At 68.6% G+C, this 47,728-nt stretch carries 30 protein-coding genes and 3 pseudogenes; 15 read left to right on the plus strand and 18 right to left on the minus strand.

Going from position 1 to position 47,728, the window contains the following annotated elements:
• The 9 genes from ACP4J0_RS33355 to eccD form a co-directional block, all read right to left on the minus strand.
• Positions 1 to 8,979: lonely Cys domain-containing protein (locus tag ACP4J0_RS33355; protein WP_426602445.1), on the minus strand; the 8,979-nt coding region annotated here is incomplete at its 3' end.
• Positions 8,980 to 8,989: 10 nt separating this feature from the next.
• Positions 8,990 to 9,331 carry a hypothetical protein gene (locus tag ACP4J0_RS33360; protein ID WP_426602446.1) on the minus strand — a complete coding sequence of 114 codons (342 nt, stop codon included), beginning with the start codon at positions 9,329 to 9,331 and terminating at the stop codon, positions 8,990 to 8,992.
• Positions 9,331 to 9,831 carry a YbaB/EbfC family nucleoid-associated protein gene (locus ACP4J0_RS33365; protein WP_426602447.1) on the minus strand — a complete coding sequence of 167 codons (501 nt, stop codon included), beginning with the start codon at positions 9,829 to 9,831 and terminating at the stop codon, positions 9,331 to 9,333. The genes ACP4J0_RS33360 and ACP4J0_RS33365 overlap by 1 nt, the downstream gene beginning before the upstream one ends.
• A gap of 28 nt (positions 9,832 to 9,859) precedes the next feature.
• Complete coding sequence (locus tag ACP4J0_RS33370; RefSeq protein ID WP_426602448.1) at positions 9,860 to 13,603, minus strand: AAWKG family protein; 3,744 nt, start codon at positions 13,601 to 13,603, stop codon at positions 9,860 to 9,862.
• Between the two features lie 64 nt (positions 13,604 to 13,667).
• A complete protein-coding gene (locus ACP4J0_RS33375) occupies positions 13,668 to 14,171 on the minus strand; it encodes a type VII secretion system-associated protein (RefSeq protein ID WP_426602449.1) in 504 nt (167 codons plus the stop codon).
• Between the two features lie 206 nt (positions 14,172 to 14,377).
• The gene (locus tag ACP4J0_RS33380; protein WP_426602450.1) at positions 14,378 to 14,698 is read right to left on the minus strand and encodes a WXG100 family type VII secretion target; all 321 of its coding nucleotides are present in this window, start codon (positions 14,696 to 14,698) and stop codon (positions 14,378 to 14,380) included.
• 206 nt (positions 14,699 to 14,904) lie between these two features.
• A complete protein-coding gene (locus ACP4J0_RS33385) occupies positions 14,905 to 15,240 on the minus strand; it encodes a WXG100 family type VII secretion target (protein WP_426602451.1) in 336 nt (111 codons plus the stop codon).
• 292 nt (positions 15,241 to 15,532) lie between these two features.
• Positions 15,533 to 17,023 carry a type VII secretion protein EccB gene (gene eccB, locus ACP4J0_RS33390; RefSeq protein ID WP_426602452.1) on the minus strand — a complete coding sequence of 497 codons (1,491 nt, stop codon included), beginning with the start codon at positions 17,021 to 17,023 and terminating at the stop codon, positions 15,533 to 15,535.
• 44 nt (positions 17,024 to 17,067) lie between these two features.
• The gene (eccD, locus tag ACP4J0_RS33395) at positions 17,068 to 18,444 is read right to left on the minus strand and encodes a type VII secretion integral membrane protein EccD (RefSeq protein WP_426602453.1); all 1,377 of its coding nucleotides are present in this window, start codon (positions 18,442 to 18,444) and stop codon (positions 17,068 to 17,070) included.
• Positions 18,445 to 18,868: 424 nt separating this feature from the next.
• On the opposite strand from eccD, the gene eccCa reads away from it, so the two are divergent.
• Entirely contained in the window at positions 18,869 to 22,846 is a 3,978-nt protein-coding gene (eccCa, locus tag ACP4J0_RS33400) for a type VII secretion protein EccCa (RefSeq protein WP_426602454.1), read from the plus strand.
• A gap of 104 nt (positions 22,847 to 22,950) precedes the next feature.
• On the opposite strand, the gene ACP4J0_RS33405 is transcribed toward eccCa, so the two are convergent.
• Positions 22,951 to 24,192, minus strand: a complete 1,242-nt coding sequence (locus ACP4J0_RS33405; RefSeq protein ID WP_426602455.1) for a S8 family serine peptidase — start codon at positions 24,190 to 24,192, stop codon at positions 22,951 to 22,953.
• Between the two features lie 230 nt (positions 24,193 to 24,422).
• Here ACP4J0_RS33405 and ACP4J0_RS33410 point away from each other — a divergent pair, with 230 nt between their 5' ends.
• The 4 genes from ACP4J0_RS33410 to ACP4J0_RS33425 all read left to right on the plus strand — a co-directional run bounded on the left by ACP4J0_RS33410 (position 24,423) and on the right by ACP4J0_RS33425 (position 30,308).
• On the plus strand, positions 24,423 to 27,743 hold the full coding sequence (locus tag ACP4J0_RS33410) for a right-handed parallel beta-helix repeat-containing protein (RefSeq protein WP_426602456.1): 3,321 nt from the start codon (positions 24,423 to 24,425) through the stop codon (positions 27,741 to 27,743).
• Positions 27,744 to 28,182: 439 nt separating this feature from the next.
• Positions 28,183 to 28,770, plus strand: coding sequence for a sigma-70 family RNA polymerase sigma factor (locus tag ACP4J0_RS33415; protein WP_426602457.1), 588 nt, complete (start codon positions 28,183 to 28,185; stop codon positions 28,768 to 28,770).
• A 46-nt stretch (positions 28,771 to 28,816) separates the two neighbouring features.
• Positions 28,817 to 29,071: a hypothetical protein gene (locus ACP4J0_RS33420; RefSeq protein WP_426602458.1), complete on the plus strand. Its 255-nt coding sequence runs from the start codon at positions 28,817 to 28,819 to the stop codon at positions 29,069 to 29,071.
• A gap of 244 nt (positions 29,072 to 29,315) precedes the next feature.
• Positions 29,316 to 30,308, plus strand: coding sequence for a sugar-binding transcriptional regulator (locus ACP4J0_RS33425; RefSeq protein ID WP_426602459.1), 993 nt, complete (start codon positions 29,316 to 29,318; stop codon positions 30,306 to 30,308).
• A gap of 51 nt (positions 30,309 to 30,359) precedes the next feature.
• Here the strand turns inward: ACP4J0_RS33425 and ACP4J0_RS33430 are convergent.
• Positions 30,360 to 30,941: pseudogene (locus tag ACP4J0_RS33430) on the minus strand (RNA-guided endonuclease TnpB family protein); the annotation flags it as partial.
• A gap of 509 nt (positions 30,942 to 31,450) precedes the next feature.
• Here ACP4J0_RS33430 and ACP4J0_RS33435 point away from each other — a divergent pair.
• Positions 31,451 to 32,086 carry a transposase gene (locus ACP4J0_RS33435; protein WP_426602470.1) on the plus strand — a complete coding sequence of 212 codons (636 nt, stop codon included), beginning with the start codon at positions 31,451 to 31,453 and terminating at the stop codon, positions 32,084 to 32,086.
• A gap of 100 nt (positions 32,087 to 32,186) precedes the next feature.
• Here ACP4J0_RS33435 and ACP4J0_RS33440 read toward each other — a convergent pair whose 3' ends face one another.
• Entirely contained in the window at positions 32,187 to 33,485 is a 1,299-nt protein-coding gene (locus tag ACP4J0_RS33440) for a ricin-type beta-trefoil lectin domain protein (RefSeq protein ID WP_426602460.1), read from the minus strand.
• Positions 33,486 to 33,795: 310 nt separating this feature from the next.
• On the opposite strand from ACP4J0_RS33440, the pseudogene ACP4J0_RS33445 reads away from it, so the two are divergent.
• Positions 33,796 to 33,991: pseudogene (locus ACP4J0_RS33445) on the plus strand (transposase); the annotation flags it as partial.
• Positions 33,992 to 34,286: 295 nt separating this feature from the next.
• Positions 34,287 to 34,970: a response regulator gene (locus ACP4J0_RS33450; RefSeq protein WP_426602461.1), complete on the plus strand. Its 684-nt coding sequence runs from the start codon at positions 34,287 to 34,289 to the stop codon at positions 34,968 to 34,970.
• A 130-nt stretch (positions 34,971 to 35,100) separates the two neighbouring features.
• On the opposite strand, the pseudogene ACP4J0_RS33455 reads toward ACP4J0_RS33450, so the two are convergent.
• Positions 35,101 to 35,366: pseudogene (locus ACP4J0_RS33455) on the minus strand (transposase); the annotation flags it as partial.
• Positions 35,367 to 35,649: 283 nt separating this feature from the next.
• On the opposite strand from ACP4J0_RS33455, the gene ACP4J0_RS33460 reads away from it, so the two are divergent.
• The 5 genes from ACP4J0_RS33460 (at position 35,650) to ACP4J0_RS33480 (ending at position 41,335) form a co-directional block, all read left to right on the plus strand.
• Positions 35,650 to 35,997, plus strand: coding sequence for a beta/gamma crystallin domain-containing protein (locus ACP4J0_RS33460; protein WP_426602462.1), 348 nt, complete (start codon positions 35,650 to 35,652; stop codon positions 35,995 to 35,997).
• A gap of 663 nt (positions 35,998 to 36,660) precedes the next feature.
• A complete protein-coding gene (locus ACP4J0_RS33465; RefSeq protein WP_426602473.1) occupies positions 36,661 to 36,804 on the plus strand; it encodes a hypothetical protein in 144 nt (47 codons plus the stop codon).
• A 326-nt stretch (positions 36,805 to 37,130) separates the two neighbouring features.
• Positions 37,131 to 37,907 carry an MBL fold metallo-hydrolase gene (locus ACP4J0_RS33470; RefSeq protein WP_426602463.1) on the plus strand — a complete coding sequence of 259 codons (777 nt, stop codon included), beginning with the start codon at positions 37,131 to 37,133 and terminating at the stop codon, positions 37,905 to 37,907.
• A 1,081-nt stretch (positions 37,908 to 38,988) separates the two neighbouring features.
• Positions 38,989 to 40,140, plus strand: a complete 1,152-nt coding sequence (locus ACP4J0_RS33475) for a ParB/RepB/Spo0J family partition protein (RefSeq protein WP_426602464.1) — start codon at positions 38,989 to 38,991, stop codon at positions 40,138 to 40,140.
• A gap of 298 nt (positions 40,141 to 40,438) precedes the next feature.
• Positions 40,439 to 41,335 carry a ParA family protein gene (locus ACP4J0_RS33480; RefSeq protein WP_426602465.1) on the plus strand — a complete coding sequence of 299 codons (897 nt, stop codon included), beginning with the start codon at positions 40,439 to 40,441 and terminating at the stop codon, positions 41,333 to 41,335.
• A 116-nt stretch (positions 41,336 to 41,451) separates the two neighbouring features.
• On the opposite strand, the gene ACP4J0_RS33485 is transcribed toward ACP4J0_RS33480, so the two are convergent.
• The 4 genes from ACP4J0_RS33485 to ACP4J0_RS33500 form a co-directional block, all read right to left on the minus strand.
• Entirely contained in the window at positions 41,452 to 41,649 is a 198-nt protein-coding gene (locus ACP4J0_RS33485; RefSeq protein WP_426602471.1) for a helix-turn-helix domain-containing protein, read from the minus strand.
• A gap of 141 nt (positions 41,650 to 41,790) precedes the next feature.
• The gene (locus ACP4J0_RS33490) at positions 41,791 to 42,171 is read right to left on the minus strand and encodes a DUF6009 family protein (protein WP_426602466.1); all 381 of its coding nucleotides are present in this window, start codon (positions 42,169 to 42,171) and stop codon (positions 41,791 to 41,793) included.
• 178 nt (positions 42,172 to 42,349) lie between these two features.
• A complete protein-coding gene (locus ACP4J0_RS33495) occupies positions 42,350 to 43,888 on the minus strand; it encodes a DNA primase family protein (protein ID WP_426602467.1) in 1,539 nt (512 codons plus the stop codon).
• Positions 43,885 to 44,964, minus strand: a complete 1,080-nt coding sequence (locus tag ACP4J0_RS33500; protein WP_426602468.1) for a bifunctional DNA primase/polymerase — start codon at positions 44,962 to 44,964, stop codon at positions 43,885 to 43,887. Before ACP4J0_RS33500 ends, ACP4J0_RS33495 begins: the two co-directional genes overlap by 4 nt.
• A gap of 1,094 nt (positions 44,965 to 46,058) precedes the next feature.
• Between ACP4J0_RS33500 and ACP4J0_RS33505 the strand changes: the two genes are divergently transcribed.
• Positions 46,059 to 46,406 carry a beta/gamma crystallin domain-containing protein gene (locus tag ACP4J0_RS33505; protein ID WP_426602462.1) on the plus strand — a complete coding sequence of 116 codons (348 nt, stop codon included), beginning with the start codon at positions 46,059 to 46,061 and terminating at the stop codon, positions 46,404 to 46,406.
• Positions 46,407 to 46,713: 307 nt separating this feature from the next.
• On the opposite strand, the gene ACP4J0_RS33510 is transcribed toward ACP4J0_RS33505, so the two are convergent.
• Positions 46,714 to 47,115 (minus strand): transposase, encoded by a 402-nt coding sequence (locus ACP4J0_RS33510; RefSeq protein WP_426602472.1) that lies wholly within the window; start codon positions 47,113 to 47,115, stop codon positions 46,714 to 46,716.
• A 67-nt stretch (positions 47,116 to 47,182) separates the two neighbouring features.
• On the opposite strand from ACP4J0_RS33510, the gene ACP4J0_RS33515 reads away from it, so the two are divergent.
• Positions 47,183 to 47,491: a Smr/MutS family protein gene (locus ACP4J0_RS33515; RefSeq protein ID WP_426602469.1), complete on the plus strand. Its 309-nt coding sequence runs from the start codon at positions 47,183 to 47,185 to the stop codon at positions 47,489 to 47,491.
• Positions 47,492 to 47,728: the final 237 nt, after the last annotated feature.

Raw genomic sequence — 47,728 nt, forward strand, 5'->3', positions numbered from 1 at the left:
AGCCGCCCACTCACGACGAGACCACCACCCCTCCCTGCCCACCGGGTTCTCCGAGGGCGACACGAACTCCGGAACCCGTGTGCCCCGAAGCACCGAAGAATCCATGGAAGGAGAAGACGAGACCGGAAGGTAGGGGACGGGGGCGGCACGCAGGACGACGGGGGTCTGGAGCTCGCCCAGCCAGTGGCTGGGCTCCTGGTCCTCCGGGGAGTCGAAGTCCAGCAGTCTCATGGCGGCGGCGGGCAGTTCCACCTCGCGCTCTCCGTCGGCCTCCAGCCGCCGATCGGACTGCCACGGACTGGTCCCCCCGGACGTCTCCAGGACTTCAGCGATCCAGCCGCGCACATCTCCGATCAGGGCAGTAGCCCGGCCCAGCAGGGCCTGCCGGACCTCGTCCATCCACTCCTTGCTGCTACCGCTCCTCGCGAACGCTTCAAGCCCTTCATCAACCAGGCGGCTGAATTCCACGTCCCGCATCAACACCATGGGGAAATCGAACGAGTCACCGGCCAACCCCCCGTCGACAGCCTGCTTGATCGCCTCCAACAAGCCCGGGCCACCCCCCGCAGGGACGGCGGAAGTCCTCTCCGCCTCGAAAGCCCGCAGCAGCGGCACATCCGCCCCACCAAATCCCGGCGGCACCGACACAGCAGGAACAGCCGGCCCCTCCTCGTCAGCACGCCAGTTGCGCCCCGGCACAGGCTCGCCAATAGTCCCCACCTCGCCCGGCCCCGAGAACACTCCCAGGTGCCTGTCGAGGTGGAACGCGGCCAGCGCCGCCACACTCCCCGCCCGGTCGGCAGCCTTGGCCTCCCCCACCACCCGGAAGAACTTCCGGTAACTCCCAGGGCTGACCTCCTGCCCGTCAGGCAGATGAAGCACCCCGCGAGCCATCTTCTCCAGCACACCGGCATCCAGCGGCCCCGGGGAAAGCTCGGCATCCGCGCGCCGCACCGCCTCCAAGACCTTCAACCCGTCAAGGTAACCGGGGAAACCTTTATCGTCCGTCTGTACGCCCAGCGCACCCTGCAGCAACTCCACCCACTCGGGGGAGGGCTCCGCCGACAGCACCTCACCCCCGGTGATGCCGTCACCACCACTACCAGGACTGTTCCACCCCCCTTCCGGATACGCCGGCACCTCATCGTCCTTGCTCTCCGGCTCACCGGGCAGGCCAGGCTGCTCGGCACCTTCCTCCGGCGAAGACTGGTCGGGCCCAGGTTCGACTTTCTCCCAGGTTTCGGGGGGCCCGTCGTCCCAGGCGGCGGGGCCCAGGGCGGCGGGCAGATCGGTGGGCCCGGCAAAGGACTTGGAGTCCTTGGACTCCGTGAGGAACTCGGTGAGAGTCATCCCCGGAGCACCGGCCTTCGCAGCCAGTGCCTTGCCCAGCATCTCCCGCATCACCGAAAGCAGCGGCCAGCCCTCCGGGGCGCCGGACTGCCACTGCTCGTACTGCTGCGCGTACCGCCTGGCGATGTCCTCCAGCAGCGCCCAGGTCAGCGGCCCACCCAGCCCCTGCCTGGCATAGGCCGGGTCCGCCAGACGCATCCGCTCCAGCCGGCCGAACGCCTCCAGCAACCGCTCTTCAGGACCGATACCGAAAATTTCACTGATGGCACGCACCACCCGCACCATCCGCTCCCGCCGGTTCTCCGGCGGCAGGTAGTTCAAGCGCAGGTGCTGATCGGCCAGTTCCTGCAGCCCGGCCCCTGACGGCTCGGGATAGAACAACCGCGGAACCATTTCAGGAACTTGACCGGGGAAATCAGCGGTGCTCGACAAGATCAGCGCCGCCGGGGAGCCATCGTACGGAACATCGGTGCTGATCTTCGTGGACGTGGCGCGCACCATGACCTCGGCGGCGTTGGCCGTCTTCTGAGCACCACGGGGCACCACCAGCGGATCACTGTCCGGAGCCCGCGACCCCGCAAAGCAGACTTGCAGGTGTACGGCTTCCTCCTCGCCCAGCCCTCTGAGACCTGGATCACGCTTCAGGAACTTGCCGAACTCCTCGTAATTCACCCATGCCGTGACGCCATCATCCAGCTGTATCGCCATGCTCTCCGAGTTACCGTGCGCAATTACCACGTACCCAGTTTCCGGACCATCCAGAGCATGGGCAGGGCCCAGGGCGAACAGGTCATCGCGGAACTGGCGATAAAGACCCACGGCAGAAAGGGAAAGCGATTCCGCCGTCGCGGCGGCTTCCTCAGGGGTCAGACTGGCCCAGCCGTGGACTTTCATGCCGTCCTTGGTGAGCACTGTGTATCGCATCACACGGCTGTCGGGGAGCATCTCCCCATATTTCGTGGTGAAGAACCCCGGCTGGGGGACATACCCGGGCTTGCTGGGAATCCACCTGCCTGCAAGGGCATCAGGACTACGGAGCATCAGCACGTGGACGTTCTCCGTCTCCGGGTCGCGCCAGAAGCCGAGGTCTCCGTCGGTGGCCCACACCGTGTAGTCCCCGCCGCCCGGCCGCTTGGCCAGCCGGTCGGCCACCACCCGGGGCAATTCCAGACCACCCGCCCCAGCCCTGTTCACCAGGAATGCCACCGGACCACCCGCCGGCATGACCGGATCATGACTGAGCAGCTCCGCCAGCTCCTCAGCCCCCACCCGGTGCTCCTTGCCGGTCTTGTCCAACACGACGACACCCTTGTCGTGACCATCCGCAAGCAGCACATACGAGTTCTTACCAGCCCACTTGGCCTCCTCCAGCTCCAGCTCCGACTCCGGCTCGGTACTAGTGATGACAGCGACCTGGTCCAGATCAAGGGGATCGACCGCCAGCCCTGTCCAGTTGCGTCCCGGGAGAAGGCCCTCGCCGAGGGACTTCACCTCGCTCGATCCCGAGAACACCCCCAGGTGCTTGTCGAGGTGGAACGCGGCCAGTGCCGCCACACTCCCCGCCCGGTCGGCAGCCTTGGCCTCCCCCACCACCCGGAGCAACTCCCGGTAACTCCCAGGGCTGACCTCCTGCCCGTCAGGCAGATGAAGCACCCTGCGGACCAGCTTCCCCAGCACACCCACGCCCAGCGGCCCCTGGGAGAGCTCAGCATCCGCGGCCCGCACCGCTTCCAGAACCCGCAGCCCGTCACGGTAATCGGTGAAGTGCACATCACCCGGCCGCACACCCAGCGCACCCTCCAGCAGCCCCACCCACTCACCAGCGGTGTCGTCCCTCTGGCTCTCCGACTCGTCGGACGCACCAGGCTGTTCGGCGTCGTTCCCCGGTATATTCACCCAGGTTTCGGGGGGTCCGTCGTCCCAGGCGGCGGGGTCCAGAGCGGCGGGCAGATCGGTGGGCCCAGTAAAGGACTTGGAGTCCTTGGAGTCCTTGAGGAACTCGGTGAGAGTCATCCCCGGGGTGCCGGCCTTCTCGGCCAGTGCCTTGCCCAGCATCTCCCGCATCACCGAAAGCAGCGGCCAGCCGTCCACCACCTCACCGGGCTCCGGCACCCCGTCCCGCTGCGCGTATCGCCTGGCGATGTCTTCCAGCAGTGCCCAGGTCAGCGGCCCACCCCGCCCCTGCCCGGCATAGTCCTCGTCCGCCAGACGCATCCGCTCCAGCCGCCCGAACGCCTCCAGCAACCGCGGATCAGACGTGGAATCGACACCGAAGATCTCATTGACGGCACGCACCATCCGCACCATCCGCTCCTGCGGCTGATCCGGCGACAGACCGTTCACAAGCAAGTGCTGCTCAGCCAGTTCTTGCAGCCCGGCCCCTGACGGCTCGGGATAGAACAATCGCGGAAACACCTCAGGACCATCAGCGGGATTCCACAACGCCAGCGCCGCCGGATACTCACCGTTTGGATACTCGGCGCTAAGCGACTCGGGTATGGCCCGCACCACCACACCGGCTGTGTTGGCCACCTTCTGGCTCTTGCGGGGCACCACCAGCGGATCGCCCTCCGGGATCCGCATCCCCGCCTCGCAGGCGACTAGCTGTACAGCCTCTCCCTCGCCCAGCCCTCTGAGACCAGGATCACGCTTCAGGAACTCGCCAAACTCCTCGTAATCCACGTCCACACAAGTGCCGTCATCCAACTGCAGCGCGATGCCCTCTTCGCTGCCGTGGGCGGACACCGAGTACCCGATCTTCGGACCTTCCAGATCATGGGCACGGCCCACGGAACCCAGATGCGGACGGTACCGGTACCACTTCTCCACAGAGGACAGATAACGGTCTCCATCCTCCCGTTCAGCGGTCTCTTTAGAGTTAAAGCTGGCCCACCCATGGACCTTCTTGCCATCCTTGGTGAGCAGCGGGTACTGCACCACACGGCTGTCGGAATATTCCCGGCCGTCCATCGTGCGGAAGGTTCCCGGCTTCGTGCCCGGCGGGAGGGCATATCCGGGCTTGCTGGGAATCCAGTCACCCATCGGAACTTCCCCGGGGCTGTGGCGGTGCAGCAGCGCGTGGAAGTTCCCCGTCTCCGGGTCCTGCCAGTAGTAGAGGTATCCGCTGGCGGCCCACACCGTGTAGTCCCCGCCGCCCGGCCGCTTGGCCAACCGGTCGGCCACCAGCCGGGGCAACTCCAGGTCCCATCCGGCCCCGCTCGCCACGAACACCACCGGGCCATCTTTCGGCATGGCAGGATCATGGCTGAGCAACTCCGCCAGCTCCTCAGCCCCTACCCAGTGACTCTTGCCGTTCCTGTCCACCACATAAAAACCCCTGTAACCACCGCCTGCCAGGAGCACATACGGGTTCTCACCGGCCCACGGAGCCTCCTTCCGCTCCAGCTTCGGCTTCGGCTCCAGCTCCGGCTTAACACTGAAGAGAAAACCGACCTGGTCCAGATCAAGGAGATCGACCGCCGACCCTGTCCAGTTGCGTCCCGGCAGAGACCCGCGGCGGGTCCTCACCTCACCCGGCCCCGAGAACACCCCCAGATGCCTGTCGAGATGGAACGCCGCCAGCGCCGCCACACTCCCCGCCCGGTCGGCAGCCTTGGCCTCCCCCACCACCTGGAAAAACTCCCGGTAAGTCTCACCGGTGACCTCCTGCCCATCCGGCAGATGAAGCACCCAGCGAGCCATCGCCTCCAGCACACCGGCATCCAGCGGCTCCTGCGAGAACACCGCATCCGCAGCCCGCGCCACCTCCAAAACCCGCAGCCCATCACGGTAAGCGGCGAAGTTCTCCTCACCCGGCCGCACACCCAGCGCGTCCTTGAGCAACTCCACCCACTCGGGGGAGGGCTCCGCCGACAGCACCTCACCCCCGGCGATGCCCTCGCCACCACTACCAGGGCTGTTCCACGCACTCGGAGGAGGGAAGGCAATATCCGGGGCCGTGTCCACTCCCGCAAGCGGGGGATGGGCGGGCGCGCTGGTGGGCGAAGCGGAGGCCGGGCCGGGCCGGGGAGTGGAGGAAGGCTGGAAGGGACGGAAGGTGCGGAACTCCGGCTTCGTGCCGTCCTTGGTATGGGAAAGGTGGATGACAGGACGCTCACCCAGCGTACCGTTCACATTCCGGAAGGCGAACTCGCCGGTCGGGGCGTGGACCGTCTTGCCGGTGATGTCGGCGATGATCTGCGCGGCGTTGATCCTGTCCCCGTACTCGCCGACGGGGATGTCACGGCCGGACTCGCAGGCGATCAGGGTGATGTCGGTGAAATCCGCGAGGGCAGGGTTTCCCTGGAGCAGTTCGCCGAGTTCCTCGGCACTGAACGCATGGGTCTTGCCGTCGGCCCCTTCGACGCGGAAACCCTCCTTGTCGTAGTGCATGCCGAGGAAGAACGAGCCCTCGATCTCAGGCGGCAGGTCCTGCCAACTGCTCACCTTCTTGCCCTGCTCGTCCATCCACCACTGCAGGAACCGCTTCTGCCCGGAGAGCTTGCCGTAGCGGGGCATGCGCTCGGCCAGATCGGTGGCATTGAAGGAGACCGCGCCGATGAGCTCACCGGTGCTGGAGTCCCTGATCGGATTGACGACGGCCGGGGGGTGCTCCCAGTCCTTCCTGGTCCGCCCGCCACGCGGTGGTGTCCGCCACGACCGTCCCGGGCCGGTGGCCCCGGGGGCGGTGAAGGCAGCCCTCTGGCGGGGAGTGGGACCGTCTCCCTGCCGGGATGCCGGGATGGCGGCCCCGGGAGCGGTGGCGGTCTGGGCGGACGTGGAAGCCTGAGGAGACGTGAGGACCTGGGCAGAGAGGTTGTTCTGTGTGGATGTGGTGGTCTTCACGGTGCCGGGGACGTCGGCGGTGGTGGGCACCTTGTCCACGGGCTGGGCATGGACGCTGTACGGGCCGCTGGTGAAAACGGAGGAGGCGGCCGTGCCGACGGCCGGCCACGCTCCGCTGGAGACGGAGACCGGGGTGTGGAAGGTGCCGGGGGCGGGCTGGACGGACTGCCGCGGACCGACAGCGGGTTCGGATGCCGCGGTAACGGGAGGTGTGGCCCCGGTGGCGGGCATGCTCGCAACGGGTGCGGCGGTGGGGCCCGCGCTGATGGTGGGGACCGGCGCCGGCACCACCGCACCATCCGACTCCACCGGCTGGCCGGGCTCGACGGAAGTGAGCGTCTGCACCGCCGGGCCCTGCGCCGGATCACCAGGGAGCGAAGGCGTGATACCCGAGGTGGGGGGTGCGGCAGAAACCGTCTGGCCAGTGGCGCCGGTGGTCTGCTGCTGGGTGTCCGGCCGTCCCGGGATCGCACCGGCGGCCTGCTCGGGCGTGCTTTGACCAAGCATGCTCTGGCCGATGACATCGGCCGGCGCCTGCCCCGGAGCCTGGGACTGGTTCTGACCCTGGGTCTGGTTCTGACCCTGGGTCTGGTTCTGACCCTGGGTCTGAAGCTGGGCAGGCGTCTGTACCGGGCCCTGGGCCTGCGCCTGCGCCTGGCCCGGAGCCTGGGCCAAGGTCTGTGGCTGGACCGGAACCGTGGTGGAGGGGAAGGCGGAGGGTGCGACCGGTGCGTTGGAGACGAGTGGCAGCCCACCATCCACGGTCTCGGCCGAGGGAGCCTTCACACCACTGCCGGCACCGACGGTATCGGCACCGATGGTGTCGGGCTCGGTGATCGCCGTGTCGTCACTGGCCGTCGACCCTGCGTCGCTGTCGCTGTCGCTGACGCTGGACTCGCCGGATTCCAGAGCGGTGTCGTCGAAGCCGTCCCCAGCAAAACCGGGACCGGAACCGGAGAAACCGGAGAAGGAAGACAGGGCGGAGGACGCGGACGGAGTGAGCCCCGCACCGTTCACTCCGACCGTACCGTCCAAGCTCCCGTCACGGTCGACCTCACCGACGTCACCGAGATCACCGACGTCGCTGGGGTCACCGACATCACTGAGGGCGCTGACCTCACTGAGATCAGAGGGTATGTAAGCGTCACCGCTGAAGTCACTGACGTCGCTGACCGAGAAGCTGTCACTGTCCACGTTGCCGGGGAAAGACGAGGAAGGCTCCGTGGCGGGAGGAACACCGGCGCCCCCCACGAAGGAAGCAGAGGGGTCGAAGGAAGCAGAGGGGACCGAGGAGGCAGGGGGAACGGAGGAGGCGGGGGGAACGGAGGAGGCGGGGGGAACGGAGGAGGCAGGGGGAACGGAGGAGACAGGCGGGACGACGGAGGAGGCATCGGCTTCGCTGTGCGCTATCCCGGTGGGGACACCACCACCCGTGCCGGTGCCGGTGCCCTGCACGGCGGACGGCACAGTGGAAGCCGTCAGTGGCCTCTGCGCGGCGGGCAGCGCCCCGGGCAGCACCCCGGCCGCCTGCCCACCGGAGACACCAGCCTCCTCCACCACCGGACTTGAGACAGCAGCAGCGTCGGAGACAGCACCGGTGTCCGAGACGGCAGCGGAGACGGCAGCGGAGACGGCGGTCTCCGAACCGGTGGTGGAGGAAGCCGAGTCGGGGACGGTGGACGACGTGCTGACCGCCGGGCCACCACCGATCACACCCACCCCCGCCACAAACGCACCGGAACTGGTCGAGACCGCGGAAGGCTTCTCCCCGCCCACAGCACCGCCGGCGGAGAACTTCTTCAGGAAATCGGCGGCATCATTGCTGTGCTGCGCCCCGACCGCGCCCTGGTTGAACTTGTGCGTCAGGAAATCCGTGACCTTGACCGTCGCATCGGCAGCAGCCTCGAACAGCACCCCACTGATACCGGCCTGCACGAACGTACCCGGCTTGAACTCATCCCACTTGCCATACACGACACCCTTGACGAACCACTCCGCGACCGCCTCCGCAGCACCCTCGTTGACGAAGGCCTCCGGAACCTGCAACGCCTCCTTGAACCACTGCGGCTTGTCCTTGAGGACATCCTTCAACGCCCCCTGAACCGCCTGCCCCAACGCCCCGCCCACCGCACCGGCCACCGCACCGAAGAACGCCGAGACCCCGATCTCCTTGCCGTCCAGGCTCTTGCGCTTCCGCTCCGGATCATCCGGCGCGATCATCGACGTCAACTGCGCACCCAGCGACGTCAGCGCCTCCTCGACCGCCTCCGTCACCGTCGTCGACACCAACGGAACCCTGCGCGACAGACGCTGCAGAACCAGCATCATCCGCAACGCCGTACGCGCCTCCACCAACGGAATCTGCGCAGCCGCCGCACCCCCGGAAAACACCACCTCCACCGCGATCGCCGCCAGCTCGATCTTCATCAGCACGAACTCCCAGATGAGCTCGTACTTCGCCTCCGCAAGCCGACGCGAATACTCCACCTGCTGCTCGGCGGCCTTCTCCGCCTCCTGCGCCAGCTCCGTCAGCCGATCCAACCCGCCATCGGATACGAACTGCCCCAACGCCAGCGCGAACTGATCCCCGATCGCAGGCGGCAGCGAATCCTTCGCCCACGACAACACCCGCTGAGTCTGCGCACGGTACTCCCGCACATCCCCAGCCAGATCCTGATACGGCAAACGACTGTCAAAACCCAGATCCTCATTGCCACGAGCGACATTCGCCCCCAGCCAGATCTCCATGAACTCCGCCATAGCCGGCGGAAAGTCGATCGCCATCAGAAACCGCTCAACGCCTTACGTCGCCCTGCTGCTGAATATCATTCAGCGCGGTATCCTGCGGCTTCTGGATCGCCGCCGCCTCCGCTCCAAGAGAATTGACCAGCCCTTTAATCACCCCGTCCACGGCCTCGACCGCCATCGCGAGGGCCTCCATCACCTTCTTCACCTCGGGAATCACAGCGTCGGCGAAATCGTCCCCCTGCCCCTCCTGACCCCAGCAGCCGAAGTAGTACTCGTAACCTGCCTTGAGATTCGCAGCCATCTTCTTGCCAAGAAGCTCAAGAGCTGCCAGCTCCTTGCTGCTCTTCACGATTTCGGAGGGTTCAGCGGCGAACGTGGGCTCGGCCATCACATACCGCCCTTCGGCCTCGGCCGGTCGCCGGCGGACTGTCCGGGCGCGGTAGCCGGCATCTCGTCGTCCTCATGGATCTCGTCGTGGAAACGGCTGGGCCGCTTCGGCTGCTGCGGGGAGTCGTCGGCGAGCAGCGAACCGAACACCTGACTCCAGTCGACGCCCCGCACCTGCCTCGGGCTGCCGGCCGGGGCACGCCTGGTGACCGGGTCGAGCAGCTCCACCGCCGCGTGTGCCATGGCGGCCCGGGCGGTGGTGATGGCCTCCAGCACCGCGGCGGAGAGCTGCGCGGCGGCCATGGTCCTGTACCTGCCGTCGAGGAACTCCACGGCGGCCACCTCGCCCCTGCCGTTGACGGTGACCTGCACCGACCGATCGGACGAATGGGCGGTATGCCTGGCACTCTCCAACTGTGCCTGGGCGGCGACCACGTCCTTCTCCAGTTTCTCCACCTCGGCTGTGGTCCTGGCGATGCGGTCCTCCAGCGAATCACTCAACGCCCTCTCCCTTCTTCCCGGTCGGTTCTCATCGGCCCAGCGCCTGTGGCGCGCCGCCCGCGTCGGTACCCCACACGTCCTCGTCCTCGGCCAGCCAGGTGGTGCGCTCGCGGTCGCTGCTCTGGGTCTGCTGGTCCCCGCCCCCGCCGCCCGTCGGGCCCATGGGGGGCATGAAGGGCATGCCGCTGCTTGTGCTCTGCGTTCCGCGCGGCGCCACCCGGTGTTCCTCGTCCGCCGCCGAGCCGGCGACGGCACGGGTGGGGCGGGTGATGGTGGTGTCCATCACCTGGCGGCCCCGCTCTGCCACGGCGCCGCCCCCGCCCCCGCCACCCGCGCCATTGCCCATCATCGGCGGGTACATCGGGGAGCCGGGCGGTCCGGCCTGCGAGGAGTTGGCACCGACCGCGGCGTCCTGGCGGCCCAGAGCACCGCCGGGTGCGTCGGAGCCGTAAAGGTTGTCGCTGAAGGCGGAAGCGTAGGGAGTGGAGGCGTAGGGAGTGGAGGCGTAGGAGGAGTTCGTGCCGACTCCGGCGGGGATGCCGGGCTCGGGAGGGGGAGGCATGTCCGCCAGGCGCTGCTGGATCAGGTCCCCGATGCCCTTGTTGCCGCTGTTCAGGCGGTCCTGCTCGGCCTGCACTTCGGCCATCCGCTCGTCGTAGCGGGCTCGGGCGTCCCGGCGGGCCTCCTCGGCCTCGGAGCGGGCCTCCTGACGGGCTTCACGGGCGGCTTCCTTCTCCTGCTCGTACTCGGCCCTGGCCTGCTCCTGGCTCTCGTCGACGGCGGCGACGGCCTCGGCCTCGGCCCTGTCGATCTCATCGAGCCGCTCCTGGTACTGAGCGCGGGCCTCTTCCTGGCTGACGCGGCCTTCGGCCATCTGGCGTTCGTACTCCGCCTTCGCCTCGGCGCGTTCGGCCTCGGCGTCGGCCCTGGCCTGCTCGCGCTGCTCCCCGGCGGTCTCCTTCGCCTGCTCGTACTCCCGGCGGGCCTCGGCCTCGCGCTCGTTGGCCTCCTTCTCGGCGGCCTCCCGTTCGGTGCGGACCTCGGCCTGCTCGCGCTGGAACTGCTCCTGGGCGTCGTTCTTGGCCTGCTCGGCCTCGATCCTGGCCTGGGCCTGCTCCTTGAGGGCCTGCTGCTGGACTTCCTCCTGCTGGGCCTTGACCTCGGCACGGTCGTGCTCCTGCTGAGCCATCGCCGCTTCGCGGTCCTGCTCCGCCTGTTGCCGAGCCTCCTGCTGAGCGGCCATGGCCTGGCTCCGGTCCTGCTCCGCCTGCCGCTGGGCCTCGTCCTGGGCGGCCATCGCCTCGGCACGGTCCTGCTCCTGTTGGGCCATGGCCTGGGCCCGGTCCTGCTCCGCCTGCTGCTGAGCCTGCTCCTGCTCGGCCTTCGCCGCAGCCTGCTCCTGCTCCTGCTCGGCCTTGACCTCGGCGCGGTCCTGTTCCGCCTGCCGCTGAGCCTCGTCCTGAGCGGCCATCGCCTCGGCACGGTCCTGCTCCTGTTGGGCCATGGCCTGGGCCCGGTCCTGCTCCGCCTGCCGCTGAGCCTGCTCCTGCTCGGCCTTCGCCGCAGCCTTCTCGGACTCGGCCTCCGCCTTCGCCGCCGCCTGCTCAGCCTTGGCCGCAGCCTTCTCCTGCTCCTGCTCGGCCTTGATCTCGGCGCGGTCCTGCTCCGCCTGCCGCTGGGCCTCGTCCTGAGCGGCCTTGGCCTCGGCCTTCTCCTGCTCCTGCTCCGCCTTGACCGCGGCCCGGTCCTCTTCGGCCTGCTTGCGCTGCCGTTCCTGCTCGGCCTTGGCCTCCGCGCGCTGCTGAGCGGCCTGCTGAACCGCCAGGGCCTGCTGGTTCTGTACTTCCTGCCGGTCCTGTTCCTGCAGGGCCTTGGCCTCGGCGCGGTCCTGCTCCGCCTGCCGCTGAGCCTCCTCCTGAGCGGCCTTGGCCTCGGCCTTCTCCTGCTCCTGCTCGGCCTTCGCGGCCGCCTTCTCGCTCTCAGCTTCCGCCTTGGCCTGCTCCTGCTCAGCCTTCGCGGCAGCCTTCTCCTGCTCCTGCTCCTCCTTCGCCGCCGCCTTCTCGCTCTCGGCCTCCGCCTTCGCCGCTGCCTGCTCAGCCTTCGCCGCAGCCTTCTCCTGCTCCTGCTCCTCCTTCGCAGCCGCCTTCTCCGCGTCAGCCTCCGCCTTCGCCGCCGCCTGGTCAGCCTTCGCCGCAGCCTTCTCCTGCTCCTGCTCCTGCTTCGCAGCCGCCTTCTCCGACTCGGCCTCCGCCTTCGCAGCCGCCTGCTCAGCCTTGGCCGCAGCCTTCTCCTGCTCCTGCTCGGCCTTCGCCGCCGCCTTCTCCGCGTCGGCCTCCGCCTTGGCCTGCTCCTTTTCGGCCTTGGCGTCTTCCCGGTCGTTCTTGTAGTCCTCCTTCTGCTGCTTGAGGAAGTCCTCGCTCTCCTTCTGCTGCTTGTCCGCCTCCTCCTTCTGCTTCTTCGCCTCCTCCTTGGCCGCGATGTCGGACATCGCGCGCTTGTCCTTGTCGGTCAGCTCGGGAGCGAAGCTGTCCTTCGCGTTGGCGAACGCCATGGTGACGTTCGTGACCGCGGCGGCGGCAATTTCGTTCAGATGGGCCTCCGCGGCTGCTACCCAGCCCGCGACGGCCTTCTCGCCGATCTTCTTCCAGGTCGCCGTGTCGTCGGGCGGGCCGAAGTTCTCGCCGTCGATGATGATGGCGTTCTTGAATCCCTCGTCGGCCACCACCACCGTGCGGGAGGACGTGTGCATACCACTGCCGGTGTTGCGGGTCGCGAAGTCAATCTTGTCGTACTGGTGGTCGAAAAGTTGGAGGGTCGCCTTCTCCAGCAGGTCGTACAGCCAGCGCTGCGGGGACCGTACGGCGCTCCAGGCGGTCCAGGCGGTGATGAGGTTGTTCACCTCGTCGAGGATCGTCTGCTGGATACGGGCCAGGGCACGGCCGGGCGCGGTGCTGACGGGGTAGCCGTCGATGGTGACATCGGTCCCCTGGCCGCCATCGACTCCCTCACTGAGCTGGTCGACGTAGCCGTTGTAATTCTTGGCCAGCTTCTCGACGAGCTCCTTGAACAGGTTCGCTCCGGTGCCGGCCCAGGACTCGCTGCTCTCGCCGATGTCCTTCTTGTCCCACTCCTCGATCTTCGCGGCGCTGTCCTGGAAGAACTTCACCGCCCGCTCGAAGGCTTTGGCGGTATCGGTGAAGGAGATCAGATCGACGTAGTTCTTGTCGTCCACCGCCAGATTACGGTCGGTGAAGCCCACGGTGGAGTAGTTGTCCCTGAGGTGTCTCAGCGCCAGGACCGACCCGTGTATGTACTGGGTCATGGGGATGGTGCTCCACTTGATGTGCTCGCCCTCTTTGTTCCACCCGCCCTTGTCCTTGAGGACCGAGCTGGTGTGGTCGGCGCCGGCCGCGATGTCCTGGCCGCTGGGGATCTGCTCATCGATGGTGCCCAGGATGGTGATGTACGCGTAGTAGTGGTTGAGCGAGGTCCCCTTCGAGATGTCCTCCGGCTGGGTCTCGGCCGGCTTCATGTAGGGGATGATCAGGTCGGTGCTCTGCTTCCGCCATCCGATCGCCGCGTAGAAACCGGACTGGTGACCGGAGTCGTCGTTCCCCATCTTGTGCAGGCGCACATGCATCAAGGGGATGTCGTCATTGCCCTTGAGGGTCTCGAACAGCGTGCTGCGCGCCGGCAGGACATAGCCGGTGAGCATGTCGACTGCCTGTTTCCAGTAGTCGTCATTGTTGTTGAAACTGTCGTCACTGGGCACTGAGGACTCCGCGGTGCGTTACGGGAGAGGGACGGCGGTACGGGGGTACGGGGACCGGCTCGGATCAGGCGTCGGTGTCATCACCGCCGTCGTCATCGCCGTCGTCATCGTCGTCGTCGCCGACATCGCTGCCCGCGTAGGTGCCGCCGCCTTCCATGGCGGCGTCGACGTCCTCGAAGATGTCCATGAACGTCTCGGCCGTGATCTTGTCCAGACTCCCCTTCTGGCTGTCCGTCAGTTCCTTGACGGTCTCCTCAAGGGCTTCCTCGATGTCGTCGAACAGCACACGGTGGTCCTTGATGACGCTGTGGATCGCGTCCGCGGCCGCCTGTATCTGCTCGTTCAGAGCCTTGCCGCCGGCGCCGCCCTCGCCCGCCATCTGTCCGATCACCAACGGCCGGGTGGACTTGAGCGTGGTGATGTCCGGGTCGCCGATGGAAGAAGGGGCCGGCCCGTCCGTGGAGTCCTTGAGCATCTTGTCCAGGGCACCCTTGAACTCGACGATCTCCTCACTGATGAAGGCCTTCAGGAACCCGCTGTCGAGCGCTGTGGTCTTGTTGTCGGCCATGTCCTCACCTTCTCTCTGATGGCATCGGCACCGCGGCACCGCAGACGCCCGCGCCGCGAGGGGAGCGGCGCGGGCGCGTCGTGGACCGCATGGGATCACGGGACCGGCTTCTCACCCGGCACGGCGGGAAACCGGCACTTCCCCAGGCGGTGTGCGCCGTGACCTTCCCGTGGGTCACGGCGAGGTCGTCCGGCACGGAACGAAGGTCAGCGGGTACCGATCGTGACGTTCGACCAACGGTCGGAGAGGGCCTTCTCGGTGTAGCGGTAGTTGTCCGAGATGTCGGTCAGCAGGACCGAGTTGTCGGCCAGCAGCCGCTTGATGTTGTCCACGGCTTGGTTCCAGTTGGCCTGCACCTGCTTGTAGACGTCGCTGTCCTCACCGATCCAGCTGCTCTTCAGCTCGGTCAGCTCCATCTCGAGGTTCTCGATGATGCTCATGATGGCCTGCGACTGGGAGACCATGTCGTCGCTCGCGTTCTCCGCGTGCTGGTAGTCGATGTAGATGTAGCCATCGCTCAGATCCATGGGGTCCTCGATTCACCGCGAATGCGGGCAGTGGTGCGGCTACCGCCTGTGGGCGGGGCGGGGGCCGGCGAAGGTGGCAGGTCGGCGGTGAACGCGCCGACAGGGCGGTCGGCGGCGTGCGGCGGGGGCACGCCCGGACCGGAAGTCCAGCCGCCGAGCGACTCGGCCCGCTCGTCCGGGCCGAGCTCCCGGGAAATCCTGTTCGGTCAGACCGTGTTGAGGCCGTCGAACACCATGCTGGAGCGGAGCTGCTGGCCTTGGATGACCTCGTTGGTGGCGCCCTGCGTCAGGCCGTGCTCACGCAGGGTCTCGTTCAGCTCCTCGACCATCCGGTTCAGGTTGAGCAGGATCGTGTCCACGTTCTGGTCCCACTGGTCCAGGAGCTTCCCGAAGGCACCACCGTCACTACCGCCGTACGACGTGCCGAGATTGTTCCGGGTGGCCTGGACATCCTGCTGGCAGCGCTGAACGCCGGTGTGAGCCATCTCGAGCGCCTGGATCCCGTTCCGGGTGGCGCCCTCCTCGGACTGCTGCAAAGCCATGGAGGATTCCCCTTTTTTCTCCGCTGGTTCGCCCCTCACGCCGTCCGGTCTCTGCTCGCCGCATACGGGCACATGACCTTTACGGTGGACCTGGGGCAAGGAAATGGGCCATTGAGTTGGGACAGATGATAAGCACACCTGAACGAGGTGTGCAAACATCCCTCAGCCCATCTCCTTTGCCGCGTTACTCAATTGAGCGGCAATTTCCGGGATTTATTTGCTCGATTGAGAGAAAGGCAGAGGTGAAGGGTTCCATAAAGGGCATTTCGCCGATTGCTCGGCGCCGCGGAAACTACTTCGCCTCACCGCCGGGGCGGGCGCAGCGCACCGAGATGCGCGGCTCGCCGGTGGTGGCGGACTCCTTGGTCAGGTCGGGTCCGGTGGGCAGCATCGACAGCACCTGTGCCGGCAGGGTCTGCTCCTTCGCGTCGCCGTAGCCCAGCGCCTCGACGGCCTCCTGGGCCAGCAGGCGGTGTTTGACGCCGGTGTCGGTGATCAGGAACGTGGTGTCCCCCAGCGGGCTCCCGGCCGTACTCAGCGCCCGCACCAGCACCCCGGTGCCGGGCCGTACGGAGACGGTGTCCACGGGCAGGCAGGCCGGTTCGAACCCCGGCTCCGGACTCTGGACAGCGGTCTCCAGGGCCGTGTCGGGCAGGACCGCGGTACCCACCCGGACACTGCCTCCGGTCGAGGTGGTGTCGGCGCACACCACCTCACCGGCCGCGGCCCGGTCGGGCTCGGGCGGGCTGGCGGGCAGTCCGGTCTCCTCCTCCTGCCGGACGGAACCGGAGGCCAGGTGGCCGGTCAGGGCGTCGGCGCCGAGAGTGGTCACCTGTGCCTCGCCGCCGCCGTAGGCCTCCTTGGCGGTGCGCGGATCGCCCAGGACGAGCGCGGCCGCGGTGTCGCTGAGCGGGACCAGCCCCTCCTGGCGCAGCAGGTGGTACCGGGGGTCGGAGCCGGGCACGTCCACCCGGAAGACCTGGCCGACACGGGTGGCCCGGCCCCCCAGGCGCGGGCCGTCCTTGCCCCGGCCCGCCACCTCGGGCGGGGCCAGGTCGGGGCCCTGGGGGAAGGCGTCGAGGAACGCCGCGGAGACCGGGCGGGGGGTGACGGACCCGTAGCCCAGCGACCGGACGGCGTCAGCGTCCTCGTCCAGGCGCAGCCGGGTGCCCTGCCACAGCAGGTATTCCCCGCCTTCGGGGCCGGCCACCAGCACCCCGGTGCCGGGGCCCAGCCGACGTGCGCCAGGGATGTCCGTCACCTCACCGGTACCGATGGCCAGGGCGGTCCGGGCCCGGGGCGCGCCCGTCGCGGTGCGTTCGGTGGCCGAGCACACCTGCCAGGGGCCGGTGTCCAGGTCGCCGGCGCCGGGCAACGCGTCCGGGGCGCCGGGGATGCCCACCGGGGTGCCGTGGGGGGTGCCGTTCAGGGAGGCGGTGTTCGCCGAGGAGGCCTCGGGTGCGCCGCCGCTGATCAGGCGGGCCGAGGTGTAGTTGCGCACCGGGCGCAGCCGGCCGTCCAGGTACAGGTAGGAGGCGCCGGTCTGCTTGTCGAGCACCAGCTTGCCCTCGGCCTTCCAGGTGGTGTTCCCGCCGGGTCTGATCAGGCCGAAGACGAAGGCGCCGGCGCACACCAGCAGGGCGATGATCAGACCGATCGCGGCCCCGCGGTTGGTGCGCCCCGACGGGCTCTCGGGCTCGTCGGGGTCCGCGCGCAGCATGGCCGAGGCGAGCCGGCCCATCACGAACAGGTGGGCTTGGACTTGGTCGCGTTTGTTCTGCATGGTGAGGTGAGGTCCCGGGTCTGATGGACGGTGGAGGGGCCGGGTCAGCCGTTGAGGCCGCGCAGCAGGCCGTACACGCCCACCGACCACAGCATCAACGGCAGCATGCTGATCGCGGCCGCGGAGTGCAGCAGTTCGGCCGCGCGGCCCCAGTAGGGCACCAGGCGGCGGCCCGGAACGGTCCACGAGGCGATCGCGAGGGTGGTGGTCAGGCCCAGCAGGCCGACGGCCAGGGTGATCCGGCCGCCGCCGTCCAGGCCGTGGGCCGCGGCGTACAGCAGCAGGGCGGTTCCCCAGGCGCCGGCGCCGCTCAGGGACAGGCGCTGCCAGACGTTGCCCAGGCCCCGGCTGTGCAGAAGCAGCACGAGCGACAGGGCGATCGCCACCCAGATCTCGGCCCATTCGGGATCGACGGTCAGCGCGAGCAGGCACGGCACGCTCACCAGGCCGATGACGCCGTAGAAGGCGGTCATCCAGCCGTCGGCCAGGACGGAGCGGGTCTCGACGTCGTTGGCGGAGTAGGGCTCGATGCCCTCCTGGAGTTGTTGGGCGTTGGTCGGCAGCGGAGGCATCCGCATGCCCGCCAGGCGGAAGGACAGGGAGGGCACGAAGCCGCCGAAGAGGACGACGACCACCGCCACCATGCTGGCGGCCTGCTCGCCGGTCAGCCCGGCCAGCAGCAGGACCGCACCGATGGCCCCGGCCAGCGCGGCGGCGACGATGCCCAGGAACAGCGCGGGGTAGGTCCCCACTGCGGCCAGCGCGAGAACGGCTGCCCCGGCGGTGGCCGCCGAGGCGGCCAGAGGGGCGTTGCCGTGGGCGGGAGCGTCGCCGGGAAGCAGCCAGCCGGCCAGCGCGAAGTACGGGACGGCCGTCACGCCCAGGACGGTCGCGGCGCCGGCATCGCCCACGGCGCGGGCCGCCGCGCCGGCTCCGGCGACCAGCAGCAGCCCGAAGGCGGCGGCGGCCAGGGCCCGTACCCAGACGGCGGCCCCCGGCTGAGCCAGCAGTACCAGGCCGAGGACGAGGGTGGCGGCGGCCATGCCGTGCAGCAGCCGGCGGCTGGCCTGCGGGCTCCAGCCGTGGTCACGGTCTCGCAGCGTGGTGGAGATGCCGTCGACCAGGTCGTCCAGATGGACCTCGGGCAGCGCCTCGTCGCGGGGCCGCAGGTGCAGCACCTCGCCGTCACGCAGATCGAGGGAGTCCAAGGTACTCTCGGGGTCCAGCGGCGGGCCGCCCAGGCGCTGGAGCACCCAGCCGCCGTGTTCCAGCCCGGCCTCCGCCAGGTCCTCCCCTCCGTAGTCGATCACTGTGGGCAACAGGTCGGCGACGGGCACATCGGCCGGCACGGCCAGGTCGACGGTGCGGGCGGGGGCCTGGACGGTCAGGCGACACAGGGATACGGCCTGTATGTCAGTCATGGTGGTGGTTCGCACTTCCTGGCAGACCGCGCTCGTCGCGGTGGCGTGAAGAACACCGAAAAGGGTGGGGTCCGGCAGCCCTGAGCGGGACCGGACGGCGTGACGTGTGCCGATGAGTTTGACCGGCAGCCGCTTGTCCGCGCAACGGCCGGCGTGTTCCACCACCCGCCGCACAAATACCTTACGCCAACAAGCCGGCGGGCAAAGAAGGAAGCGAAGACTTCCCTTTTACCTACCCGGGGGCGGGCGGGTGGATTTTTCCTTATCGTATTGCCCATCATTCCGAAGGGCGAAATCCGGGGAACAGATCGAAACGATATCCCTCCCCTCACCCGGCCGCCGGGCGGGGTTGATCGCCTGCCCCTGTGGCCCAGAGTCCACCGAATACCACGATCTTGCGAGAAGAGGCCCGTTTCCGTTGAACATGATCCTGTTCCGTAGGCCGGCTCGGCGGCGCGGCCCGGAGATGCCGTCCGGAGAGCTGAGCCTCCAGGAACCGCCGACGCTCCCGGAAGTGACACCCGACTCCTCCGCGGTGTGGACCTACCTGCCGATGGCCCTGATGTCGGTGTCGATGATGCTCATGCTGATGCGGCCGGGCATGGGCCGTTCCAGCGGTGGCTTCATCTACCTGGCGTTGGGTCTGATGGTGGTGGCCTCCGCGGCGATGATGCTGGGTCAGGTCATGCGCCGCAACGCCGAGCGCAAGCAGCAGCTGAAGGGCGAGCGCCGCGACTACCTGCGCTACCTGGCCCAGGTGCGGCGCAAGGTGCGCACGGCCATCGCCGACCAGCAGAAGGCCCTGGCCTGGCGGCACCCCCATCCCCACGCGCTGGAGTGCCTGGTGCGCACCACTCGGCTGTGGGAACGCCGTGCCACCGACGAGGACTTCGGCGAAGTCCGCATGGGTGTGGGCGACCAGCGCATGGCGCTGCAGCTGACCCCGCTGTCCACCAAGCCGGTGGAGGACCTGGAACCGCTGAGCGCGCATGCGCTGCGCAGTTTCACGCGTGCCTACTCGACGGTCCCCGACCAGCCCATCGCGATCTATCTGCGGGCCTGGTCCAAGATTCTCTTCCGCGGCGAGGCCGAGTCGGTGCGTGCCCAGGTGCGCGCTCTGCTGGCCCAACTGGCCGTGTTCCACTCTCCCGAGGACGTGTGGATCGCGCTGTGCGTGGCCGACGAGCGGCGCAGTGAGTGGGAGTGGGCCAAGTGGCTGCCGCACAGCCTGCACCGGCACGAGCAGGACGGCGCCGGCCCGGTACGGATGATCGTCTCGGCCTTCGGCGAGCTGGAGAACCTGCTGGGCGCGGAGTTCACCGAGCGGCCGGCGGCCGATCCCGATGCCCAGGCGGGCCGGGAGGAACCCTTCACGGTCGTCGTCGTCGACGGTGTCACCGTCCCCGCCGGCCACCGTTTCGACACCACGGGTTTCCGCAACGCGGTGGTGCTCGACGTGGGCGAGGCGCTGACCTGGCGGCCGGGGCGTACCACCCTGCGGCTGGAGGTCGCCGACGGCAAGGTGGCGCTGGTGCGCACCGACCGGGAACGCAAGGAGCAGACCACGGTGCTGGGTGCCCCCGACGCCATGGGGCCGGTCACCGCCGGCGCTCTGGCCCGGATGCTGGCCCCCTACCGGATGAACACCGCGGGGGTGGACGCCGCCCAGCCGCTGTCCAGTGACGTTCAACTCACTCAGTTGCTGGGAATCCCGGACCTGCACCGGCACGATCCGACGGTGCTGTGGGAGCGGTACACCGGCAGTGCGCGGCTGCGGGTGCCCATAGCGATCAGTGCCGAGGGGGTCCCGGTAGAGCTGGACATCAAGGAGTCCGCGCAGGGCGGCACCGGCCCGCACGGCATGCTCATCGGCGCCACCGGCTCCGGCAAGAGCGAGCTGCTGCGCACCTTGGTGCTGGGCCTGGCGCTGACCAACTCCTCCGAGACGCTGAACTTCGTCCTGGTCGACTTCAAGGGCGGCGCGACCTTCCTGGGTCTGGACGAGCTGCCCCACACCTCGGCGGTCATCACCAACCTCGCCGACGAGGTCGCCATGGTGGCGCGCATGCAGGACGCGCTGCACGGCGAGCTGATCCGCCGCCAGGAGCTGCTGCGCGCGGCCGGGAACCACACCTCCGCCCTGGAGTACGAGAAGGCCCGCGCCGCCGGCGCCCCCCTCCAGCCGCTGCCCAGCCTGTTCGTCGTCGTCGACGAGTTCAGCGAACTGCTCGCCTCGCACCGCGACTTCATGGAGCTGTTCGTGATGATCGGCCGCCTGGGCCGGTCCCTGGGCGTCCATCTGCTGCTGGCCTCCCAGCGCCTGGACGAAGGCCGCATCCACCAGCTGGAGGGCCACCTTTCCTACCGCATCGGCCTGCGCACCTTCTCCGCCATGGAGAGCCGCGGCGTCCTGGGCGTCCCCGACGCCTACGAACTGCCCCCGCAGCCGGGCAGCGGCTACCTCAAGAGCGGCGTGGACGCCCTGACCCGCTTCCGCGCCGCCTACGTCTCCGGCCCCTACAAGCGGCGCCGGGACCGGGCCGCGGCCCAGGTGGCCAGTCAGGTGGTGCCCTGGAGCTCCGGCTGGGTGGTGCCGCGCGCCCCCGCCGACGCCCCGGAGCCGGACGAGCTGGACACCGACCCGCAACACGAGGAGCCCGAGGAGTCACTGCTGTCGGTGGCGCTGGAGCGGCTGCGCGGTTCGGGCCCGCCCGCCCACCAGGTGTGGCTGCCGCCTCTGCAGGCCCCGCCCACCCTCGATCAGATCCTGCCCCCGCTTGCCCCCGACCCCCGTCTGGGCCTGACCACCGTCGGCTGGCACCTGCGGGGACGGCTGAGGGTCCCCGTGGGCGTCGTCGACAAGCCCTTCGAGCAGCTGCGCGACCTGCTGACCGTGGACCTGTCCGGGGCCGGCGGCCACGTCGCCATCGCCGGTGGCCCGCAGAGCGGCAAGAGCACCATGGTGCGCACCATGATCACCGCCCTGGCCCTGACCCACACTCCGCGCGAGGTGCAGTTCTACTGCCTGGACTTCGGCGGCGGCACCCTGGTCGGGCTGGCGGGTCTGCCGCACGTGGCCGGGGTCGCCTCACGGGTGGACACCGAGCGGGTGAACCGCACCATCGCCGAGGTCACCTCGCTGCTCACCCGGCGCGAGAAGTTCTTCCTCGACCACAGCATCGACTCCATAGCCACCTACCGCCGCCGCCGGGCCGAGGGGGAGTTCGCCGACGAGCCGCACGGCGACATCTTCCTGGTCATCGACGGCTGGTCCACCGTCCGCCAAGAACTGGACCGGCAGCTGCCCACGTTCAACGCGCTGGCCGCCCGCGGCCTGAACTACGGCATCCACCTGATCGTCACCACCGCCCGCTGGGTGGAGCTGTCGGCCGCGGTGCGCGACCAGTCCGGCACCAAGCTGGAGCTGCGCATGGGAGACCCCATGGACTCCCAGGTCAGCTCCCGCAACGCCTCCTCCGTCCCGCGCCTGCCCGGCCGCGGCCTGACCTCCGACAAACTCCACTACCTCACCGCCCTCCCCCGCATCGACGGCATCGAGAGCGCCGAGGACCTCGCCGAGGGCATCGAGACGCTGACCGCCGCCGTCACCGAGAGCTGGACGGGCCCGGTCGCCCCGCCGGTGCGGCTGCTGCCCGCCACCCTGCCCGCCTCCGACCTGCCGGCCCCCGCCGAGGGCGACCACAACCTGCGCCTGCCCATCGGCCTGGAGGAGAACGCCCTCTCCCCCGTCTGGCACGACTTCGCCGAGACCCCCCACCTGCTCATGGTCGGCGACACCGAGTGCGGCAAGACCAACCTGCTGCGCGTGATCGCCAAGGGCATCACCGACCACTACACACCGGATCAGGCCCGCATCATGACCGTCGACTACCGCCGGGAGCTGGTGGAGGCCGTCCCCGAGGAGTACCGCCTGGGCCACGCGGTGTCCATGGACGCGCTCAAGGAGTTCGTCGACGGCGCCGCCCGCGCCATCCGGCAGCGCATCCCCGGCGAGGACATCCCCCCCGCCCGCATGCGGCTGTGCGACTGGTGGCAGGGGCCGCGGCTGTTCATCCTGGTCGACGACTACGACATGATCGGCACCGGTCCGGCCACCCAGCCCTTCGCCCCGCTGTACGACCACCTCGCCCTCGGCCACGAGGTCGGCCTGCACATGATCGTCGCCCGCTCCGCGGCCGGCGCCGGGCGCGGTCTGAACGATCCGCTGCTGCGCCGCATGCAGGAGGCCAACACCCCCGCCCTGCTGATGTCCTGCCCGCCCAGCGAGGGCTACCTGTTCGGCAACGTCAAGGGACGCGAGCTGATCCCCGGCCGGGCGCTGCGCATCGTCCGCCGCAAGAGCGTGCAGATCCAGACGCCGCTGCTGGAGGAGAGCGCGTGACGGAAAGCCTCGTACGCGGGTCCCGCCGGGCGGACGGCCGCCCGGCGGCGAGCCCGGCCGGGCGACGCGCGCTACCGGGAGCGGGGAAGTCCGGGCGCCGCTCGCTACCGGGAGCCGGGAAGGCCGGGAGGCGTCCAGCGACGGGCCCGGCCCCGCGGGAGCACCACCGCCAGGGCGGCGAGCACCGCGACCAGTCCCGCCGAGACGGCGGCGACGGTCAGCGCGGTGGTACGCGGACCGGAGCCGACCGGGGACTGCACCCGCGCGACGGGCGGGACGGCCTGCTCCCCCATCCTCCCGGTGGTCAGGGACAGCGCCGCGTAGGGATCGAGCCGCTTGGGGTTCGCCGGGTAGGCGGTGGCCATCAGTCGCTGAGCGACCTGCCGCGCGCTCAACTCGGGACGGCGCTCGTGCACCAGTGCCGCGGCCCCCGCGACGCCGGCGGCCGCCAACGACGCGCCGGAGGCGATGTAGTGGCCCTTTCCGCCGGGTCCGGCGCTGACCATCGACACTCCCGGCGCCGCCATGTCGGGGTCGTGGGCGGGCGGAGCGTCGCGCTGCCGCAGCCCGTCGGGGCCGAACTCCACCACCGACAGCACACCGGGCACGGCCGCCGGCCAGTACGGCCCGCGCGGGGGCTGCCCGTCCGCGTCCAGTTCCTCGCGCGGTACGGCGTCCGGGGCGGCCGGGGCCACCACCAGGGCGTCCTTGCGCACGGCGTGTTCGACCGCGGCGGTCAGCTCCGCGCGGCCGTGGCGCAGCGTGTGGCCGACGTAGATGACGTCCGCGCCGCGGTCGGCGGCGTCCCGGATGCCGGCGGCAATCAACCGCGCGGAGGGCACGCCTCGGTCGTCGGTGCCCTTCAGGGCGAGGATGTCCGCCTCGGGGGCCATCCCGGTGATCGCGCTGTCGGGGCGTACGGCGCCGGCGATGAGGGCCGCGGCGAAGCTGCCGTGTCCCACGCAGTCCTCGGCGGCCGCGCCTTCGGCCGTCACCCGGTCCGCCAGGCCAGGTATCCCGGGGGCGACGCCGGTGTCGACGACCGCCACCGTCACGCCCCGTCCGGCCGCCAGCCGATGGGCACGGGAAAGACCGAGGACCGGGGCGGACCAGACGGCACCCGTGGCCGTCCGCGTCGAGGGCCCGGTGCACGGTTTTCCCTCTCCCAACCGCACGGGCAGCGGGGGGAGCATCGTCACCTCCCCCGCTCCGGAGGTCTGCTGGGACCCGCCGGTATCGGGCGAGGGCTCGGCCCGCGCCACCGGCGCGGTTCCGGCAGTGACCACCACGGCCGCGGCCAGAACGGCGGCCAGTGTTGGTGTGCGTTTGGCGGGAGTCCTGGGCATGGCGTGCATGATAAGCACACAGTCCTGCCGCCCACCGGTGGCCACGGCTCCCTTCGGAACGGGCGCTTGGATACGGCATACTCCGTTTCCAGCGGTCATCGGGCCTGCCCCGCACGGCGTCGCCCGCCCACCCACCCCCCTTGCTACCGACTCTCCCACGCACTCCCTCTTCGCACCCGCGCTCCCCGCAGCGGGCGGCAGCGCGACGATCTCCAGGAGGTTCAAGGCCCGTGTCACGGCAGTTGCTGACGGTCGGTACCCAGGCGCCGGGCGCTTTCGCGACCATCGGCGAGGCCCTGGCCCAGGCCCGCACCGGAGCGGTCATCCGCGTCGGCCCCGGCCGCTACCAGGAGAACCTGCAGATCAACACCCGGGTGACACTGGTCGCCGAGGGCTCCCCGGACGAGGTCGAGATCTGCCCGCGCCGAGGCAGCGCGGTCAGTCTGCGGGCCGACGCCGTCATGCTCACCGGGCTGACTCTGCGGGGGCAGGACAAGGACGCTCCGGTGGTGGACGTCTTCGCCGGACAAGTGGCCCTGGACGGCTGCACCGTCAACGGCGCCGGCTGGACCGCGCTGTTGACCCGCGGCTCCGGCTCCCTGGCCGCCCGGGGCTGCCGCATCACCAACCCCGGCGGGGCCGGAATCGTGGACACTTCCGAGTCGCCCAGCATCATCGAAGGCTGCCTCTTCGAGAACTTCGGCACCTCGGCGGTGGTCATCGGTGAGCAGAGCCGGCCCACCGTACGCGAGTGCCGGATGCGCGGTGCCCGCGGCAACGGCGTGCTGGCCAACGGCGAGTCCGCCGGCGTGGTGGAGGACTGCGACATCTCCGGCAGCGACAAGCCCGCCCTCGCCCTGGAGGGTCACAGCTCCACCCGGGTGGTGCGCACCACCGTCCACGACACCGCCATCGGCCTGCTGGTCACCAGCGTCGCCCGGCCCGAGGTGGAAGACACCGTCTTCGAGGCGATCTCCACCAACGCCATCGTCATCACTGGCGGTTCCGACCCGTATCTGCGCCGCTGCACCACCCGCCGTACCCAGCACAGCGGCCTGGTGGTGATGGACCGCTCCCGGGGGACCCTGGAGGAGTGCGCCTTCCACGACGCGCGCAACGAACCGGCCATCCGCGTCACCGAGGGCAGCTCCCCCCTGCTGCGCAACACGACGGTGCGCGACTGCGGCCACGAGGGCGGCGCCGTCGTCGTCGAGCAGGACTCGGTGGCCGAGTTCGACCAGCTCACCGTGACCGGCGCGGCCGGCACGGGCGTCGTCATTCGTTCCTCGGCCGACCCGCTGCTGCGGCACGCCCGTGTCACCGGCAGCGGTGGCCACGGCATCGACGTCAGCGATGGCGGACGCGGACGTGTCGAGTACTGCGAGATCGACAGCGCCGGCGGGGCCGCCGTGCGCATCAGCGACGACGCCCGCCCCCGGATCAGCGACAGTCTGCTGCGTTCCCCCGCCGGGGCAGGCGCGGTCTTCGACAAGGGTGCCCTCGGCGAGATGCGCGACTGCCACCTCACCGGCAGCGGCGAGGCCGGGGTCGCCCTCCACGACGAGGCCGACGCCATCCTGGTGCGGCTGCGGGTGGAGGACGCCGGCGCCCACGGCATACACCTGCTGCACGGCTCCCGCGCCGAGATCTCCCACTGCACCGTCACCGGCGCCCGCGGCGACGGCGTCCGCGTCGACACGGACCGGGCCACCGCCGTCACCGACTGCGCCGTCCGCGACAACCGAGGCGCCGGAATCCGGCAGACCCGGCCCGGCGACCACGTCACCGTCGAGAATCTCGCCAGCGGTGAGAACGGTGCCGAGAACGCCTGGGGCGAGGACGCCGCCGTCGGCGCCCCCGGCTCCGCGCCCGGGGACGGAGGCGGCCCCGCGGGCCCCCTGGAGGAACTGGAGTCCCTGATCGGCCTGGAGAACGTCAAGCACCAGGTCCGCACGCTGGTCAACCTCAACCAGCTCGCCGAGCGCCGGCGCCGGCTGGGCATGCCGGTGGCGTCGATGAGCCGGCACCTGATCTTCGCCGGTCCGCCCGGCACCGGCAAGACCACCGTCGCCCGGTTGTACGGCGCCATCCTGGCGGAGCTGGGTGTGCTGCGCGACGGTCACCTGGTGGAGGTCTCCCGCGCCGACCTGGTCGCCCAGGTCATCGGCGGCACCGCCATCAAGACCACCGAGGCGTTCACCAGCGCGCTGGGCGGGGTGCTGTTCATCGACGAGGCCTACACCCTGACCCCCGAGGGCGCGGCCTCCAACGACTTCGGCCGCGAGGCCGTGGAGACCCTCCTCAAGCTCATGGAGGACCACCGCGACGACGTGGTGGTGGTGGCGGCGGGCTACTCCGAGCAGATGCAGTCCTTCCTGTCCGCCAACCCCGGTATGGCCTCCCGCTTCACCCGCACCATCGAGTTCGCCAACTACTCGGTGGAAGACCTGGTCACCATCACCGAGAGCATGTGCGCCCGCCACCAGTACGACCTGGGTCCGGACACCCGTGAGGCGTTGGCCGCGCACTTCGAGCACATGACGCGGGACGCGACCTTCGGCAACGGCCGCGCCGCGCGCGGGATGTTCGAGGAGATGATCGACCGCCAGGCGTTCCGGCTCGCCGCCATGAGCGACCCCGGCGAGGAGGACCTGACGCTGCTGCTGCCGCAGGACGTCAGTGACGCCGCGGCTTCGGTCGTGAGCGGCGGCTCCGGTGGCACGGACGAGGCCGGCCCCCTGGAGCGACTGGAGACGATGGTGGGCCTGGGGGCGGTCAAGCGCGAGGTCACCGACCTGGTCAGCCTGTTGTCCACGGCCCGGCAGCGGGCCGCGGCGGGACTGCCCACGCCGAAACTCAGCAACCACCTGGTCTTCACCGGTCCGCCCGGCACCGGCAAGACCACCATCGCCCGGCTCTACGCCGAGCTGCTGCACTCCCTGGGCGTACTGCGCTCGGACCGCTTGGTGGAAGTGGCCCGCGCCGACCTGGTGGGCCAGTACATCGGCCACACCGCCCAGCTCACCAAGGAGGTCTTCACCAGCGCGCTGGGCGGGGTGCTGTTCATCGACGAGGCCTACACCCTCACCCCCGAGGGCGCGGCCTCCAACGACTTCGGCCGCGAGGCCGTGGACACCCTCCTCAAGCTCATGGAGGACCACCGCGACGACGTGGTAGTCATCGTCGCCGGGTACACCGGCGAGATGAAGCGGTTCATGGCCTCCAACCCCGGACTGGCCTCGCGGTTCTCCCGGACCGTGGAGTTCGAGGACTACAGCACCGACGAGCTGGTCACCATCGTCGAGCGCCATGCGGAGTCTTCCGGTTACGAGTGCACGCCCGCTACCCTGGCCGCGCTGCGCACCCATGTGGACGCCATTCCGCGGGACCGCTCCTTTGGCAACGCCCGCCTGGCCCGGCGACTGCTGGAGAACATGATGACCCGTCAGGCGCGGCGTCTGACCGCCCTGGACCTGCCCAGCGTCGCCGACCTCAAGACGCTGCTCCCCCAGGATCTGCCGGGCGTGCCCGCACACGCGCCGGACCAGTAGCACTTCGTTACGTAGAGTGATCTCGCCTGGTGATGGTCATTCCACTCGTATGAGGCCGGGGGGTGGAACGGCTCCGGGGTGAGTCGTCGAAGTTCGTTGCCGACGTGTACGGGTCGTTGCCGCGGCGGGGCCCCGGTCGCCGACCCGGTGCGGTGGGCGAGATGCGCCGGCGGATCGAGCACGACTCCCTCTACCAGGTCCTCGACGTTCTTCAGGACCTGCTGAGGTGCTGGGCCGGCGCCTGCACCACCTGCGGACACCCCCTCCCCCGCCATCGGATCAGCCGCGGACAGCGCAGAACCCAACGAAGCACTACTGGCTCGAAAGCAAGACAACTACAAGGTTTAGCCAAGCCCTTCCGCCAAGTGTTGCCGCATGCTGCCGCCCCTGGGGCGGCAGCCACGCCACAGTTCCACCGGAAGACGATTGGTCACCACCCATGAACGGCACTTTGGAGGCAGGGACCGCCACTCCCGCCTCAGGCCGAGCGCCCACTCCCCCCGCGCACTCCTCACCGCACGACAGCGGCGACACGTTCGTCCTGATGATCTACGAGCGGTACGGTCCCCAGCTTCTGCGGTACGCCGCGCGGATGCTGGAAGGAGACTGGCACAAGGCGGAGGACATACTCCAGGAGACGGCCGCCCGGGCCTGGAAGAACGCCCACTATCTGGGGGGCCGCGACGAACTCGTCCGGCCGTGGCTGTTCACCGTGGCCAGGAATCTCCTCATCGACCATCACCGCTCCCGGCGGCTGCGACCGCTCGACCTGGTACCGGTCGAGGAGTTCGACACCCCCTGCGAGAACCTGGAGAACCTGCTCACCTTCCATGTGGTGCTGGAGGCGCTGCAGGAGTTGACGGAACAGCAGAGGACCATCATCAGGCTGATGTACTACCTGGAGTGCAGTGTGGCCCAGGCGGCCGAGCACCTCGGTATCCCGCCCGGCACCGTCAAGAGCCGCGCCTTCTATGCCCTGCGGGCCCTGCGAAAGGCATTGGAGGAGCGAGGTGTGGTCGGCACGTGACGGCGCGGCGGTGCCGGGCCCATCGGCTGGTCACCGCCTTCCCCTTGTGTCCATCGAAGCCGACGCCGAAGGAATGGCTGTGCACTGCGAGCGCACCCGAGAAGAACTGGCCGTCCAGGCCCTGACCGCGGGCCGACACGGAGAACTGGACGGCTGCAGTACTGAGCACCTCGACCACTGCACGGACTGCGCGACCGAGCAGAGTCTGTTCGCTCAGGTGACTCAGGTGCTCTCCTCACTGGGGCCACACGTGTTCGACGGCATCCCCGAACCCGGCCCCCGCAGACACCGGATGCGGTGAGCCGCCTACCGCCCCTGGCCGTAGTAGGACATGGGGGCAACAGGACGAACCCTGGCGGACTCGCGGCGGACTTGGCTCCATGACGCCGCGTCCCACGGGAGCGTCCCCACAGACCGCCACGGGCGGGATCATCCCCCGGCCGCCCGTGGCACGGCCCCGGCGGCACCTGGCAGCCGCCGGGGCCGCTTCATCGGCCTCCGGACCTGACCGCCCGGGGACCAGATCGAGAGAAGGCGAGTGAACTGTGAGGGCGGCGGATGTGGAGGACGCGGCGGAGGACTCCTACGCTGAGTCACTGCTCGCGGCCATCATCGCCAAGCGCTTCTATCTGGAGAACGCCTCGAAGGTGGACATCGCGCAGGAGATGGGTCTGAGTCGCTTCAAGGTGGCCAGACTGCTGGAGTTGGCCGTCAACCGCGGTCTCGTCCGGATCGACATCACCTTCCCGGTCGCCATCGACGAAGAGCTGTCCGGATCGCTCGCCAGGCGCTACGGGCTCAGACACGCCGTCGTCGTCGATCCACGCCAAGATGACCGAGGCGGTCCGGAGCCGTTCACCCAACTGCTCGCTCCGCCGGCCGCCCGGCTCGTGACGGACCTGCTGCACGAGGAAGACGTGCTGGGACTGGCCTGGGGTCGCGCGGTCACCGCCGTCAGCAGGGCGTTCACCCGGCTGCCGCCCTGCTCGGTGGTCCAGCTCACCGGCGTGGACCCGCAGCGACCCATCACCGACGAGTCCGTCCGGGCCGTCAGTCTGGCCGCCTCCCTGTCCGACGGCGCCGCCCATCCCCTGTACGCGCCACTGGTACTGCCCAACGCCCTGACCTCGGCCGTACTGCGAAGCCAACCCACCATTGCCGAGACGCTGAACCGGCTCGGCACACTGACCACCGCTGTGCTGGCGGTCGGCGCCTGGGGGCCCGGACTGTCGACCGTGCACGACGCCCTGTCGGAACCGGAGCAGCGCCACCACGCCGAGCTGGGCGTGGTCGCCGAGATGGCCTCACTGCTGTTCGACGCCGACGGCACGCCGATCCTTACCGATCTGAGAGATCGGATGATCGCGGTGGACGCCGAGCAGCTGCGCCGCACACCGGAGATCATTGCCGTCGCGGGTGGCCGGGACAAGGCGCGTGCCGTGCGAGCGGTGCTCAGGTCTGGCCTGCTCACCGGCATCGTCACCGACGCCGCCACGGCTCGCGCCGCGCTGGCCCCGGCCCCCGGCACCGGCCGCTGAGCGGCCCCCTGAACACGGTGCGCATGTGCCGCTGTAACCGGGCCACGCCTCCGGCAGCGGCTGGAGCTGGGCGGGGACGACGAACGAGCAGTACCAGTGCCCGAGACCGTCCTGGTACACGCGCACCGACGACGGCTCACCCGGCATCGCGCGACCACACCACCGACATGACGATGCCGCCCGCCAGGCGCAGCCGGCCGGCCCTCAGCCGGAACTCGCGCTTCGTGTAATACAGGGTCGGCAGCGACTCACGCCTGGTCTTCCACTTCGGCATCCCGGCCCGGCGCGCCACAGGCAGGCGCTCCGCGATGTCCCGCTGCGCCTTGGCGCGGGAGCGGCCGAAATCGCGGATGACCTGCTGCTGGGGAACCGAGGAGCCTCCCGCAGCCACGGTGTCCGGGCGCGGGCCCCGGTCAGCATCCTGTCGAGCTGGGCCGGGCCGCACGTGGCGTTCTCACCGGTCGCCCTGTTGCGCAGGTGCACGGCGGCCCTCGACTTGGCGACGCACTCGTTCCACACCCAGCGACACCGGCCCCACTCCGCCACCAGAGAAGCGCGAGCCGCGGACGACACCCGCAACCGGTACGTACACCGGGCCTGCCCGACCCCCATACCTGCCCCCACCTGCGCCATCCCGCCCCCCTTCACGGCCGCGGCCAGGACACCGTGCCGCCCCGAACCCCGCGAAGGGCCATACGTACGACAGCCGCGCACACACCCGCCGAACCCGCAACCACCACCCCGACCAGCGACCACAGGCACACGCGTTCGCATCACCTCGCGGTCATGATGGCAGCGGCACGAGAGCTCCCCGCCCGGAACCGGACGCGGCGACGCTTCGCGCCGCACCATCCGGATGCGATTACTCCCCGGCGTGAACGCCGGAGCCTCCTCGCAAGAATCAGGTGACCTCTTTCCTTTTGGTTGTCTCCACTCGTGAACCGGCGTTCCGAATTCCTCGTAGAAATCGGTGACGCCCGGTATACAAGGATCCTCACCGGTCGTCTGCCCTGCTGGCTGTTGTGGCGGCAGCCAGCAGGGCGGCCGGGGCGTCCCTCCGCCCCACCAGCCTCCGCTCCGGGCCAGTCATGCCAGGAACTCGGTGACCGCCGGGGCGTGCTCACGGCAGGCGGCCGGCGGTCATCGCGCTCTCCCACGGTCTCGATGGCGTTCCGTTCCGCAAGCGCGGGACCGTGTCGGCCGGGGTCGCTCGGCAGTACTGCGGGACGTTGGGCAAGCGGGCGAGCTGCCAGGTCGCGGTCAGTGTGCCCGCAGCCATCGGCACTGCCTCGTGCCCGCTGATGTGGGAGTTGTTCCTGCCCGAGGAGTGGGCTCACGGCGACGGGTGGCGCCGACGGGTAAGGGTGGGGCCCGGCGAGGTCGGGCATGTGTCCAAGACGCGTCCGGCACTGGGTCTGCTGGACCGAACGGCCGAGCAGGGCCTGACCGTGCCGGTGATCGTCGCCGATACCGGCTACGGCCGCAGCGTCTCCTTCTGGCTCGCTCTGGAGGAACGCGGTTGGTCATACGTCATGGCAGTGGACACCGAGGAGATCGCCCGCCCGGCCGTGACCGAGCCGGCTCAGCCCGAGTACGGCGGGCTGGGTCCGCCCACCGCGCCCCGCTACCGCGAACCGGCCAAGTCGCTGACCGCGCTCATCGACCCCGGCACCCGCTTCGAGCCGGTCACCTGGCGTCAGGGCAGCGAAGGCACGGTGACCTCGCAGTTCGTCGTGCTCGAAGGGGTGCGGCCCTCGGACGCGGCGCCACCGCGCTGAGGCGGCTCGAGAAGGTGTTCGCATGGGTCGCGTGTGGTGCCGGTACCAGCCCAACCGTGCTGCCGTGCCTGCCCTGAGAGCATTATCCAGTGATCACCCGTCAGCAGCCACTGAGCTGCGGTGCTCGCCACCTGTACTTGGCCGGCTTGTCAACCCTGTCCCGGGTGACGGCGCTGGCCGCCCCGCCGTCCCAGCCCGTGACGTACGTGCCGTAGGCCTTGCTGATCACGTTGACAGTGCAGTCGGCCGAAGGAAGCCGCCACACCTGACCGGCATCCTTGACGGTGCAGCTGGACAGATACAGCTTCCTGCCGTCGGTGTCGAGGCACCGGTTGGCCCCAACGTGCTTGAGCAGCCAAGTGTCGGACGTAACGGAGTACCGCTGCCACCTGGCGCCACCACAGGAACCTTGGACCACGGTGCGCGATGCCTGATGCGCCAGGCACTTGCCGGTGTGTTGGTTCGTCAGCTGGTGCGAGCCCTTTTCCCAGACTCGGATCGACTCTGACCGCAGCCGGGAGGTGCCGTTCCCCGTGGTCCGGGTCTCGTTCTGCGAGCCCTTTCGCTGAGATTCGGCGCCCTTCGGGTTCGACCGGCCGGGGGCACCATTGACGGCACCGGTGTCGTCCGCGCTGCCGCCCTTCCCCGTAAGCGAGTCGGTCTCCGTCAGTCCGTTCGGCCCGGTAGCGGCACCCTGCTGCCCGCTCTTCGGTCTGTCCGCGCCCGGCTCCTTCGAAGCGGACTTGTCCACGCTGCTCTTCCCGGCCGAGGCGGCCTCGTCGGGTGACGGCTGGGCCATGAAGTTCCCCACTTCGCCGCTGGCCCCGCTCTCTCCCGCCAGCAGAGTGTCCCCGGACGCGCCGGTCGTGCTCTCCTTCCGCTCGTCGTCGCCCATACCTGCGAGCAGCAGCGGAACGGTGATCAGTACCACTCCGGCCAATGCCGCCGCGGCCAGCATCGGCTTCTTGGGTCGCCCGAAGTCGTTCTGCCCGTCCGTGTCACCGGTCGCTCGGGGGGGCTGCGGACTGCCCACCGCGGTGGCGTCTGCGGCGGATCCGGAGAACGCCGTCGTATCGACACGCGTACCACCGGTGGTGGCCGCAGGCGCCTCGGCCGACGCAACGGCCTCGTCTGCCCCGGAGGAAGGTTCGGCCGAATCGGCGCGGGTCAGACGGCGCCAGCCGCCAATCCGGGACGCCGTCCGCGTCCGCCGCTCCGGTTCGCCGCCTTCCTCACTGGACGTCTCCTCCTGATTGGCGGCCGCTGTGTCCGTCGCGCCGGTGCCGGCGCGCGAATCGGACGCGGTGGCACCCTCGGAGCCCCGGCGCCAGGCTTTGAGGCGGCCGAGCTGTTCGTCAAGATTTCCCGCCACAGCGGGAAGTGCGACCGCCTGACGCACGGCCGGCCGGTGGTCACCGTCCGACCGTGCGGGCGAGTCGACCCCGAAGACGGTCTGGCTGGTGCTTCCGCCAGGTTCGCGCCCCGTGGGCGACGATGTGCTGTTCACTCTTCCTCCTGCGTGGTCGAAGTGAGCTGACGGGAAGGCCACGGTCGCCCTGTCCCCCCGTCTTCTTCTACGCGGGCGCGAGAGTTTGGTTCATTTACCGGCTGATCCGCCCGGTGTTCCCGAGCACGGATCTGTCAAGGAAAATGACGACGGCCTGGGTGCGTGAGCGTCACCGAGGCAGTACAGCCGCGCCGGCAGGCCCGTGACGGTGCCGGCCGAATGGCCCGAAGACGCCGAAACACCCACCGACTACTGGCTGTCCAGCCTTCCCGCCGACGACACCCCGCCGGCCGAAGTGGTCCGCCTGGCCAAGATCCGCTGGCGCATCGAACACGACTACCGCGAACTCGAGCACGGCCTCGGCCCTGGACCACTTCGAAGGCCGTTCCTGGACCGGGCCGCCCCGTAGCCGACACCTGTGCTACGGCAAGCTCGCTGCTCACTCAAGCGTGGCGACAGCGGCAGCGTGGCGACGGCTCCCCCGCCGAGGCGGCGGAGCTCCAGGAACGTGGCGCAGGCACGGAGGCGTTCCTGGCTCCCCGATGCTATGGCGACCCTGCCGCTCATGGATGATGGACGCGCACGCTCTAGAGCCGCCCCCCACCACACACACCTGGTGCTCCGCCCTGAGAAGGCAAGCCACCAGCCCCGCTTCTCCCCGGGCAGCCGCACAGCACCAAGGAAGCCTGCCGCATGAAATCCGTCCGTGTCCTGCTGGTCGACGACCAGCAAATGATCCGTACCGGTTTCCGGCTCATCCTGGAGTCGGAGCCGGGCATCACCATCGTCGGTGAGGCGCCCGACGGCGCCATCGCAGTTGCGCAGACCCTGGCGCTCCACCCGGACGTTGTCCTGATGGATGTCCGAATGCCCGGCATGGACGGCGTCGAGGCTACTCGACGCATCGTGGAGTCGGGCTCGACGTCCCGAGTCATCATGCTGACCACCTTCGACCTGGACCGCCACATCCTGGATGCCCTGAGGGCCGGAGCCAGCGGCTTCCTGGTCAAGGACGGTCCGGCGGATTCTTTGATGGAGGCCGTACGCTCGGTGGCCGCAGGCGATGCCATCCTGTCTCCGCGCGTCACACGTCGGCTGCTGGACCGCTTCGCCCGCCTCTCCCGGCCGAACGCCGCTCTCGTACCCACAAGGCTGGATCACCTCACGGCTCGCGAAGTCGACGTATTGCGCGCGCTGAGCAGAGGGCTGTCCAACGAGGAGATCGGCCGAGAACTGAACGTCAGCAGAAGCACGGTCAAAACGCACATCGCACACATCTTGGAGAAGTGTCACTTGCGCGACCGCGTGCAGGCCGTCATTTTTGCCTACGACACCGGCTTGGCCGTCCCCGCCAGCGATACCGACACTGTGCACTGACAACCCGCTCCCCCAGGAGCCTACTCGCATGACGCTTTGTCACTGCTTCACGGGGCTCCTGGCAGAACCTCTCCATAACGCCGCACCGCGCCCGCACCTGGGGCCGACGCGGACGCGCACCCCCGTCACCCAGGTCCTCGGCGTAGCCGCGGTCGGCCAGCAGTGCGTCGGGGCGTCTGCGGGGTCTGCCGGCCTGGCCCGCGACGGCGGGGATCTTGTCGAGCAGTGGCTCGAGTGGGGTGACGCCGCCCGCGGTTTCCGCCGGTCAGCGACACCGCGAGCGGGATGCCCTGTCCGTCGACGATGAGGCGGTGCTTGCTGCCCGTCCGTGCGCGGTCGACCGGGCTCGGCCCGCTTTGGGCCCCGTCGGGCAGCCCGCACGTGCGAGGGGTCGATCACTTCCTGCGCTGGTCGGGCCGGGTGCCCCCGTTGTCCCTTTTTCGCGGTCCTGCGGTGGGGCCGCCGGCCCGGCATGACTGTGCCCCTGTCGGGCCCCGCGTGCTCGCCCGTCCCATCCACCTGGGTGCGGCCCTCACGGTCCCAGACGAACGACCGTCAAGATGAATCAAGATTTGCGGAGATGGAGTGAACCAGCTGGTTGGAGGGCTCGTTGACAGTGATGCGAGTCGAGGTTGCCCTCCACTCACACAGCAGAACGCACACTTCACCAGGAGTAAGAATGAGACGCTCACTCACGCGAATCATCGTCGGAGCCGTCGCCACGGGAGTTGCGGCGGTCGCCCTGCCGATGAGCTCGGCGGTGGCCCTCAACGGCACGCCGTGCAGCACGAAGGCCGGCCCGAGGACCGACATCGTCAAGATCACGTACAACAGGGGCGCCAGCACCACTTGTCTCGCCAACGCCGGCCTCATAGAGAGGCACTTCCCCAACGTGACGCGGATCAGCTCGGGAAACAACAAGATCCGGTTCGTGTCCAACGGACGCACCTACAGCATGGGCAAGTGGCAGAAGAAGAGCATCGTGGACGGCACTCCGCAGCGCATCACCCGGCTGCGCATTCTCTGAGTGGACCTGCTCGGCATCCTCGCTGCGAAGATGCGCTGATGTCGGCGAACGGATCGCCGACTCAAGACTCTGCAAAGCAATAACAACTTGCGAAGAGAACGTGTGAGGGCACAACTCCTGTCCCTTTCACACGGGGAACGTCCGCCTCAAGAGCAGTAGGCGGACCGCCGCAAGGTGTTCAGCAGGCTGAGCTGTCGACTGCCCTTGTAGGGCACGGTCTCAGGCCGAGTCCTACAAGGGACTTTCCTGGACCGTGTCCTATGAGGTGAGGCGGACGAGCCCGATGCACACCGGTCCCCGTTCCGCACGCGTGGTCCCTTGGCCGCGGCCGACCTCCCCCGCTCCGGTTCCACCCGCCGCCCGCTACCCCGCCTCGCACCAGCGAACCCCCGCCGTTCGGTGGGAGGGGCTCTGCTGTGCTGGAACCTCGCCGTCGGCATGACCACCACCGCCGCCGCCGTCGACCTACTCGTTACACCACAGGCACTGTCGTGGCGCGCCCTCTGGCCGCTGCCCTGGTACCTCGCCTTCGCCTCCGCCCCGATATGGGCTGCTCCCTCCTCGGACACCGCAGTCCGATCGCTTATGAGACAGCGTCCGCATCAACATCGATCACGCTGGCACCAACCGCACAACCCGCGTCCAGGGTCCGAGATCGAAGCCGTGTTCCGGGACAACCTCAACACCCGCCTGGCCGCCGGGCTGAAGCGGTACGAGGCCGAGCACGACTGGCTCGCCACCGTCCGTCTCGTCGACGCCTGCCTCACCGCGACCAGGCTGTCCCTGAGTACACCGGCCCCGCCCTGAAAGCATCAGTAACCACACGACCGTCCTGATGAAGTGCTGGCCATTCCGCAGCCGGCCGAACCTGACCGCGCGGGCGGACGTAGAAACGAGTAGCGGTACGGAAGGAGGTGCTGTGCTGATGGACGAGACGCTCATTCAGCGGCAGGGACCGGCAGCAGCCCCTTCCTTGCTGAGCAGGAGGGTCACTCTTGCTGGTCACCAGGTACGAGGTGTCTGTGAGTGTCTGTGATCGCGCAGGCCGTCGCCCTGGGCTGTCTACAGTCCGCCGACCTGTGGCCCAGGGAGCCCGCCTCCCCGACACGAAGAACCGACGACAACGAGGACTCATGCGCGCGGACATCCGTCAAGTCGCCCCCGGCACCTACCTGGTGCACGGCAGCAACACCAACTGGATCATCCTGACCGACAGCGGCGAGGCCACCCTGATCGACACCGGATACCCTGGCGACCGCGCCTTTCTGCTGGAGTCGCTGACCGCGGTGGGTAGTTCTCCGGAGCGGGTGGCGGCCGTACTGCTGACCCACGCCCACAACGACCACCTGGGCTCGGCCGAGTACCTGCGCACGACCTACGGCACTCCCGTCTTCACGCATGAGGCCGAAGTGCCGCACGCCCGACGGGACTTCCTGCACCAGGTGTCTGTGGGCAGGGTGCTGCTCAATGGATGGCGGCCGGGCGTACTGCCGTGGGCCGCGCACACCCTGCGCTCCGGTGGCACTGCCCAGCACCCGGTGGCCGAGCCTCAGCCCTTCCCCACCGCCGGCGCGCTCGACCTGCCCGGCAGGCCGGTGCCGATCCACACGCCCGGCCACACCGAAGGCCACTGTGTCTACCACTTGCCGGACGTCGGAGTGCTTGTCTCCGGGGACGCCCTGGTGACCGGCCACCCCACCTCCCGCCTCCTCGACCCCCAGCTCCTGCCGGATATGTTCCACCATGAACGGGCCCGCGCGGTGGCCTCGCTCGACATTCTCAGGACGCTCGACGGCGACATCCTGCTGCCCGGCCATGGCCCCGCCCATCACGGCTGGATTCCGAAGGCCGCAGAACAGGCGCGGACGCGAGCGCTGGCCCGGCCTCGATCTTTCGTGACGGTCCGCTGACGCAGTTCGGTGGACCGTTCTCGTACCGTGGGCCGAGGCTGTTGCAGGCCGAGGGGGGACTGTAAGACGTTCGATGCATCCTCCCGGTCATGGAATGGAGGATGCATCGAATTGACCAGTGAGAACGTGGCCGAGGACGAGGTCGGCGAGTCGGCAGCGGCTGTGTCGGCGAAGACCGTGGACGATCAGCTGATCGACGAGCTGGAGTCACTGCCCACGGTGATCGAGGTGCTGTGCTCAATCTCCCTCCCCCTTCGGTGTCGACAGCCGCGGCGAGGAACGCCGCACCACGGCCCTCGCGGACGCTCTGCCGATCACTCGGTGGTCCGCAGCACGGCGGACTGCGGGACGGCGGACTGCAGGACGGCCTGACAGGCGGCGCGTTCGGCCCGGGACCGGCGCAGGGCCATGGCATGAGTGGCCTCACTGGTACGGGCCGCCCCGATCGGGGCCGGCTGGTCGTCCGAGGACAGCTCCGGCTCCGGGAACGCCCGCTGCTTCCCCGCCCGGTCGCGGACGACAGCAGTGCCCCCACGACCGCGTGGCAGGCGTAGCGAGGCTCTGATATCGCCGCGAGCGAGGTGGCATCTGCCTGTACCGCCCGGGAACGCCGGCCCGCATCCTGCTCACCGGCTTCACCCACCGATGGTGGGAGCGCGTCACCGACCTGCTGCGCATGACTGCTGCCGGCTCCTGCAAGAACAATCGGACTGGCACCTCGACGAAACGGGCGACGCACACCGCAGTCAGCGCCTTCCCACGGCACCGCAGCTTCATGGTCGACGCGAACCGTGACGCCTTTCACCGCTGACCGCCGGTGCCGAGAGAAGGCGACACGCCTGGTCCAGGCCTGCCACCGGTTTCGGCCTCCCGCTCGTTGCACGGCTCGGCCCTCAGCGTCGTTGTGCGCTGCCTGCTTCCTGTGGAGGGGCGGGCTCCGTTCGTCAGACCAGGCGGGCCCTTGCTTCCAGAGCGGTCAGGTGATTGCGGGGCAATCGCTGGGCCGCGAGACACGACTCAAGTTGTGTGCCGCTAGGCTCAACCGCCGCGTCCGTTTCAGCACGATTCATGCGGAGATGTCATGTCAAAGAAGCCCGGCCTCAGCCGGAATCTCGCCGCGGAGCGAGCAGCACGCAGGGCTGCGACCCAACAAGCACGCCTGGTGCCGCAAGGGCTGCCGACTGTTCACCCGGACCGGCTGATGCCGAGCCCCGAGAACGGTCGAAAGAAGCTTCACAAGATCGATGAGCTCGCCGAGACACTACGCACCGACGGCATGAACACCGCCATGACGGTGCTGCCGCCTGACGTCTACGTCTCGATCTACCCCCAGCACAAGGCGGCCGTGGAGGCTCGGGTGGCTGAGGGCGTCCTCTTCGTCGTGCATCACGGACATCGTCGGCTGGCTGCAGCGAAGTTGGCGGGGCTCACCGAGGTTCCCATCTTGGTACGCAGTGATGTGCCGAGCCTGCGCATCGCTGCCATCCAGGAGAATGTCCAGCGGATGGGTCTCAACCCGATGGAAGAGGCCACCGAGTTCCAGGAGGCTCTCCACGAGAAGGACGAGAGAGGGAAGCAGCTCTCCCAGCGGGAGCTCGCCAAGCGCGTCGGGTGTTCGCAGACTTATGTGTCCCATCGGGTGGCGCTGCTGCGCCTCGTGCCGGCGCTTCAGCAAGCAGTGATCGATCACTGGCTCAAGGAGCAGCAACTGCTTGAGGAGGGGGCGGACACATCGGACGGCCCGGGTCGCTTGAAGCTGCCTGTCCGGGAGGCCGCAACGGTCTATGCACGGCTTCGTCCCGACCTGCAGGACGCCTTTGCGCGGGGCGAGATCTCTGCGGAGCAGGCTGTGGCTGACAGCAAGGTGCCGCCGGCTGAGCAGCAGATCCGCGACGAACCTGCAGAAGACGCTGATTGCGCCGCAACCACCGAGTCCTCGGATGCTGCGAACACCAGCCTCGATCATCTCCCTGAGCAGCGAACCGAATGCGCGGGCGAAGACAGAGAGCGATCGGACCCGCCCCAGGATGCACCACCTCGGGGTCGCGCAGACGACGAACGCTCTGCGACAGGAACCGATGCGCGCACCGAGACCATGACCGCGACCAGCACGGTGACCGAGGACCCGCGAGGCGTCATCGTCGTCAGGACCGTAGAGGACCTCGCTCGGAACATCAGCGAACTCCTGTCCCAGGATGAGATCGAAGAACTCAAGCGGCATCTTTCCGCCTGAGATGGACTCTTGACCAGTCGCCCAGCGCCCGCGCGAAACGGGGTGACTGGTGCGCACGATGAAGAACCCTGTGCCGTCCTCCCGGCCAGGTTGCAGCTGCCATGTCTGACCCGAGAGTCGGTCTCGGCGCTCGTGCGGGCATCCGTGATTGCGCCGCAATCATCCCGGCACCGAGAACGGCAGCCCACACCTCGCGGCGGGCACGCCGCCCCGCTCTCTCATCGGCGTCCCCCTGCCGATGCTCGCACCACACGCCCACCGACACTGATTGCGCCGCAATCACCTGTGGAGGCTCATCATGACTTCACCCACCCCACGCGCCACGCCAGGCAACAAGATCGCGCGAGTCATCTCCCTCACCAACCAGAGCGGCGGCGCAGGAAAGACGACCTCAGGCGTCAACATCGGAGCCTGTGCAGCCCACCTCGGCTACACGACTCTCGTCATCGACGCAGATGCCCAGTGCGATGCCTCTGCAGCACTGGGCTACGACAGTCCCGATGACGTCCAGAACCAGGCCAATCTCTACGACGTCCTCACCGGTGCGGCGAAGATCGAGGAAGCTGTGGTTCCCGCCATGGCGGGCGCCTACGACGACGACAGCGCCAAGCCCATCCCGAACCTGCACGTGGTCTTGGGTTCCAGTGAACTCGAGGAAGCAGAGCAGCTCCTCGCCCCCAAGACAGGCCGTGAATTCTGGCTCAAGAGGCAGATCGACCGCATCCGGGACACCTACGACCTCATCCTGATCGACTGCCCGGGCAACCTCGGTCTCATCGTCGTCAACGCCGTCGTCGCTTCTGACGAGGTGGTCGCCTGCGTCAAGCCGGGCTGGAAAGAGCTGCGGGCCCTCACACGGATGGAGGCGAAGATCGACGACATCCGCGACACCTTCTCCGTCATGGGTGCAGAGGCTGAGCTGTCCCACATCCTCATCGTGGATTGCCCCACGACTCGCAACCAAGGCGCTGTCTATGACGACAGCCAGCGGCAAGCCCGGGACGCCTACGAGGAGCTCGTACTCCCGAGTGTGCGGCGAAGCCCTCGAATCCCGGAAGCCTACGCAGCGCAGAAGGTTCTACGCCTGTACGACCCTGTCACGGAGAACCCGTCCAAGCTCACCGTCGGCAACGCCTCCTCTGCGACCGATGACTACTACCTCGTTACACAGGCTCTGGGCTTCACCAAGCGCTGAAGTGATTGCGGGGCAATCACTCAGGCCCGAGCACGACGAAGACAGCGGTTCCGGCGCGGAACGCAACAGAGGCTCGGCTTCCTGCGCTCCTCATCCTCCGCAGGAAAGCCGGGCCTTCAGCTGTGACGCCGCCCAGATCGGCCGACGGGTTCGGCGGTGGCGCCTTCGCGGTGTTTGCGCAGTTCCCGGTAGAGCGTGGAGCGGCTGACGCCGAGTTCATCGGCGACTTGCTCGGGGATCGCGCCGTCCTTGTTCCGTCGAGCGGCTCCGGCGCGGGTGGTCGCGTTGAGTTTCGCGGGGCGGCCGGTCGGCAGACCGCGAGCTGAGGCCGCTCACCGATCGCCGTGTACAGACGGCTGCTGTCTTCACCCGACACCGCTGCAGGCCATCGACTGCCCCGACCGCACGGCCGACGGCTAGCACGTGGGGAAGAGCACGTCGACTTCCGAGCTGACTCAAGACGTTCCGGCGGTGATCGCCGGTCCACGCTGAGAGCGCTCGGTCTTCGTTCCGGGCTTCTTGGGCTCGATGGTGAGCGGGTCCACCGCTTCGCCGGGAGCCCCCTCCTTATAGAGGCCGTGGGGAAGACTGTCCCGATCATGCGGGAGCAGGAAGAACACGCGCCGCCGGTACAGGCCGCTATCGGGGTCGGGTTCGGCGCTGTCGTCCAAGCGGGCGTATCCGACCATACGGCCGTCGCGGAGATAGGGGGGCTTGGTGTTCCGCCGCCTGGTCTTGTCCAGGGTCTGGCGGACGTAGTCGAGCGTTTCGGGGTCTTCCAGCCACACCACGTCGTCTTCGCGGGCGAGGTCGCATTCGGTCAACAGCGAACTCATGGCTGCAGCCCCTCCTTCGTCAGCCGGCGCGAGCGGGGCCAGCCGGTGTGGTTGTCATGGCTTGTACAGGGGACGAGCCCGTACAGGGTGGGCACCTGCGGGCGGCGGGCCCGCAATCCATCGTAAGGCGACTTGCCGCATTGAGGCAGACCTCCCTGCCGGTCCACGGGGCACCTCGTCATTCACTCGTTACCAGGGCAAGATTCGGGTAGTACTTCCGACCGTTGGACTTGATCATGTCGTTGGGTGATGCCAGCCCCAGTTCCTGACGCACCCGCGTCGCGAAGGCCCTGGCCGTGGCGGGCCGGAGCCCCTCCCCCGCATGGCACCAGGCACTGTACTGAGTGTAGAGAAGGCCCTGCTCGACGCGCATGTCACCGCCCTCCGCAGCCGGCCCACGGGTGCAGCACTCGGACAGGAACCGGCCGATGTGGTCCTCGGTGGTCGCGTAGGCGGTAGTAGCGATACGAACCCGGTCGGGGCCTTCGAGCGGATCACGCGTGGCAAGGTAGCGGCGGGCCCCCTCGATGAGCCAGTGCAGGATCCCGGGCCCCTCGTCGCGGACGAGTTCGAAGGCCAGATTGTCGATCTTGCGAGCGTCGGAGACGACGCGTTCGAAAGGCAGCAGGCGAATACGCCGCCAGAACGCGAAGCCTCCGGTGGACACCTCAGGACGGTGGTTGCCCAGCAGCCACAGATGATGCGTCGGGGTGAAGGAGAAGTAGTCCTGCCGCATCCGTCGTGCCTTGATCTTGTCTCCACCCGTCAAGAGACGTACCCGGGCCTCGTCGAACTTGTCGTTCGGCTTCAGCTCGCTGCACACGACCAGGCGTCGCCCGTGCAATTCGGTCAGCTCCGTGGAGTGTTCGGAGAACGCCCCCCGGTCCATCAGGAATCCGGGAGGTGCGGCGTCCGCGTAGTCGCCCAGGATCTGGATCATCGTGTCGAGGAGGACGGACTTACCGTTCTTGCCCTGACCGTGCAGGAAGGGCAGAACCTGGGCTCCGACGTCGCCGGTGATCGAGTAGCCGAGCAGCAGGTGCAGGAAGTCGATCATCTCCCGGCCCTCTGCGTCGTCCCCGAAGGTGTCCACCAGGAAACGCTGCCAGCGGGGGGCAGCGACGGGTTGCGGCGCCACACTTGTGGCCCGGGAGTGGAAGTCCCGAGATGGGTCAGGCTTGCGGAGCGCTCCGGTGTGGAGATCAACAATGCCGGCGGGAGTGCACAGGGCATAGGGGTCGCCGTCGAGAGTGTCAGGGTCGACGGACAGATCCGGGGAGGCCTTGGCCTGTGTGAGCAAGGCTTTCATCCCCGTCGTGGACAGTGTCCGGCGCTTGTGGGTGCGCAGCTCACGCTCGCTGTACAGGCCGCTGGGATCAGTGTCAGCGAGATCCTCGGCCATCTCGCCCGCCGCCCACAGCGCAGCTTTCTCCCCGCCACCACGCTTCCACCGGTAACCGTCCCAGGCAAACCAACCGAGCCCTTCGACGTGCCGGAATTGCTCTCGGTAGATCTGGACGAACAGCCGCGCATTACCCCGGTCGGACAGCGACTTGGGCATCAGGCCGCTGGGAAGGTGGGTTGCCAGGGGCTTCGCGGCGCCGCTCTGGGCAGGCAACAGCCCGCCCGCGGGGGGCGCCGGCGCTTCCCGCAGGTCAAGCATCTGCTGGGCCGCAGCCTGGGCGTCGAACGGCGGCATGTTGTCGGCGCTGCTCATGAACGTCCTTGGAGATGGAGCGGTCGAGCGGCCCCTGCAGTCAGGGCGTCGCTGATGATTCTGGCGTTACGGGTGCGCTGCCGGGGGCGGGCCTGGTCTGCGGTCTCTTCCAGGAGCAGGCGTACGTCGGCCTCGTCGAAGTGGCCGCCTGCAACAAGGCCTCCGGCGGTGTAGGCCGCTCGGTTCAGCTTCTCCGTGAAGGCCGCTCCTTCCGACAGGGCCCCACAGGCTGCGACCTCGGCGATGAGCGAGTCCAGGACGCGGCGCGCACCGGCTGCTCCGGACACACGGCGGGCGCATGGAGCCGGTACAGAGGGCCGGGCCGCACGAGGCGGGGTGATCTCATGCCCGGTACGCGCCAGTTCGGCATGCAGCCACTCAGGCAGGGGTGCAGGCAGACGGGCCGGCCCCACCGGTTGGTAAATGCCCTTGTCGGTGCGTGTGGTGGGCGCGACAATGTACCCGCCCGTGGCCCGGACGTCGACCTGCCAGGCCAGGGCTACCTTCGGGCTTGACCCTGTTGAGCAGCGCAGGGGCAGGCGACCATCGCGCTTCCTGTACCACACGTGCAGGCCCCCGGAGGGTGTGCGCACACGCAGGGTTGTGTGGTCGTGGGCAGGGTCTTGGCGGCCACGATAGGCCGCCAAGAGGGCCAGGGTGTCGAAGCCTGAGGCCAGTCCAGTGAGGTTGACGGGTTCGGGGATGGGGATGCCGGGCAGCAGCCTACTGCGGTCAGGGATCGCCGCGGAGTGTGCGTCGATGTCAAGCACCACGAGGTTGGCGGGCCCGGTGGCCACACCGATTCCCGACGAAGGGGAGGCGGACCACCAGGCGTCAATGAGCGCCGGATCGGTGGTCGCGGCGTGGAACCCGTGACAGGGACGCCCGGCTGGCAGACACGGGCACTGTGCGGGCGTGTGACGGTTCTCCCTGCACTTGGCGCAGTTGGCCCGAGGGGTCTTCCTGCCAGGGGCCAAAGGGTGCACGGGCCAGGCCTGCGCGGCACACCAGCGGGCTACGGCATGCGGCGTGGTCGGCCGAGTCTCAGACCCGGAGAACTCACCGGAGCGCAGCACGTGGATCCTTCTCGTCGGCATGGGTCCCTGAAAAGGTAAAAGACCTGGTCAGATGGGCTGTTGACGTAGCCTCAGGGACCGAAGGGACTATGTTTCGGGAATGAGTGTAGAGGCTGAGCCGTGCGACGCCGTGCACCTGGGGCGTCGCACTATTCGTACCTGAGTCCCTTTGGTCCCTTGGGAATATCACAAGGGGCGTCCCTTTTGGGTTTTTTGTGAGTGCCGAAGGGACTCTGGGCTTAAGACTCTCTCACGCCTCGGCCCGGCGTGGCGTGGCGTGAGAGACGGGCCAGAGGGAGCGGGGGCGGCCCGGGGGACCGGAAGGGACCCGCCACAGGGGCCCTGAACCTGTGGCAGGGACGGGAGCCCCTTCGGTCCCTCACTCCAAAAGCGCAGGTCAGACGAGGTCTCGCCCAACCCGAAGGGACTGAAGGGACCAGACTCTCCAATTATGAGTGAAACAAGTATAGGTACTACGACCCTACTCATGCGCCCGCGCATGAGTAGACATGCAGGACTGACTCATAATTGGAGAGTTCGGTCCCTTCAGTCCCTGACTGAGTGCTAACACATGCTCTGAGCTGCGCTTTTACTACAGGGACCGAAGAGAGACTGAGAGGGTTCCAACCCCTGCTCAGGCAACTCCCGCCCCCATCCGCCGGTCTGGTCACCCAACCCCTGGTAGCAGGCATCCGGGAGAACCCGACTGCGGGCCTGACGGCCAGGAGCCTGACCAGCCCTGACTGGCGGGCTGGGGGTGATGTCCATGCAGCTTGCGGAACGTTGTCTGCCCCCACCCCCCGGTCGCGGCCTTCGTCGGTATCGATACCGACGCTGAAAACGCTCCAGCCGCTCCCGCTCTGGCCGACAGGGCCCAGCCGTCGCTCGTCGAAAACGCGCGCGGCAAGCACTGGGCGCCCGTGCCCCCTAGCTGGAGACGGCCCGCGCAGTCGCAGACAGACGGGCCGTCACGAAAAAAACAGCATCACCGGAGATTGAGTGAACCAGCCGACCCGAGAGCTCGTTCAGAGTGATGTGGACCGAGGTCACCCTCCACTCACATAACGAGAATGCATCCTTCACTAGGGGTAACAATGAGGCGCTCACTCACGCGAATCATCGTCGGAGCCGTCGCCACGGGAGTTGCGGCGGTCGCCCTGCCGATGAGCTCGGCGGTGGCCCTCAACGGCACGCCGTGCAGCACGAAGGCCGGCCCGAGGACCGACATCGTCAAGATCACGTACAACAGGGGCGCCAGCACCACTTGTCTCGCCAACGCCGGCCTCATAGAGAGGCACTTCCCCAACGTGACGCGGATCAGCTCGGGAAACAACAAGATCCGGTTCGTGTCCAACGGACGCACCTACAGCATGGGCAAGTGGCAGAAGAAGAGCATCGTGGACGGCACTCCGCAGCGCATCACCCGGCTGCGCATTCTCTGAGTGGACCTATGAGATATCGAAGCCCAGGCGCCGCTCCCGCGGGGCTGGCCCCGTCCGGCGACTGCACGGCGAACGCCTCGCCCGCGCAGGAGACGGCGGTACTCGTCGTGGTCGTAGCCGCGGTTCGCAGCCGCGGTCCGCTAACAGCGCGCCGGCTCGCCGGCAACGCCGGACGGCGTTGCCGACCGCGGCTGGGCGCTTGTCGAGCAAGGGCAGGAGTTCGGTGACGTCGTTGCGTTTTGCCGCCGGTCAGCGACACCGCGAGCGGGATGCTCTGGCCGACGGTGAAGACATGGTGCTTGCTTCCCTAGACGTGTACGGCCGACCGGGCTGGGACCGTTTCCGGCCCCTGGGTACAGCCCGGAGGTGGGAGGAGTCGATCACTGTCCTTGACCAGTCCAGCTTGTTCTTCGACCGCAGCATCTTCAGCAGTACCGCGTGCGACTGGCCCCAGACACCTGTCCTCGGTCCAAGCCGCCAGACCCCACCAGCAGCTCTTGCCGGGAGCGAAGCCCAGCTTCTGCGGCAGGCACTGCCACTGGATGCCGGCATGCAGGACAAATAGGATCCCGTACAACGCCCCCCGGTCCGGCGCCCTCGGCGGACCCTCGCCCTGCCCCGGCCCTGGCTCCGGCGACAACGGCTCGATCCCCGACCACAATTCATCCGAGACGAGCCACGGCCGTGACTGTCTCTTCCTCACGACCACACCAAAGATCCAGCGGGCCAACAGTCACGTATCAACAGATTTTGTTAGAGCCAGTTGAGGAGACAGATTGATCACCGTAGATCTGCATCCGATTTTCAGGAACAATCGTGATATTGAGCTGACACTGCGACAGACAATCCTCAAAGCGGTGCATACAGGCGAGGATGTCGTTCAATTCATTCCGGGTAAAGGATCAGGGCAGCTCAAGCAACGGGTACTGACGTTCCTCGCGCAGAAGCACATCAAGAAGCTGTACCACGCTGTCGAAGCCCTTCCAGGAAACAGCGGCAGAGTCATTGTTCGCATGACTCCGTCGTCCGGGGCACGCTCCGCTGCCCCAGTGGACGACGAGGAAGACCATGATTGGGGCATGTGATAAAGAAGCCGGTGTTCGGTGAGGCCGCAGACCCGCCATCAGGGTTACGGCCTCACCAAGAGTCGTCGAAGCCAGAATCGTCCTTGGCGGCGCTTTGTCGTCACCTGAACGTGGTGGCGGTGCCGTCGACGCGGAAGCCGCCGCGCCAGTCCCCGATCCTGCTTACTGTCCCTAACAAAGCCGTTGAACGTGGCGGTAGGTGATCACGCAGACCGCCAGCCCGAGGAATGCTTCGTG

Origin of the sequence: Streptomyces sp. WG7 (assembly GCF_049975785.1) — a bacterium.
In the GTDB taxonomy this organism is placed as follows: domain Bacteria; phylum Actinomycetota; class Actinomycetes; order Streptomycetales; family Streptomycetaceae; genus Streptomyces.

Excerpts from the sequence above, each read along its gene's own strand:
- ACP4J0_RS33360 (WP_426602446.1), bottom strand. The coding sequence starts at position 9,331 with ATGGCCGAGCCCACGTTCGCCGCTGAACCCTCCGAAATCGTGAAGAGC.
- ACP4J0_RS33375 (WP_426602449.1), bottom strand. The coding sequence starts at position 14,171 with ATGGCCGACAACAAGACCACAGCGCTCGACAGCGGGTTCCTGAAGGCC.
- ACP4J0_RS33380 (WP_426602450.1), bottom strand. The coding sequence starts at position 14,698 with ATGGATCTGAGCGATGGCTACATCTACATCGACTACCAGCACGCGGAG.
- ACP4J0_RS33385 (WP_426602451.1), bottom strand. The coding sequence starts at position 15,240 with ATGGCTTTGCAGCAGTCCGAGGAGGGCGCCACCCGGAACGGGATCCAG.
- eccB (WP_426602452.1), bottom strand. The coding sequence starts at position 17,023 with ATGCAGAACAAACGCGACCAAGTCCAAGCCCACCTGTTCGTGATGGGC.
- eccD (WP_426602453.1), bottom strand. The coding sequence starts at position 18,444 with ATGACTGACATACAGGCCGTATCCCTGTGTCGCCTGACCGTCCAGGCC.
- eccCa (WP_426602454.1), top strand. The coding sequence starts at position 18,869 with ATGATCCTGTTCCGTAGGCCGGCTCGGCGGCGCGGCCCGGAGATGCCG.
- ACP4J0_RS33405 (WP_426602455.1), bottom strand. The coding sequence starts at position 24,192 with ATGCCCAGGACTCCCGCCAAACGCACACCAACACTGGCCGCCGTTCTG.
- ACP4J0_RS33415 (WP_426602457.1), top strand. The coding sequence starts at position 28,183 with ATGAACGGCACTTTGGAGGCAGGGACCGCCACTCCCGCCTCAGGCCGA.
- ACP4J0_RS33450 (WP_426602461.1), top strand. The coding sequence starts at position 34,287 with ATGAAATCCGTCCGTGTCCTGCTGGTCGACGACCAGCAAATGATCCGT.
- ACP4J0_RS33460 (WP_426602462.1), top strand. The coding sequence starts at position 35,650 with ATGAGACGCTCACTCACGCGAATCATCGTCGGAGCCGTCGCCACGGGA.
- ACP4J0_RS33470 (WP_426602463.1), top strand. The coding sequence starts at position 37,131 with ATGCGCGCGGACATCCGTCAAGTCGCCCCCGGCACCTACCTGGTGCAC.
- ACP4J0_RS33475 (WP_426602464.1), top strand. The coding sequence starts at position 38,989 with ATGTCAAAGAAGCCCGGCCTCAGCCGGAATCTCGCCGCGGAGCGAGCA.
- ACP4J0_RS33480 (WP_426602465.1), top strand. The coding sequence starts at position 40,439 with ATGACTTCACCCACCCCACGCGCCACGCCAGGCAACAAGATCGCGCGA.
- ACP4J0_RS33490 (WP_426602466.1), bottom strand. The coding sequence starts at position 42,171 with ATGAGTTCGCTGTTGACCGAATGCGACCTCGCCCGCGAAGACGACGTG.
- ACP4J0_RS33495 (WP_426602467.1), bottom strand. The coding sequence starts at position 43,888 with ATGAGCAGCGCCGACAACATGCCGCCGTTCGACGCCCAGGCTGCGGCC.
- ACP4J0_RS33505 (WP_426602462.1), top strand. The coding sequence starts at position 46,059 with ATGAGGCGCTCACTCACGCGAATCATCGTCGGAGCCGTCGCCACGGGA.